Source organism: Zobellella denitrificans (assembly GCF_002237365.1).
GTDB classification, from domain to species: Bacteria; Pseudomonadota; Gammaproteobacteria; order Enterobacterales; family Aeromonadaceae; genus Oceanimonas; species Oceanimonas denitrificans.
This window is the reverse complement of record NZ_NMUO01000003.1, coordinates 1-57,251: the sequence shown is the minus strand read 5'-3', so window position 1 is coordinate 57,251 and position 57,251 is coordinate 1. Positions and strand designations below refer to the sequence as shown.

Here is a 57,251-nt window from a genome sequence, read left to right as displayed (position 1 = left end):
TGCGGCCTGGCCGCCATCCTGGTCAGCCGCCTGGACAAGGAGCCGTCCAAGGCCGTGGTACTGGGGTTCAGACGGATGGAATCCGATCTTTAAGCTTTGATTCCTCTCACAAAAAGGGCCTGAGGGCCCTTTTTTTATAAACAAGCGTTTTACTTTTCGGTTACATTTTTTTATTCTCCCGTCTGGTAAGAGTTCACACCTCATACCAGTTGCGCTAAAAGCTGTCGCGCCCGATTCACATAACAACGAGAAGAGAGTCTTCTATGAGCCATAAGACGTTGAAACTGTCCGTGCTCGCCGCCGCCATCGCCGTGGCAGCAGGGCAGGCCCATTCCGCCGCTTTCCAGTTGGCCGAGCAGAATACAACGGGTCTCGGTCGCGCCTACTCCGGAGAGGGCGCCGTGGCCGACAACGCCGCTGTGCTGGGCCGCAACCCCGCCGCCATGACCCTGTTCGAACGCCCCGCCCTGTCCACCGGTGCCGTTTATATCAACCCGGAAGTGGATGTGGAGGGGAAAGGTGCTTTTGCCCAGCAAGGCAAGGCGATGGGCCTTCCTACCGATGCCAAGGATATCGCCGATGATGCGGTGGTGCCTTTCTTCTACTATGTGCATCCCATCAATGAGCAGTGGGTGGCCGGTTTTGGCGCCTTTACCAACTATGGTCTGGCAACCAACTATCCCAATGACTATTATGCTGGCCCGGTTGCCGGTAAAACCTCGCTCAAAACCCTGAACCTCAATCCCAATATCGCCGTTAAAGTGAACAACCAACTCTCTTTAGGACTGGGCTTCAACGCCGTCTACGCCGATGCCGAGTTAATTCGTCACGCCGGAGCACACTACGATCAACTGCTTGGCCAAACAACCCAGGGGATCCTGGCAACCAATCCCGGACTTTCTGCTGCACAAGCCTCCCAGCTTGCCGCCCAGGGGCTAGCCCAACAGGGGTTTGAAGGGCGAGGAACCGAAGTCGCCCGCCTAACCGGAGATGACTGGGGCTACGGCTGGAACACCGGCATACTGTTTGAGGCCGACGAAAACAATCGTTGGGCCATTACCTATCGTTCCAAAGTCGATCTGACCTTTGATGGCCAGTACAGCGGTGTAAGCTCGGGCTTTCAAACCGTCCCCGGAAAATTGGACCTGACCCTGCCGGCCATCGCCGAATTATCCGGCTTCAATAAAGTTTCGCCGGACTGGGCGGTACACTATGGGCTGATGTGGACGGAGTGGCGCCACTTTGACGAGCTGAAGGCCACCAGCAGCCAGTGTAATAACGGGGTGTGCCTGGAGAAGCCCGAGCAGTTCAAAAACAGCTGGCGAATCAGCGCCGGGGCCACTCACTATCTGAATGAGCAGTGGACCCTGCGTGGCGGCCTTGCTTATGACATATCCCCCGTACAGGAGCAGTATCGCTCTATTTCCATTCCGGACAGCAACCGGACCTGGTATACCCTGGGCGCCACCTACGCCTATAACCAGAATCTGAGCGTGGATGCCGCCTTTGCCTTCCTGGATGGCAAAAAAGTGGATGTGGTTGAAGACGGCTTCGAATTTATCTCCGGCGGCGATGCCTACCTGCTCGGCCTGCAGATGAACTACCGCTTCTGATCCCTTGTCGAGTCCTGCCTGAAAGCGCCCCCCGAGGGCGCTTTTTTGTCGGCGCAGTCTTTGTCAACCCGATGATTATCCTGTATATTCCACAACCTGTTTTTGACGCGCCGGGGCCCTATGAACTGTTTTGTAGCCAGACAAGCCATCCTCGACAAGCAGGGCAATCCCCTGGGGTACGAGCTGTTGTTTCGCCTTGGCCTTGAGAACCGTTTTCCCAATATCGGCGCCGAACAGGCTACCCGCCGGCTGATGGCGGAGCAATTCCTGAGCCAGAAAATCGAGGATCTGGTTGGCGATACCCTCTGTTTTGTCAACTTTCCCGACAGCCTGCTGCGCGAAGGTCTGGCCGACGGCTTCCACCCCCACCGGCTGGTTATTGAAATACTGGAAGACGCCACCCCGGATCAGGCCCTGCTGGAATGTGTCAAAGGGCTTAAACAACAGGGGTTTAAACTGGCGTTGGACGATCACCTGCCGGGCAGCGAGTGGGATGCCTTCCTGCCTTTTATGGACTTTATCAAGCTGGACCTGCGCCAGACGCCCCTGACCGACTGTGCCCGTTTTATCCGGGCATGCCGCTGTTATCCGCAACTGCGCTTTATCGCCGAAAAGGTCGAAACCCGGGAAGAGTTCGCCGCCGCCGCCGAAGTCGGCTTCGAATTTTTCCAGGGCTATTACTTCCAGCAGCCCCAGGTGATCCGCCGGCGCATCCTCACCACCGACGAACTGACCGCCTTCGAGTTGCTGTCCGCCGTCAACGAGGAAGAGATCGACTATAACAGGCTGACCGAACTGTTCAGCCGGGATCTGTCACTGTCCTATAACCTGCTGCGCTATGTGAACAACCTGCACATGGGCTACCGGCACCAGAATATCGAAAATCTGCGCAGCGCCATCGTGTATTTGGGTCACCAGCAGCTGAAACGCTTTACCGCCCTGGTCATGACCGCCTACATCAGCAAAAACAAGAATATCGAGCTGTACCGGCTTTCCATCATCAGGGCCAAGTGGTGCGAACTGCTGGCCGCCAAAGTGCACCCTGCCCTTAAGGACGATGCCTTTATCTGTGGCCTCTTTTCCCTGCTGGACGTATTGCTGGAGCGCCCCATGGCCGAAATATTGCCGCAACTGTCGGTGTCGGAAGCCATTTCACACGCCTTGCTGGAAAACAAGGGTGAACTGGGCTTTTTCATGGGCCTGATCCACGATCACGAGCAGGCGAACTGGCCGCAACTGCAGCAGCGCCTCGCCTTTATCCGCCTGAATGAAGCGGCCAGCAGCCAGTGTTACGAACAGGCGGTGCAATGGAGCAATCGGCTCGGCCAGGGTCACCGGCTGGCCTGACTTCGCTTCTCAGCCCTTGGCCCTGCCCTGCAGGTAATGGCGGCGACACAGGGCCACATAGCGCTCGTTGCAGCCAATCTCTATCTGATCCCCTTCACGCACTAGAGCACCGATCAGTTTAAAACGTGAGCAGTGCGATATACCCCCTGTAGGCGCCCGTTTACGTGGCGCAAACCTGCCAACGGCGTGGGGCGTGGGCATTGGCCGCCGTCTTCCCGTCGGCTGAAGCGACGGCTACAGCGGCACAAACCGGCGGTTACGCAGTGCCTGGCTGCCACTCTCGCCGGTAGGCAAACGACGTTTGCAGATTGGCACCTGACTGGTGGAGCGCAGGCGGACCGCCCGCGCCCCAAGAAACATCATGCTGCTCAACGTTTAAACTGATCGGTGCTCTAGCTGGCCGTCCTGATCCAGCTGGGCAGTCAAAGTGGAGAGAGGCCATTGCCTTGTAAGTTCCTTTGTTTCAGGGCCCAGCCTGCCAGTACCAGCATAAAGGCGATGGCCGCCGCCAGGAAGCCCATCGGCAACGAGGCGGTGTAGCCCAGGGCCAGATAGCCGGCCACGCTGACCAGGGCGATGGAAAGCGCATAGGGCAACTGGGTGACCACATGGTCGATATGGTGGCAGGAGGCCCCGGTGGAAGACAATATGGTGGTATCCGATATCGGCGAGCAATGATCGCCAAACACGGCTCCCGCCATCACCGCCGACATGCCCGGCAACAGCAGCTGGGCATCGATGGCCATGGTCATGTCGGCCGCAATGGGCAACATGACCCCGAAGGTACCCCAGCTGGTGCCGGTGGCAAAGGCCATCACCCCGGCCAGCAGAAAGAGTATGGCCGGCAACACGAACAGAGGAATGTTCTGTTGCACCAGGGAAGCCAGGTACTTGCCGGTTTCCAGCTCGGCGATAAGGCCGGCGATGGTCCAGGCAAACAACAGGATATAAATGGCCGGCAGCATGCCTTTCAGCCCGAGCTTCAGAACATGCCCCCATACCGCCAGGGCAGCCCCGTGCCGGATCATGGCAACCGCACAGACCAGCACGCCGGCAACACCGCCCAGTACCAGGGAGCGACCCACATTGGTGTTTTCGAGGGCGGCCAGCACGGTGAAGGACAGGTTATTATCCGCCAGCGCCGCCGCCCCGGTGGCCAGCAGGGAAACCACGGTCACCAGGGTAAGGGTGCCGATCGCCAGCAGCAGATCGACGACCCGGCCGGGACTGTCGGCACTGTCGGCCACCCCGGGCGGTGTGCCTTTCGCCTGGTCGAACAGGACGCCGTCCAGCGCCTGCCGTTCATGATGGGCCATGGCCCCCAGATCCCAGCCGCCACGGATCACCAGCAAGACCATCAGCAGGGTAAAGACGGCGTAGAAATTCATCGCCCCCATGACGAGGAAGGCGCCCAGGGCACTCTGTCCGGTCAGGCCATAGCTCGCCAGTATGCCGCCGACCAGGGCAATGATATAGGCCCCCCAGGAAGAGACCGGCATCAATACGCACACCGGGGCGGCGGTGGAGTCCAGCAAATAGGCGAGTTTGGCCCGGGAAATACGAAAACGATCGGTGACGGGCCGGCAAATGGTGCCCACTGAAAGACTATGGAAATAGTCATCGATAAAAAAGATGAACACCAGCAGACCCGTCATGATCTTCGCCTGACGGCGGCTTTTAATCCGCTCCTGAGCCCAGTGTGCAAACGCCAGCGTCGCGCCGGTATGGCTGAGCATGCTGATCATGCAGCCCAGCAACAGCAAGAACAGAAGGATATTTACATTCCATTCGTTCACGGCATTGTCGGACCAAAGCAGTGCCGCTACATTGCGGCTCAAATGAACCAGTGCATCGAGAGGATTGAATTGCTGCAACAGCAACACCCCCAGGACAATGCCGACCCCAAGGGAAAGCAGTACCCGCCGGGTAAGGATGGCCAGGACAATGGCCACCAGGGGCGGCAGCAGCGACCAGAAAGCATTCATCAGTTCTCTCCGCGAGAAACCCCGTCCTTTTAGGGCAGGGAGGGATAGCGATTGGCGCGCCGCGCCAACGGCTTCTAGAATTAACCCTGTCTCTGGCAGACCTACGGCGGGACACGCCGAATGTTAAGCCTGCGGAGTGGATGTGAGACTTAGGCGGATATGGGGTTGATTCACCATCGTAAAATCCGCCATTGCGCGGAATTTACGGCGATAACCAAGCCCCCGCCCGAGCTGTCCACCGTGAAACAGGAACCTGTTAACCCGGTGACGGGTTTTCCCCTAACGGGAATCCCCTTCCTTCAGGGAGGGGAGGATGTCAAGACAGTATCAGCCCTTTCGGCACCGATCCCAGCCAGGTCACCGGATAAATGGCGTGGCTCCGGCATCTATTCCTTTCAACCAGGATAAACGGCATCACCCTGAGCTGGTTTACTGATAATAGACGCGCCTCTACGCAGGCAAGCCGGAGGATTTTACTGATAAAAAGCAAAAGATCAATATATTAAACCAAAATGATGAGATCTTTCGCCACCTTGGCACGCATAGCATATCTGTGCCATGCTGTTTTATGAAAAAATGCAGCTCGGTTCACAGGTTTTTGTTAAGTTCTGGCTCAGGCGATTGTCCCGTGACCGCTATTGCCATTGCCGAATAATGAAGCAGCCCTTTAATCACATTCTTGATTAGCGATTGATTTTTGCAAATTGCAAAGCCATATCCGTCAATATATGACGAGACAGGAATTGAAAAGAATGCGCCTGTTAAAGTCTGTATTAATTAACTTGCTTCATTTAAAATGAAGTTGTAAATTTAATTTATTACAGCATCGATAGAACACCACAGGTGAACCCAATGACCGAATTTTTGAAGACACTGCTCAACATTCGCAGCCTGCGTGCTGCTACCCGCGATCTGACTCTGGAACAACTGGAAGAAGGCTTGGCCAAACTGACTTCTATTGTAGAAGAACAGCGTGAAGCCAAAGCCGCCGAGCGCGCCGCCAATGAAGAGCGTGAGCGTAAACTGAAAGAGTTTGTCAGCAAGCTGGAGGCCGATGGCATCGATATTAACGATCTCATCGAGATGGCCGAGCCGAGCAAAAAAGCGGTCAGCGGCACTCGCAGCAAACGCCCCGCCAAATATCAATACGAGGACGATAACGGCGAATACAGAACCTGGACCGGTCAGGGACGCAAGCCCGCCGCCATCCAGAAAGCCATTGAGAGTGGCGAGAAAAAACTGGAAGACTTTCTGATCAAGTAATGCGATTCAAAAACAGGGCCTCCGGGCCCTGTTTTCATCCTCGCCTTGAATAATTAACAAGCAGATATCTACAGCGGCATCGCCGGATCTGTAGGCGCCCGTTTACGTGGCGCAAAGGCGAACGGCGCAGATCCTGATATTCCAACGTCTGCTGGTGCCGGCATCCTGCCTTTATCAGGCCTGCTCCAGCAAGGGGTAAAGCCCCGCGTCCAGTCCGTTCAGCTTGAGTTCGTAAACCAGTGCCAACTCCGCCCCGAGCCGGTCATCCGGCCAGCCACGCCGTTCCAGCCAGCACAGATAAGCCATGGGCAGCCGCAACAGCGGCCGGCCATGGTATTTGCCGAAGGGCATGGGTTTATTGATGATAAGCCGCAGCTCGGCCGCTGAGAACCCCATACTTTATATCCCGATACACGACAAGAGCGGCATCTTTCCGTCAGCCGGCAGCGGCCAGGCCGCGGTTGATTTGTGCCAGCACGGCGGCAGGATCATCGGCCTGGGTAATGGGACGGCCGATGACCAGATAATCGCTGCCGGCAGCCAGGGCCTGCTCCGGGGTCATGATCCGGCGCTGATCACCCGCCTCGCTTCCCGCCGGGCGAATACCTGGCGTCACCAGTTTGAAGTCCGGCCCCAGCTCGGCCTTCAGCAAGCTGGCCTCCTGGGCCGAACAGACCACGCCGTCCAGGCCCGCATCCCGGGTCAGGCGGGCCAGGGTCAGTACCTGCTCGGCGGGAGAGCGCAGTACCCCCACCTGGTGCAATTCTTCCCCCGTCATGCTGGTCAGCACAGTGACGGCGATAAGCAGCGGCGCCTTGTCCCCGTAAGGCTGCAGGGCCGCCTTGGCCGCCTGCATCATGCGCGGGCCACCGCTGGCATGGACGTTGACCATCCACACCCCGAGCTCGGCCGCCGCCGCCACCGCCTTGGCCACGGTATTGGGAATATCGTGGAATTTCAGATCGAGGAAGACATCGAAGCCGGCGTCCACCAGGGAGCGGACAAATTCCGGCCCGAACAGGGTGAACATCTCCTTGCCCACTTTCAGCCGGCAACTGGCCGGATCCAGCCTGGCCACCAGCGCCAGTGCCTCCTGCCGATCGGCGAAGTCGAGCGCTATCAGGATCTTGGGATCATGAATGTTTGAATCTTGCATGGGTTACCTTTTCTTTTTTGTGAGGGGTGAGGAGTCAGAGGTGAGGAGAAAAACCCGGTGTTTCTCTCCCCTCACTCCTCACGCTTCACCCCTGTCGTCATTTATTCCCCATCCAGTCCCCGCACCGGCTTGATGCTGCCCCACTGCTTGCAGGAGGGACATTGCCAGAATAAAGATTGGGAAGAGAAGCCGCATTGGCCACAGCGATGGCTGGGCTTGGCCTTGATCTGTTCGGCCACCAGCGACTTGAGCATTTCCAGGCTTTCCCGCGCCCTGCCCTGCTCGGCATTGGCCGCATGATAGGACATCAGCCGATGGAAGCCTTTCATGGTCGGATGACGTTGCAACTGGCGCAGCACCATCTGTTCGGCGCTAAGGGTTCCCTGGGTTTCACCGATCTTGTCGGCCAGCATCAGCACCGCGCTGGTGCCGCTGTCCTTGGCCACCCATTGCTCCAGCTGGCGGATGAACTCCTCCTCCCTGCCGAGCTCCCGGTAACAGCGCTGCAGCGCCGGCAGTACCTCGGAAATAAAGTCCGCATCCTGCTCGGTGACCCGGCTCAGGCACTGGATGGCCTGTGCCCACTCTGCCCCCGCCATATGAATATCCGCCAGGCGGATATTGGCCCTGACACAACCGGCATCCGCCTTGAGGGCCTTCTTGAACAGCGTGATCGCCGTCTTGGCATCCTGTTGCCGCCACTGCTGCTCGGCCAGTTCACAGTAGAAATGCCCCATGGGGGTCATCGCCTTGATGCCCTGGCGCTTCTTCAACCGCTCGGCAACGGCAATGGCCTTTTCCCACTCCCGCAACTGCTGATAGATCTGCATTAGTTGGCCCAAGGCCGCTTCTTCGTAATCCGGATCGTCTTTCAGCTCAACCAGGATATGCTCGGCCCGATCCAGCAGCCCCGCCGCCAGAAAGTCCCGGGCCAATTCCAGCATGGCCAGGTGGCGCTGTTCGGTCAACAGGTTGGGTCGGGCGATCAGGTTCTGATGGATGCGAATGGCCCGGTCAACTTCCCCCCGGGAGCGGAACAGGTTGCCGAGTGCCAGGTGGGTTTCTATGGTTTCACTGTCGACCTGCAACAGTTGAATAAAGAGATCGACCGCCTTGTCGGGCTCGTCGGAAAGCAGAAAATTCAACCCGGCAACGTATTGCCGGGAGAAGTGATTGGATTGTTGTTGAGCATCCTGCCGGACTCCCCTGCGCCCCATATACCAGCCATAGGCGGCAGCCACCGGAAGCAGCAGAAACAGCAATTCCAGCATGGGGCTCGTCAATCCTTAACGGGCAAGGCCCTGAGCTCTTCCAATTCCTTGTGTTGACGCTCGACTTTCTTGCGCAGCCCGCTGTTGTTCATCCTGAGGCGCAGCATCACCAGGCCGAATACCAGCCAGCCGATAAGAAAACCGGCCACGAAGACCACGGCCAGTAATGTGGAAAGACGGTATTCTCCCTGGGCCAGCAAATAATTGACCTGCACCAGTTGATCGTTTTGCGACCCCAGGGTCAGCCCTACCGCGAACAAGATAGCCAGGAATACCAGACCAATAATGATTTTCACCTTATCCTCTCAACTTCCTGATTTTGAGTGTTGGCATTATCCCGGAAAAGCGCTGATCCCGCCAGCCGGGCACGCATGAAAAGTGATATCGGACGGCACCGGTATGGCTCAGGACGGGTTCACCCGCTCCCGCAGCTCTTTTCCCGGTTTGAAATGAGGAACGTACTTGCCGGTCAATTCCACTTTTTCACCGGTCTTGGGGTTGCGGCCCTGGCGGGGGGCACGATAGTGCAATGAGAAACTGCCGAAACCGCGAATTTCGATGCGATCGCCGGTTTGCAGGGTCGAGGCCATTTGCTCGAGGATTTCCTTGATGGCGTTTTCCACTTCCTTGGCGGAAAGATGACCGTATTGCTCGGCCAAACGCTCAATCAGATCGGATTTGGTCATGATGTATGTCTCCTGAACACCAAATAAAAAGGGGGCGCGAAGGCCCCCTTTTGAATTCGGACAGGCTTATTCGCCTTTCGCCGCCTTGAAAGCTTCGGCCATGGCACTCAAACCAACTTCTTCTTGCTGTTGCTGGTTCAGGTTGTCCATAACGGCTTTCTCTTCAGCTTCGTCTTTCGCACGGATAGACAGGCTGACGGTACGGTTTTTGCGGTCAACGCCCATGAAACGCGCTTCGACTTCTTCACCCACGCTCAGTACGGTGGAGGCGTCTTCGATGCGGTCGCGGGAGATGTCGGCAACGCGGATGTAACCTTCCACGCCTTCTTCCAGCTCAACCACGGCGCCCTTGGCGTCAACGGCGGTGATGGTACCCTTAACGATAGCACCTTTCTTGTTGTCAGACAGGTACTTATTGAAAGGATCCTCGTCGATTTGCTTCACGCCCAGGCTGATGCGCTCACGCTCCGGATCGACCTGCAGCACCACGGCGTCGATTTCGTCGCCCTTCTTGAACTCACGAACGGCTTCTTCACCGTTGGCGTTCCAGGAGATGTCGGACAGGTGAACCAGGCCATCGATGCCGCCGTCCAGGCCGATGAAGATACCGAAGTCGGTGATGGACTTGATCTTGCCGGAAACACGGTCGCCCTTGTTGTGGGTTTCCGCGAACAGCTGCCAGGGGTTGGACTTGCACTGTTTCAGGCCCAGGGAGATACGACGACGCTCTTCGTCGATGTCCAGCACCATCACGTCTACGTTGTCGCCAACGGAAACCACCTTGGACGGGTGGATGTTCTTGTTGGTCCAGTCCATTTCGGACACGTGTACCAGGCCTTCAACGCCTTCTTCGATCTCAACGAAGCAGCCGTAGTCGGTCAGGTTGGTCACGCGGCCGGACAGGCGGGTGCCTTCCGGATAGCGGTTGGCGATATCCACCCAGGGATCGGCGCCCAGTTGCTTCAGACCCAGAGACACACGGGTACGCTCGCGGTCGAACTTCAGCACCTTGACGTTGATCTCGTCGCCCACGTTCACGATCTCGGAAGGATGCTTGACGCGCTTCCAGGCCATGTCGGTGATGTGCAGCAGGCCGTCTACGCCGCCCAGGTCCACGAAGGCGCCGTAGTCGGTCAGGTTCTTGACGATACCCTTGACTTCCTGGCCTTCCTGCAGGTTTTCGAGCAGCTGCTCGCGCTCAACGCTGTTCTCGGTTTCGATCACGGCGCGGCGGGAAACCACCACGTTGTTGCGCTTCTGGTCCAGCTTGATGACTTTGAACTCAAGCTCTTTGCCTTCCAGGTGCAGGGTGTCACGTACCGGACGCACGTCAACCAGAGAACCGGGCAGGAAGGCACGGATGCTGTTCACTTCTACGGTGAAGCCGCCTTTGACCTTGCCGTTGATGATACCAACAACGGTTTCCTGATCTTCGTAGGCTTTTTCCAGTTGCAGCCAGGCTTCGTGGCGCTTGGCTTTTTCACGGGAAAGCAGAGTCTCGCCGAAACCGTCTTCTACCGCGTCCAGCGCGACATCGACGCTGTCGCCAACGCTGATTTCCAGCTCGCCCTGGGCGTTCTTGAACTGCTCGGCGGGAATGGCAGATTCGGATTTCAGGCCGGCGTCAACCAGAACGATGCCGTTCTCGATGGCAACAACGGTGCCCTTGACGATGGAACCGGGACGGGTTTCGAGTTCTTTCAGAGACTCTTCAAAGAGTTGAGCAAAAGATTCAGTCATGTTTAATGAATACACTGTTAAGGTTGAACATCCACGGGGCAATCCGGCACCGGTGGGGTGATTAACATTCTCCCGTCTCTGTCCTTGAGGCGGGCATTGCCAAATCGCTTCAGCGACCAAGAATAACCTTAGTATGACTCAATACTTTGTCCAGCACCTCGGCGATGGACAGGTGGGTCGAGTCGATAACCAGGGCGTCATCGGCGGCTTTGAGGGGCGCCACGCTCCGGTTTCGGTCCCGGTCGTCACGCGCCTGAATTTCGCTTAAAAGGCGGTCAAAGCTAACATCAAACCCCTTATCTTGCAACTGTTTAAGCCGCCTCTGCGCCCTTTCCTCGGCACTGGCGTCGAGGAAGATCTTGACCTGGGCATCGGGGAACACCACCGTGCCCATGTCCCGCCCGTCGGCAATCAGCCCGGGTTTGGCCCGGAAGGCCCGCTGGCGTCGCAACAGGGCCTCGCGCACCCGGGGAAAGGCGGCGACCTTGCTCGCCGCTTCGCCCACCTGCTCGGTGCGGATGGAACGGGACACGTCCTCCCCTTCCAGGATGGTTTTGATCTGCCCGTCCACCACCGGAAACTGAACATCCAGATGGGCCGCCAGGGGCATAAGACCGGTTTCATCATCCAGCGCCACATTGTGATGCAGTGCCGCCAGCGCCAGCACGCGGTAGATGGCGCCGGAGTCCAGCAAATGCCATTCCAGTTTTTCGGCCAGCAACTGACAAAGCGTTCCCTTGCCGGCTCCGCCCGGGCCATCGACGGTGATGACGGGAGCTAGTTCAGACATTGCATCCTCCACTCAATCATGTATCTGGGCACCTCGGGTGCCGCGCGGCCGGCATTATACCCGAGTTGGCGAACAAAGGCATAATTTACAATTGATTAACCTTTCGTCATTGCATATTGCGCCTATACCTGCAGGCCCATCCGCTTTACAATGGCCGCTATTTTTTGATGCATGAGACACGAAGAGGAACGCCATGAGCAGTGTTACCCGGATGGCAAACTCAAAACTGCCGACACCCTGGGGCACCTTTACCCTGGTCGGGTTCGAAGAAAAAGGCACAGGCAAGGATCATGCCGCCCTGGTGATGGGCGACGTGGCCGACGGCCAGCCGGTACTGGGCCGCATCCATTCCGAATGCCTGACCGGCGATGCCCTGTTCAGCCTGCGCTGTGACTGTGGCTTCCAACTGCAGGCGGCCATGGAAAAAATCGCCAAGGAAGGCCGGGGCGTGCTGCTCTATGTGCGTCAGGAAGGCCGCGGCATCGGCCTGCTCAACAAGATCCACGCCTACCACCTGCAGGATCAGGGCAAGGACACGGTAGAAGCCAACGTCGAGCTGGGGTTTGCCGCCGACATGCGCGACTACACCATCTGTGCCGACATGCTGCGCAGCCTGGGCGTCAAACAGCTCAGGCTGATGACCAACAACCCGCGCAAGGTCAAGGCGATGGAAAATTTCGGCATCGAAGTGGTGGAGCGGGTGCCGTTGCAGGAAGGCCGCAACCCCTTCAACGAGCATTATCTGGACACCAAGGCCGGCAAGCTGGGCCATATGCTGAAAGAGCAGGACTGAAGGTTCCTTTCCCCCGCCCCCTGAGTCATACCGGCCCCTGGCCGGTATCTTCTTGCTCGGATTCGCCGGTGTGCCGGCTCAGGTAATCCACCATCTGCGACAGCTGAGTGATGCTGGCAAAGTCGGCTTCCGGAATACGTATCTCCAGCTCCCGACCCAGCGCCTCAACCAGCCGCAGAAAATCCATCGAGTCCAGATCGAGTGCGTCTCTCATGTCTTCTCCCGGATCCAGCTGTGCGGTATCGGCATCCGGTGCTATGTCCCGAATGTGGCGACAGACCAGCTCGGTCAGCGCTTGCTTGTCTTTCATTCCAGTTGCTCCGGCTGTTGCAATAAGTTGTCTATCCGGTTAAGCAAACGGGCGCCCTCGTGACCGTCACTCACCCTGTGGTCGGCGGCCAGGCTGAAGCTGGCCTGGAGCATGGGCACTATGTTCTGCTGCTGTACCCAGGGAGCCAGACGCACCCGACCAATACCCAGCAGGGCCACTTGCGGCGGAAAGATCACCCCCTGAATGCGATCCACTCCCCGTTCCCCCAAACTGGACACGGTCACCGTCGCCTCCTGCAGTTCAGCGCTGCGCAGCCCCCCTTCCCGGGCCCGGATCACCTGATCCCGAAGGGCCGCCATCATTTGTGCCGCTCCCAGTAGGTGCGCGTCATGGATGGCCGGCACCACCAGCCCGCCCCGGCGCAGGTGGATGACGTTACCCAGGTGCACCCGGGGTTCGCTGTAATAGTGACCGTCCCGGTAAAAACCGTTGAAGCGGGGAAACTCGGCCAGTGCTCGAGCCAGGGCACAGTAGACAAGGGCATTGGCCAGCACCAGTTGTTCGGCGGGCTTGCCATGATTAAAGGCCGTGCACCAGGCCTGGGCCCGCGCCAGGGCAATATCCTGCTCCAGATAGTAATGGGGGATCTCCCGCTTGGAGCGACTCACCACATCGGCAATGGCCTGGCGCATCCGCGGCTCCGCTTCCTGCGGCTTTGACGATGACGCCAACGCCTCGATATCCGCCAGCACCAGGGCGCCATCGGGTCCACTGCCGGGTCCCAGACCACGCCAGTCGATGCCCAACTGGCCGGCCCGCTGGCGGGCCGCCGGCGAAATGCGAACGGATCTCCCGGCAGCCGCCGGCCTGGTCGGTTCCGGCTCAGGCATATTCGGTACCCGGGGTTCTCTGACCGTTTCCTCCTGTTCGGCATCACCACTCAGGCGCAAGCGAGCGATGGGCTCACCCACCTGCAACGGCTCACCTATCGGTGCCAGTAGTGCCTCAACTACGCCTTCGTCAAAGACTTCCAGATCAATCAGTCCCTTCATGGTGTCGATGGTGGCGATCACATCGCCCCGGTGAACCGCATCCCCGGGTTTCACCCGCCATTCCGCCACCGTGCCCTTGGCCATGTCGGATCCGAAGGATGGCATGCTGATGGTTTTGATCATTTTCCCACCACCCTGATGGCGGCAGCCACTATGCCCTCGACCTGGGGGGTGGCCGCCAGCTCCAGATGCCGGGGATAAGGGATCGGTACCTCTCTGCTGCACACCCGCTGGGGCGGTGCATCCAGCGACCAGAAGCAATGCTCCGCCACCTGGGCGCAAATCTCGCCGGCCAGGCTGCCGGTGCGCCAGCCTTCGTCCACTACCAGCAGGCGCCGGGTCTTGTTGACCGAGGCAAACAGGGTGTCGAGATCCAGTGGACGCAGGCAGCGCAGATCGATCACCTCGGCGCTGATGTCCCGGCTTTGCAACAACTCGGCGGCGTCCAGTACCTTGGGCATGGAGCCACCGTAGCTGACCAGGCTGAGATCCGTCCCTTGCCGGCGCACCAGCGCCCGGTGCATGTCGGGGCACTGCTCCGCCGTGGGGGCCGGCCCCGTCATGTTGTAGAGCAGCACATGCTCAAACAGCAGCACAGGATCGGGATCCGCCAGGGCCATCGCCAGCATATAACGGGCATCGGCCAGGGTGGCCGGCGCCAGCACCTTGAGGCCGGGCACGTGGGCATACCAGTTTTCCAGACTGTGGGAATGCTGGGCCGCCAGCTGCCGGCCGGCGCCGCAGGCCATGCGGATCACCAGCGGCACCCCCAGCTGGCCACCGGACATGTGGCGCAGGGTGGCGGCATTGTTGACGATCTGATCCAGCGCCAACAGGCTGAAATTGACCGTCATCACCTCCACAATGGGCCGCATGCCCCCCAGCGCCGCGCCTATCCCGGCCCCGACAAACCCGGACTCGGACAAGGGCGTATCCCGCACCCGCTGCTCGCCAAATTCCTGCAGCAGCCCCTTGGTTACCGCATAGCAGCCGCCATAATGGCCCACGTCCTCGCCCATCAGGAATACCCGGGGATCCTGCCGAATGGCTTCCCGTATGGCTTCCCGCACCACCTCACGGTAGCTGATGTCTGGCATATTCATGCTTCCGGCTCCTGATAGACGCCGCGGCACAGCTCCGACTCGGGCTCAAACACCGACTGCTCGGCAAAGGAAACAGCCTCATTCAACTCCAATCTGACCGCCTGCTCCAGTTGCTGCCACCGGGCGTCATCCAGCTCACCGCGCTGCTCAAGAAGTTTCCTGAGCTGCACAATGGGGCCCTTTTGCTGCCATTGCTCCACTTCATCCGGGGTACGGTAAAGCTGGGTATCAAACATGGAGTGACCGCGAAAACGGTAGGTCAGGCATTCCAGAAAGCGGGGCCCGCCCCCCTGACGAATGGCGTCACAAGACTCCCTGGCTGCCGCTTCCACCGCCGCCACCTGCATGCCGTCCACCTCGCGGGCGTCCAGGCCATAGCTGGCGGCCTTTCTGTAAATGTGCTGCTCCGACTCGGAGATGGCCAGGGCCGTGCCCATGGCGTAGCGGTTGTTCTCACACACGAACAGCACCGGCAGTTGCCACAGTTGGGCCAAATTGAGGCTTTCGTGAAATTCGCCTTCCGCCGCCGCCCCTTCACCGAAGAAGCAGCAGGTTACCCGGCGGCGGTTCTGCAGCTTGTCGGCCAATGCCAGTCCCACCGCCATCGGCAGGGCGCCGGCGACAATGGCATTGCCACCATAGAAACGTTTGTTCTTGTCGAAAATATGCATGGAGCCGCCCCGCCCCCGGCTGCTGCCCCCGACTTTGCCGAACATCTCCGCCATCACCGCTTTCATGTCCAGCCCCCGGGCCAGCGCATGGCCGTGCTCCCGGTAGGTAGCGATCACCGCATCTTCCGCCGTCAGCGCCTGCATCACGCCCACCGCCACTGCTTCTTCACCAATATAAAGATGCAGAAAACCGCGGATTTTTTCTTCCATATACAGCTCGGCGCAGCGCTCTTCAAAACGGCGAATGCGCAACATTGCCTGCAGCAACTGCAGCAAGTGACGGCTGTCCGGCCCGCTGCCGTCAGCTTCGGGGTGAGTGTTCATGACCATTGCCCTCATCGCTTTCCAGGGTGGAAATATCGCCCGGTGGCAAGCCCAGCTCGCGGGCCCGCAGCAGGCGGCGCATGATCTTGCCGCTGCGGGTCTTGGGCAGATTGTCCTTGATGGCGATCTCCCGGGGTGCCACCGCCGGGCCCAGGCGCTTTCTGGCATGAGCCATCAGACTTTTCAGCAAGTCCTCACCGGCCTCATAACCGGGTTTGAGCGCCACAAAGGCCTTCACCACTTCCCCGGCGACCACATCGGGAATACCAATGACCCCGGCTTCCGCCACCGCCGGGTGCTCGAGTAGCACGCTTTCCACCTCAAAGGGGCCGATCAGATGGCCGGAAGACTTGATCAGCTCCTTGCTGCGCCCCACAAACCAGTAATAACCGTCCTCATCCCGCCAGGCCAGATCGCCGCTCAGATACCAGTTGTCCCTGAAGCAGTTGCGGTAACGTTGCTCATCATGCAGATAGCCCCTGAACATGGACGGCCAGCCCGGCCTCAGCGCCAGCTCGCCCACCTGGCCGGGAGCGCTCAGCTCGGTGAGCCGCCCCTGGTCATCCACCCGGACGATGCCCGCCGTGATGCCCGGCAGCGGCTGTCCCATGGAGCCCGGCTTCACCGGCTCGGATGCAAAATTGGCCAGCATGATGCCGCCGGTTTCGGTCTGCCACCAGTTGTCGTGAAAGGGCATGCCAAATAGCCGCTTCCCCCAGACCACCGCCTCGGGATTGAGCGGCTCGCCGACGCTGGCCAGAAAACGCAGCGCCCCCAGATCATAACGGGCCACCAGCTCGTCACCGGCTTTCATCAGCATGCGAATGGCGGTGGGTGCCGTATACCAGACATTGACCTTTTCGTCGGCCAGGATCCGGTACCAGCGCTCGGGATCGAACTCCGCCTCGTCCACGACCAGGGTGACCCGGTTGCACAAGGGGGCAATCACGCCATAACTGGTGCCGGTAACCCAGCCCGGATCCGCCGTGCACCAGTAAATGTCGCCGGGATGCAGATCCAGCGCGCACCAGGCGGAATAACTGTGATACACCACCGCCTCATGCACATGCAGGGCGCCCTTGGGCAGGCCGGTGGTGCCGCTGGTAAAATGCAGCAGGGCCGGGTCTTCAGGCTGCGTCGGGCAGATGTGAAAGGTTTCGGCGGCCCCCGCCAGAGCGGAGTCCAGATCCAGGCAGCCGGCGGGGCAGTCGCCGTGGCAGTCGTAGAGCAACACCTGCCCAAGCTGGGGCAGCTCGCTGCGCCAGGGCGCGACTTTTTTCAGGTAGAGACGGGCGCTGCTGATCAATACCCTGGCATTGCCAATCTCCATACGGGAACGAATGGGCTCGGGGCCAAAGGCGGAAAACAGCGGGCAAAACACGGCGCCGGCTTTCAGGCTGCCCAGCAAGGCGGCATACAGCCGGGGCGTGCGCCCGCACAGGCTGAACACGGTTTCTCCCTTGACGACTCCCAGGCTGGCCAGCAGGCTGGCAAAGCGGTTGCTGAGCCCCTGCAATTCACGGTAACTGAAGGTGCGCCGCTCCCCCTGTTTGCTCAGCCAGACAAGCGACGTCTGCTCGCCCTGCCCCTCCAGCACATGGCGATCCAGCGCCTCAAAGGCGATGTTGATGCCCCCCTCATGGCCCTTGATCCTGGCTTGGGCCTGCTGCCAGTGAAACTGACGACAGCCTTGCCGGTAGTCCGGCAGATTGGGTCTGACGCCGGACGGCTCCGGTGTCTTGGTGATGATTTCAAAGCCCATGCGAGCCTCCTGCTTGCCGGTGGCTTTACGGGTGGCAGAGCGGGTGGCCGAATGATGCCGCCCTTTGACGCTCTTCAGGCAAGTTTAGCCATAAACCGGCTATTCGCGCCGCAGCCTGAACTGCAGAAAATGGGTGGAGCAGGAAATGCAGGGGTCGTAGTTGCGGATCAGCCGCTCGCAGAACAGTTTGAGCTCCTGATCGCTGTGGTGCAGGCCAAAGCGGGTGACCGAAGCCCTGAGATCCTGCTCGATACGGGCCTGATTCTGACTGGTGGGCGGAATGATGGAGCAGGACAGCACCCGGCCCTGCTCATCCAGCCGGTAATAATGATAAATCATGCCCCTCGGCGCCTCGGTACAGAAACAGCATTCTCCCGCGGTAGGAGTGACCGGCAGGCTGGCATCGCCGTTGGGGCATGGCTGCGCCAGCAATCGGTCGGCCTCGAACAGAGCCCAGTATATTTCCAGTGCCCGGGCTCGAATGCTGGTAAACATGTTGCGGCTGGGAAACGCAAAGCCGCATTCCCGGGCCAGGGCGCGCACCTCGGCAGGCAGCCGCTCAAAACTGTTGTTCATCCGCGCCAGCGGGCCGACCAGGTAATCCTGGCCATCGAGCAGGGAATAGAGCGCGGTGGAATGAGGCTCCTGATGCTCGGCAAAATGTCGGGGGTAGTCGGAATAATCCAGGCTCAGGCCATGGCTGCTGGTGATACGGCCACCATTGATGGCATAACCGTCGGGCTCGGTGAGGCTGACCCAGATAAAGTCGTGGCTGTAATCGGGCAACGTCAGCTCCGCGGTCCAGCGCACCAGTGCCTCGGCGGCGGGCAGCGCCTGCTTCACCAGCCCACGCACTTCATGCCAGCGTTCGTGATCGGGCAGACGGCCAAAGCCCCCCACCTGCAACCCCACCGGGTGTACGGAGCGACCGCCCAGCAGCGCCATCAGGGCATTACCGGCTTCCTGCAGCAACATGCCCCGTTTCAGCACCTCGGGGAACACCTTGGCCATGTCGAGGGCATGATCAAACCCGAGAAAGTCGGGTGCCGCCAGAAAGTGAATATGCAGAGCATGGCTTTGCACCCACTCTCCCAGATTCATCAGCAGTCTCAGTTGCGCCAGCGGCGGGGGCAGCGCTATGCCGAACAACCGCTCCATCGCCTGAATGGAAGTGAGCTGGTAGGCCATGGGGCAGATGCCACAGATGCGGGCGTTGAGATCCGGCACCTCCTGATAGCCCCGCCCTTCCAGAAACTTCTCAAACAGCCGGGGCGGCTCGAAAATGGCCAGATGCAACCGGTCGATGCGGTCGCCTCTGGCGTTCAGCTCCAGGCTGCCTTCCCCTTCCAGCCGGGTTACAAAGGGCACCTTGAGAGCGATGCGACGCCTGGCCTTTTTCTTCATTCGTCGACCTCCCGCACATCGATGCGCTGCCAGCGCCGGTACTGCTCGCGAAACGGCGGACTGTGGCTGTGAATGGCGGCAAACCGCCGGGCAATGTCGTCGGGCAGCAGCCCCAGGCCGGCGAAGCGGTTGGCCAGGCTGTCGCCGTTGGGCTGCTCGGACGGACCAAAACAGCCATAGCAGGCCCGGCCAAAGGCGGGACAGAGGGCACCACAGCCGGTGCGCACCACCGGTCCCAGACAGGGGGCACCCCTGGTGACCATGACGCACACCTGCTGACGGCGCTTGCACTCCATGCACAGCTTTTCAGCCTCGGGCCGGGGCCACACGCCCAGGCGCAACTGACGCAGAAAATGGCGCATCTGCTCCACGGTAATGGGACAGCCCCAGAGTTCAAAGTCCACCTGGATGTGCTCGGCTACCCCGGTGGACGTGGCCAGGGTGGCGATAAAGTCCGGCCGGGCATAAACGGCCGCTTTCCAGCCCGGGCCATCCGCCAGATTGCGCAGGGCCTGAATGCCGCCGCTGGTGGCACAGGCGCCCATGGTCACCACCAGCCTGCTGTTGCGGCGAAGGGTTCGGGCGCGTTCGAGATCGTCCGGCGTGGACACACTGCCCTCGACCAAGGCCACATCCACGGTTTTGTCGGGCCCGGTTATGCCCGCCTCGATGAAGTGCACAAACTCCACTTCCTCCAATAAATCCAGCAGCGCCGGTCCCTGATTGAGCAAGGCCAGCTGGCAGCCGGAGCAGGAGGTCAGCTTGTGCACCGCCAGGGTCAGCTTGGCCGTCATACGCCCTCCCTGCCCAGCCAGGGCTTGACCTGCGGATAATGAAATACCGGACCGTCCTTGCAGACAAAATACGGCCCCAGCTGACAATGACCACACAGGCCCCGGCCGCACTGAAAATTGCGTTCAAGGCTCATGTAAACCGCCTCGTCCGCCACTTTTAAGCGCGCCAGCTGTTTAAGGGCCGCCAGCATCATGATCTCGGGCCCGCACATCATGACCGCACAGTGATCAGCATCAAACTCCGCCAGCGCCAGCAATTCGGTCACCAGCCCCAGCCGCCAGTGATGCCGGTGCCGGTGTTCCTCGCTGGCAGCCAGCAATACCTGGCATTCGCCCAGGGTTTGCCAGCGCCGGTACTGCGTCTGCCACAGCAGATCGGCATGGTGCTTGACCCCTTGCAGGATCACGATGCGACCGTATTGATCCCGGTTGGCCACCGCATGGTGAATGGCCGCCACCACCGGGGCACAGCCCAGTCCGGCGGTAATAAACACCAGGTCCCTCCCCCGCAGCTGCGCCAGTGGCCAGCCCCGGCCAAAGGGGCCGCGCAGGCCCAACTGCTGGCCGACCTCCAGCGCCACCAGCGGCCGCGTGACCCGGCCCACGGCGCGAATGGTGTGCTGCAACAGCCCCTGATGCCAGCCCATGATGGAAATGGCCACCTCACCGGCGCCAAACAGGTAAAGCATGTTGAACTGGCCGTAATCGAAGTCGAACGGTGAGCGCGTGTCCAGCGCCAGACTCAGGGTATGTACTCCCGGCACCTCCATGGTTTTGGCCGCCAGGGTGGCGACCATGGGCACCCCGTCAGCCATGGTCGTCCTCCTGTGATGGCTCCTCCAGCAGGGCCTGGCTCTCTTCCACCAGATCGATGGCCACCGGACACCAGGCAATGCAGCGACCGCAGCCGACACAGCCACTGCGGCCGAATTGCTGCTGCCAGGTGGCCAGCTTGTGCACCAGCCATTGCCGGTAGCGGTGGCGGAGTTCATGGCGGATCACCTTGCCGGTGATGTAACTGTGCTGCTCGCTGAAACAGGAGTCCCAGCGCTGTACCTGCTCGGCCTGCCGATGGCGAATGTCGCCTTCGGTGTCCTGTTTCGAGCAAAAACAGGTAGGGCAGACCGAGGTGCAGTTGCCACAGGCCAGGCAACGTTCGGCCACCTGCTGCCAGCGCGGGTGGTCGAGCCGGTCCACCAGCTGCGCCAGTTCGGCTTCGCCGGGCATGACTCGCTGTTGCCGGCGGGAGGCCGCCAGCGCGGTTTTCGCCTCGCTCAGTTGCTTATTCATCGCCTTGTTCAGCGGCAATTGAGCCGCAATGGTGTCGCCCTTGTCGCTGCCGGTCTGCAACAGGTAGCCCTCTGCCAGCTCGTCGAGCAGAATATCAAAACCGAAACGGGCCTCGGGGCCGTCGCCGGTCGACACACAAAAGCAGGTGTCGGCGCTGCGGCCGCAGTTCACCGCCACGATAAAGAGGTGCTCGCGCTGAGCCCGGTAAAAGGCATCGGCATAAGGCCCTTTGACAAAATGCTGATCCTGAATGCGCAGTGCCGCCAGATCGCAACCCCGCAGGCCGATAAACGCGAGCAGCCTGGGCTTTGGCTCCACGGCGCGAAAACGCAGGCCATCGTCGGTGTGCTCGGCTCGCCAAAGGGGTTGCTCAGGTAAAAACAGCCAGGGTTTGAGGCCCTGCGGGCCGGTGTTCCAGGCAAAGGCGCGCTCGCCGGCGGTGCGCTGCAGGCGGTAGCTGCCCGCGTCGGCCTGTTCCTGCCAGCCCCAGGGAAGGTCATCGACATGTGCCAGCGGCGCGAACACAATGGCGTCGTCTTTCACTTGCGGGCCAATCACCTCATAACCGGCCTGCACCAGCGCGTGATGCAGCCGGTGCAGGTGCTTTCGCGGCAGAAAACGCCGGCTCATGACCGCGTGCTCAACAGCCAGTCGTACCAGGCATTCAGCCCCTCGCCGCTCTGGGCCGACAGCACCAGGATCTGAACATGAGGATTAAGCCGGCGCAGGGCGCTTTTTATGCTGTCGAGATCCACCTTCAGATAAGGCAGCAGATCGGCCTTGTTGATAATAACCAGCCCGCAGCCGGCAAACAGATGGGGATATTTTTCCGGTTTGTCGTCGCCGTCGGTCACCGCCATCATGGCGACGCGGTGCTGCTCGCCCAGATCGAACAACGCCGGACACACCAGGTTGCCGACGTTTTCAACCAGCACCAGCGCGCCGTCCGGCGCCGCCAGGGTGGCCAGCCCCGCCTGTATCATGTGCGCGTCCAGATGACAGCCGGTGCCGGTGTTGATCTGCACCACCCGGCCGCCACAGGCCTGAATGCGCCGAGCATCGTTCTGGGTGTGCTGATCCCCTTCCAGCACCGCCATCGGCGGCCAGCCGGCCTGTCTGGGGGCATGGGCAAAGGTGGCTTCCAGCAGCCGGGTCTTGCCGGCGCCCGGGGTGCCCATCAGGTTGATGCAGGTAATACCATGGGCGGTCAGCCAGTCGCGGTTTTGCCGGGCCAGTTCGTCGTTGCCGGCCAGCAGCGCCTGCTGTAATTGCAGGCTGTCACCTTCATGGTGAAGGTGACGATGGATTTCGCTGCCCGGTGTCGACAACCGGGCCTTGTCGCCGGAACATCCGCAGTGACCACACATCAGCCGAATCCTATTTCCGTTAACAGCAGTTGCCTTCCTGACGTCAAAGTATAGTCGTGGCTGCTGCAGGGACAGGCGTCCCCCGGTTTGTCCGGGGTGAAATGCCGGCCGCAGTGCCGGCATTCGGCCCGGGCCGGCACCACCTGGATGACCAGCTCGGCACCGCTTAACCCGGCCTCTTCCTTGACCATGTCAAAACAGAACTGCAGCCGCGCACCATCCACGCAGCTCATGGCGCCCACCTCGACGGTAATGCGGCGGATCTCCCGGTGTTGATAAGGCTTGAGCTGGGTCAGCAGGGCCCGCACCACCGAGAGCTCATGCATGCTCAGCAGATCCGTGGCAATTGCAGGCCATGAGGCACCTCCAGCAGCCGCGCGCCACCGTAGGGACCGAGCAGGCTGAGCCGTCCCGGCGACGCCGGCGCCCTTACCTCGCCGATAATGCGGGCATGGCGGCCCAGGGGGTGAGCCTGCCACAACGCCAGGGCCTGCCCGGCCTGCTCGGGGGCGATCACCATGGCGGCCAGCCCTTCATTGGCCAGCAGCAGCGGCTCCAGCCCCAGCAGTTCGCACAACGCCCGGGTCTGCGGGCGAATGGGCAGATCCTGCTCGGTCAGCCGGATCTCCACCGACGACGCCTCGGCCATTTCGTTCAGCACCCCTCCCAGGCCGCCGCGGGTGGCGTCGCGCAGGCAGCGCACGCCCGCGCATTGCGCCAGTACCGGCTGGATCAGCGTGTGCAGGGCGGCACAGTCGCTGGCAAGCTCTCCCTCCAGTCCCAGCTCTTCCCGGGCCAGCATGATGGCGGCGCCGTGATCCCCTACATGACCGTTGATCAGCACTTTGTCGCCGGGCCGGGCCGCGGCAACGGACAGGGCCAGCCCCGCCGGGATCACGCCCACGCCGGTGGTGTTGATAAAGAGTTTGTCGGCCATGCCCCGTTCCACCACCTTGGTATCCCCGGTGACGATGGTAACCCCGGCCTGGCGGGCGGCCTCGGCCATGGAGCCGACCAGGCGTTGCAGCAGCGCCAGCGGCAGTCCTTCCTCGATGATAAAGGCGGCACTCAGATAAAGCGGCACGGCCCCGCCCACGGCCAGATCGTTCAAGGTGCCGCACACCGCCAGCTTGCCGATGTCGCCCCCGGGAAATTCCAGCGGGCTGACCACAAAGCTGTCGGTGGTCAGCGCCAGCCGGTCCCCCCGGGCCTGCAGGCCGGCCAATGGCAAGCGGGCCTGATCCTCCTTTTGCAGCAAGGGCATGTCGCCAAAGGCGGACAGAAACAGGCCGTCGATCAACGCATGCATGGCCCCGCCCCCGGCCCCGTGAGCCAGGGTGATGGTCTTTTCGGCGCTAGTCACGGCGGGCCTCCTCGGGGTGGTATTGCTCGGGCCGGTACTGGTAGTAGGCGGCACAGGCGCCCTCGCTCGATACCATCAGGGCTCCCTCCGGGTGCTCGGGGGTGCACCGGCGGCGAAACAGCGGGCACTGATCCGGCTTGATCCGGCCGGTGAGCACGCCATGGCACCAGGCGGGATCATCGGCGGCCTTGCCCGGCCCGGCCACGGCCAGCAGCCCGGTCGCATCCAGATGCCGGTATGGTGCGCGTATCCGCACCCCCGAGCCCGGCACCCGGCCAAGGCCGCGCCAGTGGCCGTCAACGCCCGATTCAAACGCCTGCTCGATTGCTTGCAGGGCGGCCGGATTGCCTGTGTCCGCCACCACCCGGGCATAGGCGTTTTCGATGTCACAACGCCCCTGATCCAGCTGCAACACCAGCTGGTACAGGGCCTGCAGAAAGTCCACCGGCTCAAAGCCGGCAATCACCAGCGGCTTGTGGTACTGCCGAGCAATGGGGGCATACACCCGGCTGCCGATCACCATGCTGACATGCCCCGGCCCCACAAAGCCATCCAGCTTAACCTCGCCCGCCTCAAGCAGGCCGGTCAGGGTCGGCATCAGCCGAATGTGGTGACAGAGAAAACGCAGGTTACCGATGCCGGCACGGTCGGCGGCCAGAATCGAATGGGCGGTGCCCGGCATGGTGGTATCGAAACCGATGGCAAAAAACACCACCTGTTTGCGGGGATGTGCCTTTGCCAGCGCCAGGGCGTCATAGGGAGAATAAAGCACCCTCACCCCGGCGCCCTCGGCTTTGGCCTGCAGCAAACTGCCCCGGCTGCCCGGCACCCGCAGCGGATCACCAAAGCTTGCCAGGATCACATTGGGCTGCCGGGCCAGAGCGACCGCCTGATCCACCGCCGCCACCGGCAGCACGCACACCGGGCAGCCGGGGCCGTGAATAAACTCGATGGTGTCGGGGATGAGCTGGTGCAGCCCGAAACGAAAAATGGCATGGGTATGGCCGCCACACACTTCCATGATCTGCAAGGGCCGGCCAAGGCGCGCCGCCACCCGCCCGGCCACCGGGGTCATGGCGGCCAGCAGGGCCCGTACCCGGTCGGCATCACGAAAGTCTGTGTTAAGGCTCATCACATTCCCTCTGCTCAATTTGCGCCAGCAAGGCCAGGGTGCGGTCGGCTTCCTGCTGGTCAATCAGCGCCATGGCAAAACCCACGTGCAGCAACACCCACTTCCCCACCAGCGTCGAGAGTGCTCGCCCATCGGCAGCCAGCAGCGCGATATTGATTTGCCGGCGTACCCCGGCGGTCTCTGCCAGCGCCAGGCCGGCGTCGGCATCCACAATGCTCACGATTCGGGCCGGTATTCCCAGGCACATAAACACCCCCTTCCCCTCGGCGCAGGTCGAAACACCCTGCTCGCGCCGGCTAACGCGGCGCCTTCCCCCTGCTCCTGCCCCGGGCAAGGGCGATGGCGGCCTGACCCAGGGCAATGCCCCCGTCGTTGCTGGGCACCCGGCTTTGGGTCAGCACCATCAGCCCCATCGCTTCCAGCGCCTCAATCAGGGCCGCCAGCAGCAGGCGGTTTTGCATCACACCACCGCTCAGGGCCACGACGTCAAAGCGCGCTTGGCGTTGCAACTGCTGCACCATTCGGCACAGCCCACTCACTAAACTTAGGTGAAAATTGGCCGCCAGCACCGCTTCGCTTGCTCCCGCCAGCAGGGCATTGATCATCATGGGCCACATCGGGGCCGGGTCCAGTTGCCAGAGTTCGCCTTCGCGGCTTACCCGAACGTCATAACAGGCGCTGGCCTGCGCCCTGCCGGCCAGGCTTTCAAGCTTCATGGCCGCCTCCCCTTCAAAACTCTGCTCGGCAGGCGCCACGCCCAGCAGTGCCGCCACCGCATCGAACAATCGCCCCGCCGATGAGGTCAGCGGAAAACGCGGCGCCATGGCCAGCAACGTCTCGGCCTCATCCCTGAACAGTAACGGACAGCGGGATTGCAGCTCCGGCCATAAAGAAAACGATACCCGCTGGGCCAGCAGGTTGCGCCAGGGCTGTCGGCTGGCCTGGTCGCCCCCCAGCAAAGGGAAAGGCCGCAGCCGCCCCAGCCGATGGTAAGCGGCATAATCGGCCAGCATGAACTCCCCGCCCCACAGGCTGCCGTCATCGCCAAGGCCCAGGCCGTCGAGCACCACGCCCAGCACCGGCTCATTTGGCCCATGGCTGTTTTCCACCAGGCAGGACACCAGATGGGCATGATGATGCTGCACACGGTACAACGGCAGTCCGCGCTCCCTTGCCAGGCGCACGCCCAGCCGGGTGGCGGCATAGTCGGCATGCAAATCGACGGCAATGGCCCGGGGCTTGAGGCCCAGCAGCGCCGGCAGACGTTCCACCTCCTGCCCTAACGCATCCAGACAGGCCGGACTGGCCAGATCGCCCATGTGGGCAGACAGCACCGCCCGGCCTGAACCTGCCAGGCAGCAACTGTTTTTCAAATCCGCGCCCAGCGCCAGCACGGTGCCGTTCAGCCCGGCAGGCAGGGGGATGGGCTCCGGGACAAAACCCCGGGCCCGGCGGATCAGCTTGGGCCGGCCGGCCACCACGGCCAGCACCGAATCATCGCAGCGGTTCACTATGGGTCGGTCATGCAGCAGAAACGCATCGGCCAGTGGGGCCAGCGCCGACAGGGCCTGCCGGTTACCGGTACAGATGGGCTCGCCCCCGGCATTGCCCGAGGTCATCACCAGCGGACCGTCCAGCTCGTTCAGCAACAGCCAGTGCAGCGGCGAGCTCGCCACCATCACACCGAGGTGCGCCAGCCCCGGCGCCAGCGCGTCGGCCGCCATGCCCGCCAGCCGCGGTCGCAGCCGCGCCCTGGGCAACAGCACAATGGGCGCCGCCGGGCTGCTCAGTTGCGCCTGCTCGGCGTCATTCAGTTCAAACCAGGCGTCCACTTGCGCCAGATCCCGCATCATGACCGCAAAGGGCTTGGCGGGTCTGTGCTTGCGCTCGCGCAATAACCCGATGGCCGTTGCCGAGCCGGCATCGCAGGCCAGTTGAAACCCGCCAATGCCCTTGAGCGCCAGCACTCGCCCCTGCTTCAGCCAGGTGGCACATTGCGCCAGCAGGGTCGCCGCGGAACCCTGAATATGCTGCCCTTCGGCACCTTGCAGCCACAAATGCGGACCGCAAACGGCACAGGCCACGGGCTCGGCATGAAAGCGCCGGTTGCCGGGATCGCCATACTCTTCATCACAGGCAGTGCACAGGGCAAAATCCGCCATGGCGGTATGGGCCCTGTCCCAGGGCAGGGCCCGCACAATGGAATAGCGGGGGCCACAATTCGTGCAGTTGATAAAGGGGTAACCATGGCGCCGGTCAGTGGCGTCGTTCAGCTCCGCCAGACACGCCGGACAAGGCGCCAGATCCGGCGGGATCCGGGCGCCCTGTCCCTTCGTCTGGCTGTTCACCACCTCAAACACACGGGGAGCGGACACCCAGTCAAAGGGCTCGGTATCGATACGCTCAATGCGGGCATGAGGCGGGCACTCGGCCCGCAACCGCCGGCAAAACGCCGCCACCGTGGGCTCATCGGCGGCCAGCCGGATTTGCACTCCGGTGCCGATATTGCCGACCTCCCCCACCAGACCGAGCCCGGTGGCCAGCCGGTAAACAAAGGGGCGAAAGCCCACCCCCTGCACACACCCGGTAATGTGCAGGCGGTAACCCGCCGGCGCTTCGCTCGCCAGGCCGGGCGGCATCAGCTCTTCCGTTACATAGCCATGCAGGCGCCGGCACAAGGCCGGCAGGGCACAAGCCAGCTCATGGCTGAGCTCGATGGTACAGGGCGTAAAACGGTGCCCGCCAATCACCATCAGATCGACAACCGGGGCCGGTGATACCAGTTGCGGCACCAGCGCCAGCAGCCCCTTGATGCCGCCGCCATGTTCAGCCCCATCACTGCCCGCCAGCGCGTCCGCCGTCACATTGCGCAAGAGATTAATGCCGCCCGCACGCCCGGCGGTCAAAAAAGTGTCCACCAGTATCACGCGCCGGCAGTGGCGAAACAGCGGCAGCAGACTCACTCCCCCCGTGCCCCCGTCCACCAGCTCGACCCCGTCGGGCCAGGAAAAGCGCCGGCACAGAGCCAGCGCGCGCAGACCGGCGGCATCGTCGCCCCGCAGAGGGTTCCCCAGAAACACAATCCGTACCCCGGCCGTCGCCTTCATTGCCGTCCTTCTTCGATGCCTGGTCTTTCAACTATGGCTCACCCACTAAAAACGGGCGCTGCGGCGCCCGTTTTTAGTGAAGAAGGTGCATTCGTCATTCCTTGCCAAAGTGCACCTTTTCTTCCTTTTTACCGGCGTGGTGAAGCGTGAGGCGCGAGGCGTGAGGCGTGAGGCGTGAGGCGTGAGGCGTGAGGCGTGAGGCGTGAGGCGTGAGTAATTGGAGACAAAAAACCCGGGAAACTCCCGGGTTTTTTATTGCTTCGGCCGTTATGCCTTGGCGGCGGCCTGCTGGCTGGCGGCCAGCATTTCCGCGTCGCTGCGCTTCAGTACCGAGTAGAGCACGCCGGTGACGAGGGAGCCGACGGCGATGGCCAGCACGTACCACGTCAGTTGCTGGATGGCGTTGGGGATGAACAGCACGAAGATGCCGCCATGGGGTGCCAGCAGCTTGGCGCCGAACAGCATGGACAGGGCGCCGGCCAGGGCACCGCCGATCATGCAGCTCGGGATCACCCGCAGCGGATCCCGGGCCGCGAAGGGAATGGCCCCTTCGGAGATAAAGCACAGCCCCAGCACGAAGGAGGCCTTGCCCGCTTCCTGCTCGTTGGTGTTGAACTTGCGCCGGGCCAGGAAGGTGGCGATGCCCATGCCGAGCGCCGGCACCATGCCCGCCGCCATGGCCGCCGCCATGGGGCCATAGGTCTCGGACGCCAGCAGGCCGACCGAGAAGGCGTAGGCCGCCTTGTTGACCGGACCGCCCATGTCGAAGCACATCATGGCCCCGATGATAATACCGAGCAGCACGGCGTTGGCCGAGCCCATGTTGTTGAGGAAGTCGGTCATGGTGTTCATGATGGCCGCGACCGGGCCGCCGACGATGTAGATCATCACCAGGCCGGTAAAGAGGCTGGCGAACAGCGGGATGATCAGGATCGGCTTGAGCGACTCCAGGCTCTTCGGCATGGGGATGTTGCGTGCCAGGAAGCGGGCGGCATAGCCGGCCAGGAAACCACTGGCGATACCACCGAGGAAACCGGCTCCCAGGGAGCTGGCCAGCATGCCGCCGATCATGCCGGGCGCGATGCCGGGACGGTCGGCGATGGAATAGGCGATATAGCCGGACAGCACCGGGATCATCAGGGCGAAGGCCGAGGCGCCGCCGATCTGCATCAGGGCGGCGGCCAGGGTGCCTTCCTCTTTAAAGGCCTCGATGCCGAACACGAAGGACAGGGCGATGATAAGGCCCCCCGCCACCACCATGGGCAGCATGAAGGAAACCCCGGTCAGCAGGTGCTGGTAGGGACCGGCCTGTTTCTTGTCGTCCTTGCCTTCCTGGGCGGCGCCGTTGCCCTGCCCCTGATGCTGGTACATCTTGGCTTCGGCGAGGGCGGTCTCGATGGTGATCTTCGGCTTTTTCAGCGCCTGGCCGGTGCTGGTGCGGTAGACCCGCTTGCCGTCGAACCGGCCCAGGTTGACGTCGATGTCGGCGGCCACGATGACGCAGTCGGCGGCGGCGATGTCCTCGGCGGTAAGGGCGTTCTGGGCACCCACCGAGCCCTGGGTTTCCACCTTGATCTGGTGGCCCATGGCCTTGGCGGTCTCATTCAGGGCCTCGGCGGACATAAAGGTGTGGGCCACCCCGGTCGGACAGGCGGTAATGGCCACCAGCCTGACGCCGACAGCGGCGGCCGGCGCGCTCCCCTGCTGCCTGACCGCCTGGCCGGCGGCCTGCTGCAGCCAGGCCTTGGGCCCGTTCAGCGCCTGCTGGATATCACTCTTGTACAACGGCTTGCCGGCAAAGCGGGACAGGTCCAGCTCGGTGCCGGCGGCCACCACCACCAGTTCGGCCTCGTCGATCTGGGCCTGGGTAAAGGGGATCACCGGCTCGAGCTGGCTGTGGCATTCCACCGTGGCCTGCCAGCCCAGCTCCTCTGCTGCCTGGCGCAACAGGCGGGCTGCCATGTAGCTGCTCGCCATGCCGCTGGGGCAGGCGGTTACGATCAATGTCTTCATTTATATCTCCTTGGCCTCGACCTGAGTGATCAGAATGGCGTTTTGATAGTCACTGACTTCCTTTTGATTGCGAATGCCTACCCCGATCTGGGTCACCGCCATCAACGACAGTGCCACGGCCCGGCGCAGGGTCTCTGCTTCTTCTAGTCCTTCCACGAAACCGGCGCACAGGCCGGCCACCAGGCTGTCCCCTGCCCCGACGGTGCTGACCACCTTGACCTTGGGCACCTGGGCCCGCCAGTAACCCTTGGGGCTGAACCAGTGCACGCCGTCGGCACCGGCCGACACCACCACGTGCTCGATGCCCTGGGCCTGCAGCTCGCGGGCGCAGGCGGCCAGGTCCGCATCATCCTGGATGGGCCGGCCGACCAGGCCGGCCAGCTCGTCGATATTGGGCTTGATCAGCGCCGGCAGGCCCTTGATGCCCGCCCGCAGCGCCTCGCCGCTGGCGTCCAGCAGGACCGTCTTGCCCCGCTCCCGCCACATTTCGATCATGCCTTCGAGCTGCTGGGGATGGACCCCGGGCGGCAGGCTGCCCGCCATCACCAGGGTGTCGAAGTTGTTGGCCAGGGACTCCAGCCGCGCCAGCAGCCGGTTCCAGTCCACGTCGGTCACCTTGAGGCCGGGCAGGTTGATGTCGGTCACCCGGCCGTCCTGCTCGCTTATCTTGACGTTGACCCGGGTGTCGCCGGCCAGGCGCACGAAGTCGTCTTCGATGCCGTGCTGGCTGAACAGGGCGCGGAATGACGAGTCGTTGTTCAGGCCGAGAAAGCCGCAGGCCCTGGGGGTATGGCCCAGATCGGCCAGCACCCGCGCCACGTTGATGCCCTTGCCGGCCGCGCCCAGGTGGCCGGATTTGGCGAGGTTCACCTCGCCGGGCTTGAGGCCATCCAGGGATACGGTCAGATCCAGGGCCGGGTTCAGGGTCAGGGTTAAAATACTCATTTGGCTTCTCCTACCAGGGCCCGCACGGCGTTGGCGTCACTGGCCTTGAGCGCCTGTTCGGCCAGTTGTTGACAGGCAGTCAGGCTCCAGTCGCGGACCTGGGCCTTGACCATGGGTACCCGCTTGAGGCTGACCGACAACTCGTCCACCCCCAGGCCCACCAGCAGCGGCAGCGCCTTGGGATCCGAGCCCAGCTCGCCGCACACCCCGACCCACTTGCCCTTGGCATGGGCGGCGTCGACGGTCATCTTGATAAGCCGCAGCACCGCCGGGTTGAGGCCGTCGGACAGGCTGGCCAGCTCGCCGTTGCCGCGGTCCACCGCCAGGGTGTACTGGGTCAGGTCGTTGGTGCCGATGCTGAAGAAGTCGGCCTCCTCGGCGAACACCTGGGCGTTGAGGGCGGCGGAAGGCACTTCCACCATGATGCCCACCTGCACGTCCTTGGCCTGCACCTCGGCCTGGACCTTGTCGAACATGTCCTTGGCCCAGCGCCATTCGGACCAGTCCGCCACCATGGGGAACATGATGCGGATGGGCTGGTCGCCGGCGGCGGTCAGCAGGGCACGCAGCTGGGTTTCCAGCAGTTCGGGCTTCTGCATGCACAGGCGGATGCCACGCACCCCGAGGAAGGGGTTTTCCTCTTTCGGCACCGGCCAGTAAGGCAGCGGCTTGTCACCGCCCACGTCCAGGGTCCGGGCCACCAGGGGGCGGCCGTCGAGGGCGTCGATGGCCTTCTTGTACTCGGCAATCTGGGCATCCAGGCCGGGGGCGCTGCTCTGGGCCATGAACACGAATTCGGTACGCAGCAGGCCCACGCCCTCGGCACCGGCTTCCACCGCTTCCACCGCCTTGGCGGTCTCACCCAGGTTGGCGCAGATCTCCATGCGATGGCCGTCGCGGGTGGTCGCATGCTGATCGCGGCTGGCCCAGGCCTTTTCCGCCAGCTCCTTCTCTTGCTGCTGGCGGACCTTGGCCTGCGCCAGTTGCTCGGCCTCGGGCGCTACCCAGAGGGTGCCGGCCTCGCCGTTCAGTATCACTTCGGTGCCCTGCTTCAGGCTCATGACGGCACCGCCCATGGCCACCAGGGCCGGAATGCCCAGCGAGCGGGCCAGGATGGCACTGTGGGAAGAGGCGCCGCCGCCGGCGGTAACCATGCCCAGCACCTTGGCCGGATCCATGTTGACCACGTCGGAGGGGCCGATGTCTTCCGCCACCCAGATGTAGGGGGTATCCGGCTTCTGCGGCAGCGGTGCGTCGCACAAAATGGCCATCACCCGGCGGCCGATGTCGCGGATGTCGGCGGCCCGCTCGGCGAGCAGGGCATCGCTGCTCGCCGCCTGCAGGGTGGCGGCGGAGTCGATCTCGCTCCACCAGGCAGCGGCGGCGGACAGCCCCTTGCTCATGCGCTCGGCGGCGCCTTCGGCCAGGGAAGGATCTTCCAGCAGTTCCTGGTGCATGGCCATGATCTCGCGGGCCTGGGCCTGGGTGGCCTTGGCCACGCTGGCGGCCAGGTCGGCGTGAGCCTGCTTGATGGCAGCGCTCAATTTTTGTTGCTCGGCGGCGGCATCGACGGCCTTTTCCGGGTAGTCGAACTGGATGGGCGACTCCACGTAGACGGGTCCGATGGCGGTGCCCGGCGAGGCGGCCACGCCCTGTACCTCGGTATTGGGCGCGATGTCGTGTACCTGGTGGATCTCGGGCTGCCCGACCTCGGCCTCAGGGGCGGCCGCCAGCGGAGCGATGTCTTCGCCCAGGCCATTGTTCACCGCTTCGACCAGGCCGGCCAGCGCGGCTTCGGCATCACTGCCCTCGGCCTTGAACACCAGTTGGTGACCGGCCTTGACGCCCAGGCTGATGACCTTCATCAGGCTCTTGGCGGACACGCTGTGGCCGTCGCCGTCCAGGTTGCGTACCTGGATGTCGGCCTCGAATTTCTTGGCGGTCTGCACCAGCATGGCGCCGGGGCGGGCATGCAGGCCGTGGGGGTTGCGCACCACCACGGTCACCTCGCCAGTGGCCAGGGCGGCGGTCGGCCCCTGGTTCAGGGCGGCCAGCAGCGCCTCGGCGGAAGCCTGGGCGGCCAGTTCATTGCCCTTGCCGGCGGCCAGCCAGTCGGCCAGTTGGCTCAGCAGGGTCTTGTGGGCCGCGCCCTTCACCGCCAGCGCCAGCAGGCCCGCTACCGGCTGCTGCCGGTGCTCGAAGGCGTCCACGGTCACCAGCGCCGCCCGGGAGGAGCCGGTGGTCGGGGTCTGGCTCAGCCACCAGCCCTGTCCCAGGTGACTGGCGTCACCCTTGATCAGGGCGGACTGCTCGCCGGCCGAGGCCTGCAGCAGCACTGCGGCCTGTTCGGCCAGCTGGCTCAGGGAACTGGCCTTGGCCTTGACGGCGATGCTTTCCACGCCCAGGGCCAATTCGGGCTCGCTATCACCCTGCAATAGTTGCAAAATATCCTGCGGCTCGCGGGCGGCCTTGACCCGTTCGGCCAGATCGTCCTGGGACAGGGCCCGGGCCAGTTGCTTGAGCAGCCCCAGGTGTTCGTCGGAGCCGGCGGCGATGCCCAGCACCAGATAGGCTTTTTCACCGTCGCCCCACTCTACGCCTTCGGGCAGGTGGATGGCCTTGATACCGGTTTTTTTCACCAGATGGCGGGTATCCTGGGTGCCGTGGGGGATGGCGATGCCCTGCCCCAGGTAGGTGGCGGTTTGGGCTTCACGTGCCAGCATGCCGGCCTCGTATCCGGCGGCCACATTGCCATCCTGCTCCAGCCACTGGGCCAGCGCATTGATCACGGAAGTCTTGTCGGCCAAGGCGGCACCGATTTTTACGTCTTGTGTAGACAGTGAAAGCATGACATCACCTGCTGATTTACAAGGATATTTACACCCTAGAACAAGATGGAAGGAACTTGGGTTATTTTGTAACTGAATTCATACTGAATCGTTTCAGCTATTCAGGCAAGCTATCTGCACCAATAGATTGCGATGATATGATCTGGTGCACATTTTGATGGATTTAACGAACAATGAAACTTGACGAAGTCGCGCGCCTGGCCGGGGTATCGCGCACCACCGCCAGCTATGTGATCAACGGCAAGGCAGAGCAGCACAGGATAAGCCAGGCCACCCAGGACAAGGTGATGGCGGTGGTCCGGGCCCACAACTACCAGCCCGACCGCCAGGCCGCCGCCCTGCGCGGGGCCCTGTCACACACCTTCGGCCTGATAGTGCCGGATCTGGAGAACCCCAGCTATGCGCGCATGGCCAAACTGCTGGAATGGCATGCCCGCAAGGCCGGTTTCCAGTTGCTGGTGACCTGCTCCGATGACGAACCGGACACCGAGAAGGATCTGGCGCTGATGCTGAAAGGGCGGCGGGTGGATGCCCTGATAGTGGCGTCCTGCCTGCCGCTGGAGGACGATTTCTACCTCAGGATCAACCAGGAGCTGCCGGTGATAGGGGTGGACCGCTCCCTGCCCGCCCCCCTTATCTATGTGAGCAGCGAAAACAAGGCCTCCTCCTTCCGCCTGACCCAGACCCTGGCCAGCCCCGAGCTGGAGCAGGCCTGGCTGATTGCCGCCGCCCCGGATCTGGGCATCAGCCTGGAGCGGGAGCAGGGCTTCGTAAAGGCCCTGGAAAAGACCGGTATTCCCTACCAGGTGCTCTATGGCGAACGCTTCGAGCGCCAGACCGCCTTCCGCCTGCTGAACGAGCTGGATCAGGTGGACTGGCAGCGGCCCCAGGCCATCGTCACCACCGCCTTCGTGCTGCTGGAAGGGGTGCTCGATTATTTCTACCAGCACGAGGCCCAGTTGCCGCCCCGGCTGCGGCTCGGCACCTTCGGCGATCACCGGCTGCTCGACTTCCTGTCGAGCCCGATCAACACCATCGCCCAGGATCACCATATCGTGACCCAGCAGGTACTGAACCTGACGCTGGACGCGGTGCGGGGCAACTACCGCAGCGGCCATTACCCGGTACCGCGGATACTGCACAAGCGCTGAGTTCAGGGCGCGATTTCCTGCCCGTCCCAGGCGAAGAGCCGGCCCGAGTCCGCCGGCTCCAGCCGCTCCAGCACCGTCAGCAAATGCCGGGCCGCCTGTGCCGGTGTCTGCAGTTGCCCCTCGGCCAGGCCGGCGCGAAACGGCGCCGACAGGGGCGTTGCCACCGTGCCCGGATGCAGGCCCACCACGCAGGCGGCGGGAAAACGCCGGCTCCACTCCACCGCCAGCGTCTTGACGGCCATATTGAGGGCAGCCTTGCTGATACGATAGCTGTACCAGCCGCCCGTCCGGTTGTCGCTGATGCTGCCGACCCGGGCCGACAGGGCGGTAAACCGCAATGACTGGTGGCGCCCCAGCCGCCGCGACAGCAACCGGCCCATGGCCAGGGTGGGCCAGGTATTGAGATGGATGCTGTTGAGCAACGCGGATTCGCTCAGTTGCTCGATGCGTTTTTCCGGCTGCTGTCCGTCCTGGTGCAGCATGCCCAGGGTGTTGATCACCCTGTCGGGCAGGGAATAGCCGGCACAGGCTCGCTCCAGGGCCTCGCCGTCGGTGCAGTCCAGCAGGTGCCAGTCCAGGCCGGCCAAGTGCGGAGCGCGCCGGCTCAACAACAGCACCTGATGGCCGTCGGCCAGACAGGCCTCTGCCAGGGCGCAGCCGATACCGCCGCCGCCCATGATCCAGTAACGCATGGCTGTGTCTCCCCGTCGTTTGCAGAACTCATCCGGACCGGGGCCGAGGGGACTTTATTACGGGGGGATGGCGGCTGACCCGGCGGTGATTACGGCGCCGGGGATGCCGCCTCCGGCTGCAGGCTGGCGGCCCAGCGGGTCAGGGGCTCGGCCAGTTCGACAAAGAGGACGCCCTGGTCCGGGGGCGCGGTCACCGACAGCAACCGGCCCTGCCACTCGAAGTCCAGTTTCCAGGCGTGCAGGTAGCCCCGGTCCGCCGGACTGCCGCCGTAACGATCGTCGCCCAGTATGGGACTGCCCAGGCTTTTCAGCGCCACCCGCAGTTGGTGGGTCTTGCCGGTGTGGGGCTGCAACAGAAAGGCCCGCAGTCCCTCGGCAAGCGGGGTGCTGTAAAAGCGGGTGATGGCCGGGTTGGCGCTGCCCCGGGTCAGCTTCCAGCTGCCGCCCCGGGCCTTTTCCATGTCGCCCCTGATCAGTCCCTGCTTCTTGCCGGGCTTGCGATCCGACAGCGCCAGGTACAGCTTGCGGGTGCGGCGCTCGGCGAACTGGCGACTGAGTTCGCGGTTGGCCTCGACGGTGCGGGCCAACAGCAGGACGCCGGTGGTCATCTTGTCGAGCCGGTGCACCGGATAGAGCGGTTCGCCCAGTTCCTCGCTGAGCCGGCGCACCAGGCCCGGACTGTCCCCTTCCTGATGCATGCCGATGCCGGCGGGCTTGTTGATCACGTAGAAATGGTCGTGGCGTAGCAGTATGTCCATGGGCAAACTCCGGGCGGGCCAATGCAAAAAGCCCGCTGCGGGTCACGCAGCGGGCTTTTCCGGTCTGGCGGAGGAGGTGGGATTTGAACCCACGGTGGGCTATTAACCCACGCCGGTTTTCAAGACCGGTGCATTCAACCACTCTGCCACCCCTCCGACGGGCGACCATACTACTTCAGGCGCTTTCTTCTTGTAAACTGATAAATGCCGCCCCGGGCGCGAGTGGACACTAAATGGACAGGAGTCGTCCGTTTCCCCGGGCAAGCCCTTGAATTAGGACACGCAAGGCTCGACAACCGGGTCATATTATGTCCACAATGTACCTCATTAATTTAGTGGTTCCATCCCTGTTTTAGACACAAAGGAGTCTGAACGATGCGATATAACAATACCCTGTCCCGTACCCAGGCGGGCGCGCTGGAAACCAACAAGGTCCTGCGCAACACCTATATGCTGCTGGGCATGACCCTGGTGGTCGCCGCCCTGTCCGCCGGCGTCAGCGCCATGCTGGCCCTGCCCCGCCCGGGTCTGATCATCACCCTGGTCGGCTTCTACGGCCTGATGTTCCTCACCGAGCGCAACAAGAACAGCGGCCTGGGCTTGTTGTTCATCTTCGCCTTCACCGCCTTCACCGGCTACACCATAGGCCCCATCCTCAACTACTACCTGAGCACCTCCTCCGGTACCGAGACCGTGATGCTGGCCCTGGGCGGCACCGCCCTGACCTTCCTGTCGCTGTCCGCCTATGTGCTGACCACCAAGAAGGACATGTCCTTCCTCGGCGGCATGATGATGGCCGGCTTCGTGGTGATACTGGTGGGCTTCGTGGCCAACCTGTTCCTGGCCCTGCCGGCCCTGAGCCTGGCCCTGAGCGCCCTGTTCATCCTGTTCTCGTCCGGCGCCATCCTGATGCAGACCAGCGCCATCATCCACGGCGGCGAGCAGAACTACATCTCCGCCACCGTGACCCTGTACGTGTCCATCTTCAACATCTTCCTCAGCCTGCTGCAACTGCTGGGCCTGAGCCGGGACTGAGCTTCCCCCTTCTGGTCACCAAAAAAGCCCCGTCCGGGGCTTTTTTATTGGCGCTGGCGGCTGTGCTCCGGCCGCGACTTGGGTATGATTTGGACTCGAGCCCCCACCCTGGTCAAACGCAATATGTCGCCCGCTATCATCTGGCTCAGACGCGTCTTTACCGACAGCCATTTCTTCTTCGCCCTCAAGGTATTGCTGGCCATGTCCAGCCTGCTGCTGCCCGGCTGGTGGCTGGGGCAAATTCCCGCCGCCGTCACCCTGGCCCTGGGCGCCATGGCCGGCGCCCTGAGCGAGGTGGATCAGGATCCCAAAGGCCGGCTGCGCCACCTGCTGCTGAGCCTGCTGTGCTTCTTCGCCGCCATCAGCGGTGTCAGCTGGCTCATCGACAGCCCCTGGCTGTTTGGCCCCCTGCTGGTCTTTACCACCTTCGCCCTGGTGCTGCTCGGGGCCTGGGGCCCCACCGCCGGCAGCCTCGGCTTCGGCACCCTGCTGGTGTCCCTCTACGCCATGCAGGGCCACGCGGACAGCCCCGCCTTCTGGTACCAGCCGCTGCTGCTCACCCTGGGGGCGGCCTGGTACGGCCTGCTGTCCTGGCTGGTACTGCTGGCCTGGCCCTACAAGCAGGTGCACGAACAGCTGGCCCAGTGCTACTTCGCCCTGTCCCGCTACCTGCTGGAGAAGTCCCGCTTCTTCGACAGCCCGCAAGAGGAGCACCAGCAGTTGCGCCACGGCCTGGCCCAGCTCAATATCCAGCTGGTGAACGCCCTGGAGGTCACCAAGCAGATGCTCAACCGCCGCATCCAGGGCCGCGACCGGCAGGACGCGGAGCTGGGCCGGCTGCTGGCGCTCTACCTGCTGGTGCAGGAAATGCACGAGCGGGCCACCTCCAGCCACTATTCCTACCAGCAGCTCAACCGGGATCTCCACCAGGCCGACGTGCTGGCCGGCTACCAGACCCTGCTGGTGGAGCTGGGCGAGGCCTGCTATAGGCTGGGCTACGCCATCCTCACCCACAATGCCTACCGGCACGGCAAGCGTATCGCCTGGGAGCTGAGCGCGCTGCAGGATCAGCTGGACTACAGCCACCTCAAACGCCACTACCCGCGCACCCTGCTGAGCCCGATGAAGTTCCTGACCCGCAACATGGAGCACCTGCACCGGGCCCTGGTGCGGGCCGAGGCGCTGACCCGGCGGCAGACGCCGCCCGAGGCGGCGCCCATCGAGCTGGCCCGTCCGCCGCGCCAGCCGTTCTGGCCCAAGCTCAAGGCGCTGCTGCATCCCAACTCCATCCTGTTCCGCCACGGGGTGCGCCTGAGCCTGTGCTTCGCCCTCGGCTATTCACTGATCGCCACCCTCGAGCTGGAGCGGGGCTACTGGATCTTGCTGACCATCCTCTTCGTCTGCCAGCCCAGCTTCAGCGCCACCCGCAAGCGCCTGGCACAGCGTACCCTGGGCACCATCGGCGGCCTGCTGGCGGGCATCCCGCTGCTGTACCTCTTCCCCTCGGCCGGGGCCCAGATAGGCATACTGCTGCTGTGCAACTTCATCTTCTTCACCCAGGTGAAGGTCTATTACAGCTGGGCGGTGGGGTTCGTCACCCTGTTCGTGCTGCTGGCCTTCAACCTGCAGGGCAGCGGCCAGGAGCCGGTGTTCCTGCCGCGCCTGCTCGACACCCTGGCCGGCTGCGCCCTGGCCTTTGTGGCGGTGTGGTTCATCTGGCCCGACTGGCAACGACGCCACCTGCCCCGGCTGATGGCCGACGCCATGGCCGCCAACGCCGCCTACCTGGCCGCCATCGCCCGCCAGTTCGAGCAGGGACGCAGTGACGAGCTGGATTACCGGCTGCCGCGCAAGCAGGCCCATCTGGCCGACAACCAGTTGGCCCTGGCCTGGCAGAACATCCGGGTCGAGCCGGTGCCCAAGCACTGGTTGAACCTCTGTTTCGACATCGCCTACCGTAACCACGCCCTGCTGTCCTACCTGTCGACCCTGGGCGCCCATCGCATGCACTCCCAGGTGCTGGCCGACACCCCGGTGCAGGAGCTGGTGACCCGACTCGAAGCCGCGGCCAAGGCTTTGCGCAGTGGCGAGGAGCTGCCCGCCTATACCCCGCTGCCGGTGGCGGTGGCGGACAGCGACGACGAATGGGTGATCCTCACCCGCCAGTTGCTCGGCCATATCACCCTGCTGGTCAACGATCTCTACCAGCTGGCCCGGGGCTTTCGGGAGCAGACGCCGGCAGAGGATGCAGCGACCGCCCGTCTTGGGTAAGATGGCGGCCCAACAGAGGAGTCATTATGTTCGAATTCGAAGGGCGGCAGATAGAAACCGACACCCAGGGTTATCTGAAGCACCATCAGGACTGGCAGCCGGCCATGGTCGAGCGGCTGGCGGAGCAGGAAGGAATAGCGCTCACCCCCGAGCACTGGGAGGTGATCCAGTTCGTGCGCGCCTTCTACCTCAAATACAACACCTCCCCGGCCATCCGTGCCCTGGTCAAGGCCATGGCCAGGGAGCTGGGCGAGGAAAAGGGCAACAGCCGCTACCTGTACCGGCTGTTTCCCAAGGGACCGGCCAAGCAGGCCACCAAGCTGGCCGGCCTGCCCAAACCGGTAAAGTGCATCTGAGTCCCGGGCCCTTCGCCCGAAGGGTCCGTTCGTTACCGCCACCAAGGACAGTGCGCCATGTCGTCCATTCCCTTCTCCCGCTCATTGCTGACCCGCATCACCCTGCTGATGCTGATCCTGGTGCTGCTGGCCCTGATCAGCCTGGCGGCCTCGGCCTGGCTGTCCGACAAGAGCGAAGGCAGGGCCTACGTGATCAACAAGGCCGGCTCGCTCAGGATGCAGAGCTACCGCCTGCTCAGCCGGGTGCCGCTGCAGGAGGAGGATGATCTGCTGATGCTGGAGCGGGATCTGCAGGATCCGCTGCTGGTGCGGGTGCTGGACAGCGACGCCCTCAGCCAGGAGCACCGGCAACTGCAGCAGCAATGGCAGCAGCTCAGGCTAAGCCTGCAGCAGGCCGAAGCGCGCGAGCCGGTCCGCGGACAGGTGGCCGCCTTCGTCGACGCCATCGACCTTCTGGTGGCCCAGCTCGAGCAAAACACCGAGGCCAGTCTCCAGCGCCAGAGCTGGCTGCAGTTCATGGTGATGCTGGCCATGCTGCTGATTTTGGTGGCAGCGGTCATCTACCTGCACCAGCGCCTGCTCACCCCCCTGCGCCGCCTGCTGCTGGTGGCCCGGGCCGTGGGCCAGGGAGATTTTGCCTGCCGCAGCGGCATCGGCGGCGACGATGAAATGGCGGTGCTGGCCGACACCATGGATACCATGAACCGGCAGCTGTCCGAGCTTTACGGCCAACTGGAAGAAAAGGTGGAGCAACAGACCCGGGCCCTGGTGCGTTCCAACCAGACCCTGAGCACCCTCTACGATACCCAGCGCGAGCTGCAGGGAGTCGAGCCCCTCTATCAACGCCTGCCCGGCCTGCTGAACCGACTGGAGCAGCTCACTCCCCTGCGCCAGATCTGCATCCATCTCTACGAAGGCGATGACGACAGCCCCTTCGACGAAGTCACCGCCTGCTCCGAAGCCGGCGGCCCCCGCGACGTCCCCAACTACCGCTGGCCGCTGCAGGATGGCAGCGGCCATTACGGTCAGGTCCTCGCCTACTGCCCGCCGGGGCAAGAGCTGGCGGAGGAGCAGCAACAGCTGCTGGCCAGTATTTTCGATCAGTTCACCACGGCGCTGGCCCTGGACCGGCGCCAGCACCAGTATCAGCAACTGCAACTGATGGAGGAAAGGGCGACCATCGCCCGCGAGCTGCACGACTCTCTCGCCCAGGCCCTCACCTACCTCAAGCTGCAGGTCAGCTATGTGCAGTTGCAACTGCCCAACCCCAGCCCGGAGGTGGCCTCGGGACTGGAGGAAATGCGCGAAGGGCTGAACAACGCCTACCGCCAGTTGCGGGAACTGCTCACCACCTTCCGCCTCAAGCTGGACAAGCCCGGCCTCTACGCCGCCCTGAGCGACACCCTGGCCGAGTTCAGCCGTCGCATGGGTTATGCCATCGATTTCGAATACCGGCTGTCGCCCCACCGGCTGAGCCCCAACCAGACCATCCACCTGGTGCAAATCACCCGCGAGGCCCTGCACAACGTGTTCAAGCACGCCCACGCCAGCCAGGTGGCGGTGCGGGTCTGGCAGCAGGACGAAGAAATCCACCTGTCGGTAGAGGACAACGGCACCGGCATCGAGGCCGGCGCGGAGCAGGGCCAGCACTATGGGCTCAGGATCATGCAGGACAGGGCCGCCAGCCTGGGCGGTACCCTGCGCATCGGTTCCGCTGACGGGGGCGGCACCCTGCTGGAAGTGTGTTTCAGGCCCTGAGGCGTGAGGTGTGAGGTGTGAGGTGTGAGGTGTGAGGTGTGAGGTGTGAGGTGTGAGGTGTGAGGTGTGAGGTGTGAAAATAATAGGCCGGCAAGCCTGCGACAGCAGTGCCGGCCGGATATTTCAGCCGGCACTGCGCATGTCTCTTGGCTTTTCCGCCTGGCGTCGGGCGGGCTTATGCCTGCTCGGGGCGGGGATGACGGGCGGCGGTGTCCTTGATCAGGGCCTGCAGTTCGCCCTGCTGGAACATCTCGATGATGATGTCGCAACCGCCGATCAGCTCCCCTTCGATCCACAGCTGGGGAAAGGTCGGCCAGTTGGCGTATTTGGGCAGCTCGGCGCGAATATCGGGGTTTTGCAGGATATCCACATAGGCGAAGGGCTCGCCGCAGTTCATCAGCGCCTGGGAGGCCTGGGCGGAGAAACCGCAGCTGGGGAACTTGGGCGATCCTTTCATGTACAGCAGGATCGGGTTTTCGCTGATCTGGGTCTTGATTTTCTCAATGGTGTCCATAACCACCTCGGACGGCGTGTTGTTAAAAAAGGCTATTCTACTTTATCCCTCTGCGGTCACAAGAGCGAGGACACATAAATCGGTATCTGCAAGGCAATAAAAGTCCCGCTGAATACCGGGCAGGCTGCTGACAAAGCTTCGGGCTTACTTAGACAGGCACCATGCCAAAACAGGAGGACAAAGGGAACCGCTTCGCCGACCCTCCGCGCCAGGGAGGGCGCGGCGGAGCCTCCATGGACGGATTCACGGCGTGTCGGCGGGGCTGGCCCTTTGGCCGACTTATTCGGTCATGACAACGACTTTGTCATCAAGCTGCCAGCGAATACCGGGGCATTATCCCCTTACAAAAGCTGTTGTTGTTTCGTCATCCGCCAAACTGTTACAATCCTTTCAGCAATTTAGCGGTTTGCGGCTAAGCTCGGATTTGGGCCGTTTCCGCCATGGAAAGAAAGCAAGCAGCAATGTCTCGGCCAGCCCCGGCTGGCACAATCAAAATGGAGAAGATAACAATGGCATTTGAACTTCCCGCACTGCCTTACGCCAAAAATGCTCTGGAACCCCATATCTCCCAGGAAACCCTGGAATACCACTACGGCAAGCACCACAACACCTACGTGGTCAACCTGAACAACCTGGTTCCCGGCACCGAGTTCGAAGGCAAATCCCTGGAAGACATCATCAAGACTTCTTCCGGCGGCATCTTCAACAACGCCGCCCAGGTGTGGAACCACACCTTCTACTGGCACTGCCTGTCCCCCAACGGTGGCGGCGAGCCGACCGGTGCCCTGGCCGACGCCATCAAGGCCGCCTTCGGCTCCTTCGATGCCTTCAAGGAAGAGTTCACCAAGTCCTGCGTGACCAACTTCGGCTCCGGCTGGACCTGGCTGGTGAAGAAGGCCGACGGCTCCGTGGGTATCGTCAACACCTCCAACGCCGGCTGCCCGCTGACCGAGGGCGTTGCCCCGCTGCTGACCTGTGACGTCTGGGAACACGCCTACTACATCGACTACCGCAACGTGCGCCCCGACTATGTCAAGGCCTTCTGGGCCCTGGTCAACTGGGACTTCGTGGCAGAAAACTTCGCCAAGTAAGTTTTTGTCAGTTGAAAACACCCCGGCCTTCCGGGGTGTTTTTGTTGCTGGCTCTTTTTTAATCAGCCGGCTTGGGTGTAAAATGCGCCCTCTTTTGTTTCTACCCTCTTTCAAAGTGAGTCAAGTCAAGTGAGTATGTCTGTTCCCCGTATCGGCTTCGTGTCCCTCGGTTGCCCGAAAAACCTGGTCGACTCCGAGCGTATCCTGACCCAGTTGCGTATCGAAGGCTACGACGTGGTGCCTTCCTACGATGATGCCGATCTGGTGATCGTCAATACTTGCGGCTTTATCGACAGCGCCGTGCAGGAATCCCTGGAAGCGGTGGGCGAAGCCCTGAGCGAAAACGGCAAGGTCATCGTCACCGGCTGCCTGGGCGCCAAGGAAGATCAAATCCGTGAAGTGCACCCCAAGGTGCTGGAGATCACCGGCCCCCACTCCTACGAGCAGGTGCTGAACCATGTGCACAAGTACGTGCCGCGCCCGGAGTACAACCCCTTCGTCAGCCTGGTACCCGAGCAGGGCGTCAAGCTCACGCCCAAGCATTTCGCCTACCTGAAGATTTCCGAGGGCTGCAACCACAAGTGCACCTTCTGCATCATCCCCTCCATGCGCGGCGATCTGGACAGCCGTCCCATCGGCGAGGTACTGAGTGAGGCCCGCCGCCTGGTGGATGCCGGGGTGAAGGAGCTGCTGGTGATCTCCCAGGACACCTCCGCCTACGGGGTGGACGTCAAGCACAAGACCGGCTTCGCCGACGGCATGCCGGTCAAGACCCATATCCAGGCCCTGTGCGAGGAGCTCGGCAAGATGGGCGTCTGGGTTCGGCTGCACTATGTCTACCCCTACCCGCACGTGGACGATCTGATCCCGCTGATGCGCGACGGCAAGATACTGCCCTACCTGGATATTCCGCTGCAGCACGCCAGCCCCCGCATCCTGAAACTGATGAAGCGCCCGGGCGCGGTGGAGCGCACCCTGGAGCGCATCCGCAGCTGGCGCGAGATCTGCCCCGAGATCACCATCCGCTCCACCTTTATCGTGGGCTTTCCGGGCGAAACCGAAGAAGACTTCCAACTGCTGCTCGACTTTATCGAGCAGGCCGAGCTGGATCGGGTCGGCTGCTTCACCTACAGCCCGGTGGAAGGCGCCCGCGCCAACGAGCTGGCGGACCCGGTGCCGGAAGAGGTCAAGCAGGAGCGCTTCGAACGCTTTATGGCGCTGCAGCAGGAGATTTCCACCCGCAAGCTGGCGCAGAAGGTGGGCAAGGTCATCGAGGTATTGATCGACGAGGTGGACGAAGAAGGCGCCATCGGCCGCTCCAGCGCCGACGCCCCGGAAATCGACGGCCTGGTCTACCTCAATGGCGAGACCGAGCTCAAGCCCGGCGACCTGGTCAAGGTGACCGTCACCCACTCCGACGAATACGATCTCTGGGGCGAGCCGGTCTAACTACTGGAGCTCCCAACAAAAGCCCCGTTCGCGGGGCTTTTTTACATCTCCAACCCGATCCAGGTCATGTCATTTGTTATTAAGCAACACCATTGTTGGCATTTTTTTCGCCTTTCGAGTAATTTTTTTAGAGTTCAGTCATACTTTGGTATGGGGATACTCTTAACGCAATCGATTGTCCTGTATAGTGTATCCACTTATGTTACGCAGCCCAGGGTTGTTCCTGGCCCGTCCCATCGAGCCCGGTAGTCCAGATGAATACATTGGAAAAAATTACAAAAAATATAGAGAGTTTCAGCAAGTCTGAAAGGAAAGTGGCGGAAGTGATCCTGGCTTCGCCGCAAACCGCCATCCATTCCAGCATCGCCGCCCTGGCCAAGCTGGCGGATGTGAGCGAGCCGACCGTCAACCGCTTCTGCCGCCGGCTCGACACCAAGGGCTTTCCCGATTTCAAGCTGCACCTGGCCCAGAGCCTGGCCAACGGCACCCCCTACGTGAACCGCCACGTGGAAGAAGACGACGGTCCCGAGTCCTATACCGCCAAGATCTTCGAGTCCAGCATGGCCTGCCTGGACTCGGCCCGGCACAGCCTGGACCCGCAGGCGGTCAACCGCTGCGTGGATATCCTGACCCAGGCCAAGAAGCTGTCCTTCTTCGGCCTCGGCGCCTCTTCCGCCGTGGCCCACGATGCCATGAACAAGTTCTTCCGCTTCAACGTGCCGGTGCTGTGCTTCGACGACGTGGTGATGATGCGCATGAGCTGCATCAGCAGTTCCGAAGGCGATGTGGTGGTGCTGATCTCCCACACCGGCCGCACCAAGGCGCTGGTGGAAATCGCCCAGCTCGCCCGCCAGAACGATGCCATCGTCATCGGCCTCACCGCCAAGGACTCGCCCCTGGCCCGGGAGTGCACCATGGTGCTGTCGATGGACGTGCCGGAAGACACCGACGTCTACCTGCCGATGGCCTCCCGCCTGGCCCAGATGGTGCTGATCGACGTGCTCGCCACCGGCTTTATCCTGCGCCGCGGCACCAAATTTCGGGAAAACCTGAAGAAAGTTAAGGAAGGGATAAAAAATTCACGATTTGATAACCCTCACCTTTGATTTTGATCAAATGGCCGGCAAATACCGGCCATTTTTGTGACCGAGTCTACACTTTGGTCCTCGCTTCGGTTATTATCGGTAACAATTTACAAAACCAAGGATGCAGCGTCAGGCCGTGAGCAAGCCACTTATCACCTACCGAGAGCCCATTACGGCTCAATTGGCACCCACCAGGCTCCCGTCTGCAGACATCCGTCGTTCGTCCCCTATTCGCAGCCTGCCAGGCTTAAAAAGCAATCCGAACTTCCCCTCTTTATTACATCTACATCTCTATTGGAGTCTCTTATGTTAAGACGTACCAAGATTGTCACCACCCTGGGCCCGGCCACCGACCGCGACAACAACCTGGAAGGGATCATCGCCGCCGGCGCCAACGTGGTGCGCATGAATTTCTCCCATGGTACTCCGGAAGATCACATGGCCCGCGCCAACCAGGTGCGTGAAATTGCGAAAAAGCTGGGCAAGCACGTGGCCATACTGGGTGACCTGCAGGGGCCCAAAATCCGGGTGTCCACCTTCAAGGACGGCAAGATCCACCTCAATATCGGTGACAAGTTCGTGCTGGACGCGGATCTGCCCAAGGGTGAAGGCAACCAGGAACGCGTCGGTATCGACTACAAGGAGCTGCCGCAAGACGTCAGACAGGGTGACATCCTGCTGCTCGACGACGGCCGCGTCCAGCTGCGGGTCGAAGGTGTGGACGGCAACAAGGTACTGACCGAAGTCACTGTGGCCGGCCCCCTGTCCAACAACAAGGGCATCAACAAGAAAGGCGGCGGCCTGTCCGCTCCGGCCCTGACCGACAAGGACAAGGAAGACATCAAGACCGCCGCCAAGATCGGCGTCGACTACCTGGCGGTGTCCTTCCCCCGTACCGGTGAAGACATGCGCATTGCCCGTGAACTGGCCCGCGCCGCCGGCAGCAACGCCAAGCTGGTGGCCAAGGTGGAGCGCGCCGAAGCGGTGGCCACCGACGCCGCCATGGAAGACGTGATCCTGGCCTCCGACGTGGTGATGGTGGCTCGGGGTGATCTGGGCGTGGAAATCGGCGATCCCGAGCTGGTCGGCGTGCAGAAGAAGCTGATCCGCACCTCCCGCCGCCTGAACCGGGTGGTGATCACCGCCACCCAGATGATGGAATCGATGATCACCGCGCCCCTGCCCACCCGTGCCGAGGTGATGGACGTGGCCAACGCCGTGCTGGATGGCACCGACGCCGTGATGCTGTCCGCCGAAACCGCCGCCGGCCAGTTCCCGATCGAAACCGTGAAGGCCATGGCCGAGGTTTGCCTGGGCGCCGAGAAGCACCCCAGCGTCAACGTGTCCAACCACCGCATGAACTTTACCTTCACCTCGGTGGAGGAAACCGTGGCCATGTCCACCATGTACGCGGCCAACCACCTGCAGGGCGTCAAGGCCATCGTGGCCCTGACCCAGTCCGGCACCACCCCGCTGCTGATGTCCCGCATCAGCTCCGGCCTGCCGATCTTCTCCCTGTCGCGGGAAGCCAAGACCCTGGCCTGGACCAACCTGTATCGCGGCGTGACCCCGGTCTACTTCAAGCCCGACGACAACCTGAGCAATGCCGAGATCTGCCGCGAGGCCCTGGCTACCCTGAAGAAGGCCGGTTACGTCAGCTCCGGTGATCTGGTCCTGCTCACCCACGGCGACATGATGGAAGTGGTCGGCAGCACCAATACCTGCAAGATCCTGACCGTGGAATAAGCGGCCGAAGCTGGAAGAAATATAAAAAGGCCGGGCATTTGCCCGGCCTTTTCTGTTGATGGCGGTCGGCGGCTCAGGCCGCGTCAGACTTTTTTGGCATCTCCCGGCTCAGCACCCCGGGGGCGAAGCTGTCCACCGCGATGGCACGGCGGCGCAGCTCCTCGGCCTTGTTCAGGCGCTGGGCTTCGGTATCGCTGATAATATCCTGAGCCCTCGCCTGCGCCAGCATCTGCTCGAAGGGCAGCTTGCGCGGCAGCCGGCCGGCCTTCTGCGCCTCCAGCAACTTCTGCTCGATGCCCTGCACCGACACCATGGCCAGGAAGGCCGCTTCCACCTCGCCCAGGCCCGGTTCGCTGTCCCTGGGCACATAGCACAAGTGGGTCAGGCGATCGCGCACTCCGCCCGGGGTCATCAGCCGCTTGCAGATGGCCTGGGCGTGCTTGTCCAGCGGCTTCCTGTAGCGGTTGCCCAACGGGAAAATCAGTGCCTTCAGCGTCACCGCCACCGCCCGGTTGGGGAAGTTCTGGAAGAAACCGTCCAGGGCTTCGCTGATCTGGTGCAGGTTGCGGCCCACCGCGTAGTGCACGAAGGGCAGCTCGTCGGCGAGACGGCCGTTGTCCTCATAGAACTTGAGGGTGGCGGAGGCCAGGTAGAGGTGGCTCAGCACATCCCCCAGGCGGGCCGAGATCATCTCCTTGCGCTTGAGGTCGCCGCCCATGATCAGCATGGACATGTCGGCACACAGGGCCAGGGCCTTGCTCATGCGGGCCAGTTGCCGGTAATAGCCGGCGGTGGGCCCGGATACCGGCGCGCCATTGAAGCGGGCACCGGTGAGCCCCTGCCAGAAGGCGCCAAAGACGTTGCCGGCGGCGAAAGCGATATGCTGGAACAGCAAGCGGTCGAACTGCTCCAGACCTGCCTTCTCGTCCGGGTTGGCCGCCGCCTCCAGCTCCTTCAGCACATAGGGATGGCAGCGGGTGGCACCCTGGCCGAAGATCATCAGGTTGCGGGTGAGGATATTGGCCCCTTCCACGGTGATCGCCACCGGAATGCCCATGTAGTTGTGGGCCAGGTAGTTCTTGGGCCCCATCTGGATGGCCTTGCCCGCGTGCACGTCCATGGCGTCGTCCATCACGGTGCGGGCCATTTCGGTCATGTGATATTTGGAGATGGCGGTGACAATGGCCGGGCTCTCCTGCAGATCCAGGCCGCGGGTGGTCAGCCGGCGCGCCGCCTCCAACTGGTAGGTGAAGCCGCCGATGCGGGCCAGGGCTTCCTGTACGCCCTCGAACTTGCCGATGGAAAGGCCGAACTGCTTGCGCACATAGGCATAGGCGCTGGTGCTCTGCACCGCCAGGTGACCGCTGGCGGTACCCAGGGCCGGCAGGGAGATGCCGCGACCGGCGGACAGGCACTCCACCAGCATGCGCCAACCGCGACCGGCATAATCGGGACCGCCGATGATCCAGTCGAGGGGGATGAATACGTCCTTGCCCCGGGTGGTACCGTTAAGGAAGGCCAGGCCCATGGGGAAGTGGCGATCGCCTATCTCCACCCCGGGATGGCTGGTGGGGATCAGGGCACAGGTAATGCCAAGCTCGGGCTTGTCGCCCAGCAGGCCGTCCGGATCCTGGAGCTTGAACGCCAGGCCCAGCACGGTGGCGCGCGGTGCCAGGGTGATGTAGCGCTTGTCCCAGTTCAGGCGGATGCCGAGTACCTGTTCGCCCTTGTACTCGCCCCGGCACAGCACGCCGCTGTCGGGAATGGCGCCGGCATCGGAGCCGGCTTCCGGCCCGGTGAGGGCAAAACAGGGCACCTCGGTTCCCCTGGCCAGACCCGGCAGCCAGCGATCCTTCTGCTCCTGGGTACCGTAGTGCATCAGCAGCTCACCAGGCCCCAGGGAGTTCGGCACCATGACGGTAACGGCGGCGCTGATGCTGCGGCTGGCGATGCGGGCCACGATGGTGGAATTGGCATAGGCGGAAAAGTCCCGGCCGCCGTAGGACTTGGGGATGATCAGCGAGAAGAAACCCTCCCTCTTGATATAGTCCCACACCGGCTCGGGCAGTTCGCGCTCGTCGTTGACGATATGATGATCGTCCAGCATGGCGAGCAGGGTTTCCACCTGGTTGTCGAGAAAAGCCTGCTCTTCGTCGGTGAGGGAGGAAGGACCATAGGCCGCCAGCTTGGACCAGTCCGGCTTGCCGCAGAACAGCTCGCCGTCCCACCACACCGAGCCGGCCTCCATCGCCTCGCGCTCGGTGGCCGACAGCGGCGGCAGTATCTTCTTGAAGGTGGCGAAGGCCGGCCCACTGATCCATTTCTTGCGTAAACTCATGCTCCCTCTCCTTAGTAACCGGGATGGCAAATCAACAGGGCTTGGCACCGACGCCACTGGCCAGGTAAGGGATCACCTTACGCACCAGCCCTTCCACATCTATTTCTTCGTTGAAATCGGTACGGGCGATATCGCGCAGGGCCTCGCTGGAGGCCATGGTGAACACCACTGTGCCCAGGGTGAAGTGCAGCCGCCAGAACACGTCGGCGGAGGACAGCTCGGGCGCCGCCTTGCGGATGGCCTGGGTGAAATGCTCCAGCACCTCGCCGTAGTGGTTGACAATAAACCAGCGCAGGAAACCCTGGTTGTCGATATAACCGCGGCCCAGCAACTGCAGGAAGATCTCCGGGCCCCGGCGCTTAATCCTGGTCAGCGCCATCAGCGGCGCCACGAAACTGTCGAACACCTGATGCAGATTGGTGTCCGGCTCCGCCAGCAGGCGTTTCAGGGCTTCGTCGACACCGGGCATAAAGATCGCCAGGTAACGGTCCATCACCGCCTTGATCAGATCCTTCTTGGAGCCGAAGTGGTAATTGACCGATGCCAGGTTGACGTCGGCCGCACTGGTGATGAGCCTGAGCGAGGTCTCGCTGAACCCCTGCTCGGCGAACAACACCTCGGCGGCGTCGAGGATCTTCTGCTTGGTATCTTTCTTGCTCACTGATCACCTCAAAATAAAACACATGTTTAAAATTTACGTTTCAAAACCGGTTACTGTCAAGTTAAAAACGCATCGAAAAAATTTTACGCTATACGGCATCTTTTGCGGGAACCTTCTGCCCTATCCCCGCTCAAAAGTAATGCCACTGCAATTAAGCACTAAGTCTTTGCCCAGCCCTGCTGGGCATTTTTTTGGGTAAAATCCGGTGATGAGTCCGGCATTGTCAAAAGAGGAGCCTATCATGAGCCTGGCCGATGCTCCGGCAGAAGTTCAACTGGCGGTGGACCTGATCGAATTGCTGGAAGTGAATGAAGTGAGTCCCGCGCTGGCGCTGGCCGCCCTGGCCATCGTCACCCGGGATTTCGAACGCAAACTGGAACGGCAGCAGGAGCTGGAAGGCGGAAGCTAGAAGCTGGAAGCTGGAAGCTGGAAGCCTGACTCTTGGTCACAAGTCCGGCTGTCTGATTTAACGCAAAGAAGAGGCAGCAGGGATTGCCTCTTTCAAGCCCCGACGTCGCCTGATGGTGGTGCCAACAGGCGACACTGAGCTTTAGAGAGGACAAAGAGTGCTGCTCCGCCGACCGTTGGCGCCAGGGATGGCGCCGTCGAGCCCCCAGGGATGGGTTTATGGCGAGTCGGCGGAGTAGTGCTCTTTGGCCGCGTACACCAGATCGTGAACAGGTTCTCAGAAGCGCGGCGGAGCCCCCAGAGGCGAGTATCAGGTCCCACGGTGTGCCGGAGGAGCTGTGTGCTTTGGCCGATGTTTTGCCTGATCGAAAGTCAACAGAAACTTGTGACCAAGAGTCAGGCTGGAAGCTGGAAGCGTTGCGCTTCCAGCTTCCGCTGTCAAACCGGGCTCGTCAGAGCTCTTCTTCCAGGTAGGCGTAGCCTTCCAGGCCGGCGGAGAGCTCCTTCAGCAGCATGGCGCGGGTTGCCTCGTCCAGATCCGGGTGGCTGGCCTGCAGCTCGTACTGGGCGTTGATCACGCTGGGATCGATGTCCACGTAGCGCAACAGCTCGGCCACGTTGCTGCCTTCCTTGATGTTGTTGATCTGCACCTGGCCCTGTTCGTCCAGCACCACCTCGGCGCTGTGGGTGTCGCCGAACAGGTTGTGCATGTCACCCAGGATCTCCTGATAGGCCCCCACCAGGAAAAAGCCCAGGTAGTGGGGCTGGCCGGGCATGAACTCCGGCATCGGCAGCGTGGTCTCCACCCCCTGGCCATCCACGTACTGATCGATGGCGCCGTCGGAATCGCAGGTGATGTCCAGGATCACCGCCCGCCGGCTCGGCGGCCGGTCCAGGCCGTCCAGCGGCAGCACCGGGAAGATCTGATCGATACCCCAGGCATCGGGCAGGGACTGGAACAGGGAGAAGTTGACGAAGCACTTGTCCGCCAGCTTCTCGTTCAGCTCATCCATGATGGGCCTGTGGGCCCGGTTGACCGAGTCCAGCCTGGCCTTGATACCGAGGCAGATATTGAGGTGTACCTCTTCGGCCCAGGCCCGGTCCTGCAGGCTCATCAGCCCCATGTTGTACTGCTCGTGCACGTCGGCCAGCTCGGCCACGGTGTCGTGGTAGATCTCGAGCAGGGGCGGATCGTCCCGGCACAGGTCTTCCCAGGTTTCCCACATGTTCTGCAGCAGGAAGGGCGCATCGTCCGCCGGCGCCGCCGGCTGGGTCGGGGTGGCCGATTCGATGCTGATCACGTTGGCCACCAGCATGGCGTGGTGGGCGGTGATGGCCCGGCCCGAATCGCTGATGATGCGCGGATAGGGCAGGTCGAATTCACGGCAGACGTTGCCGATGCCCCACACCACGTTGTTGGCATATTCGCGCAGGTTGTAGTTGGCGGAGCAGTAGCTCTGGGAGCGGGTCCCTTCGTAGTCCACGCCCAGGCCGCCGCCCACGTCGACGATGTCCACCGGCACGTCCAGCCGGCGCAGCTCGGCGTAGAAGCGGCCGCATTCGCGGATGCCCTTCTGGATGTCGCGGATATTGGCGATCTGCGAGCCCAGGTGGAAGTGCAGCAACTGCAGCCAGTCGATGCAGCCGGCGTCCTTCAGCTGGTTGACCAGGGCCAGCACCTGGGAGGCGCTCAGGCCGAACTTGGACTTCTCGCCGCCGCTGGACTGCCACTTGCCCGCGCCCTGGGAGGCCAGACGGGCGCGCACGCCCAGGCGCGGCGTCACGTTGATGCGTTTGGCCTCCGCCATCACCAGCTCGAGTTCGGACAGCTTCTCGATCACGATATAGACCTGGTGGCCCATCTTGGTACCGAGCAGGGCCAGGCGCACATACTCCTTGTCCTTGTAGCCGTTGCACACGATCACCGACTCGGTCTCATGGGTATGGGCCAGCACCGCCAGCAGCTCGGGCTTGGAACCCGCCTCCAACCCCAGCCGTGGCTTGTCCTTGTAGGCCTTGGTGACCGCGTCCAGCACGCCGCGCTGCTGGTTGACCTTGATCGGGTAAACGGTCAGGTAGTCCCCCTCGTAGCCATAATCCTCGATGGCGCCGTTGAAGGCATTGAACAGGGCGTCGATACGGCTCTTGATGATGTCGGGGAAACGCAGCAGCACCGGGGCGGCATAGCCTTCGGCCTTGAGCTGCTCGACCACCTCGGAGAGCACCACCCTGGCCTCGGGGCGGGTTTTGTCGGGCGTGACAACGACGCGTCCCTGGTCGTCCAGATGAAAGAAACCGGCGCCCCAGTAAGGCAGGTTATACACCTTGAGCGCGTCGTTTGCGGACCATTCTGCCATGTTCTTTGTCCCCATTCAGTGTAAGGGCCATAGAAGATCCGGACCTCGGTAAGACCCGGTGCGATAATTGTTCGGCGCCCAGGGTGTGGGCTCCCTCGCTTCAGCAAGCAACACCGTTACATCCTAAATATAGTAACGGCCTAAAGACGGCTTGGCCTGAAAATCGGGGGGCGAGTGTACACACAGAGCCGGGCCATGACCAGAGCATGACCCCGGCAGACGACAAATTTATTGCGCCGCCACCGTCATGACGGCAGGCCCCAGCACCTGCAGGAAATAGCGGCCGCAACGACGGCCCAGCTGGTAGTCCTGATCCAGCTGGGCCCGGGTCGAGCCCAGCACCCGGCTTTGCAGCGGCCGGTGGGGGAAGATTTCGATCACCCGGGCATCGGCCGGCGGCCGGCGGATAAAGTCGTGGGCATCGTTGAAACAGCGTTCGTGGGCTTCCACTATCTGCAGCAGGTCCCCCAGCCGCTCCCGCCCTATCCAGCCTTCCAGCCGGCGAGCCCACTGCAGGCTGAAGCGGCTGTGCTGGGGCAGGGTACGAACCACCACTATGGTGCGCGCGCCCCGGCGATAGGCCTCGCGCACCGGTATGGCGTCGGCCACGCCGCCGTCCACGAAGCGCTCGCCCTGCCAGTCGACCCCGGCCCGGTAGAACAGGGGGATGGCGCTGGAGGCCTTGAGCCCCAGCAGCCAGTCGCCATCGGCCGGCCGGAAATAATGGGGCCGGTAGTCACGTGCCCGGGTACTGCAAAACAGCAGTTCCCGCCCTCCCAATCGCTTCTGACCGGTACGGGTATCCAGCGGCAGGGTCTGACCGAGCACCTCGAAATACCAGTCCAGATCCACCAGATCGCCGCCGCGGGCGAAATGCAGCGGCCGGAAGAACTCGGCGCGGGTGGTATAGCCGCTGATCACTTCTCGGGCGTAGCCGTGGGCGGCACACATGTAGGCGGCCAGGTTCTGGGCGCCGGCCGAGGTGCCGATCAGGATATCGAAGGGATCGAAGCCTTCTTCCAGGAAGGCGTCGAGCACGCCGGCGGTAAAGATCCCCCGCTGGCCACCCCCTTCGCAAACCAGGGCAAGCCGGCCCCGGAGGCCGTCGGTACGGACATAGAGCGGTGCTATCTGGTCCAGGCTGACCGGAACATGGTTGGTCATGGCGTATCCCTGTCATCAAATCATCACGACGGCGCAATACCGCCGTCACGGGGGCTTCCTAGCTTGGGTACCACTGCAAGGGAGGAAGCCGTTATGTTATCTGTCGACACCCTGGCCGCCGAGTACCTGCCCAGGTGGCAGCATTTCCCCGGCTGCAAAGCGCTGTTGCGTTATCTGCTGCACGAGCAGGCCTTCGTCGAGTTCGCCGAACAGTACCCGCACCTGCGCGGGCTGGATTTTGTCGAGCAGGTGCTCGACTATTTCCGCTTTCAGGTGACCCTGCGAGAACAGGAGCTGGAGCATATCCCGGCTTCGGGCCCCCTGGTGATCATCGCCAACCACCCCATCGGCTCCCTCGACGGCCTGGCGCTGCTCAAGCTGGTGTCCCGGGTCCGTCCCGACACCCGCATCATCGCCAACCAGGTGCTGGCACGGCTCGAGCCGCTGGCCTCCCTGTTGCTGCCGGTGGACAACATGACCGGCAGGACCGCCCGTGCCCAGCTGGCCGCCGTTCATCAGCACCTGGATCAGGGCGGCACGGTGATCGTCTTTCCCGCCGGCGAAGTCTCCCGCCTGGGCCCCAAGGGCATCCGTGACGGCCGCTGGCATTCGGGCTTTATCCGCCTGGCCACCCGGGCCCGGGCGGCCATAGTGCCGGTGCATATCCGCGGACGCAATTCCGCCTTCTTTTATTTAAGCTCACTGGCCAGCCGTCCGCTGGGCGGTTTGCTGCTGGTACGGGAAATGTTTCGCCAGCGGAACAAACAGATAGCCCTGCGCATCGGCCAACCCATCGCCTGGGAGAGCTGCCGCCAGACCGGCCTCAACGACAAGGGGCTCTGCCTGCTGTTTCGCCGCCATCTGTACCGCCTGGGCAAGGGCAAGCCCGGCCTGCTCGAGACCCAGGTGGCGATAGCGCCCCCCGAACCCCGGCAGCAGTTGAAAAAGGCGGTGGAAAAATGTGAGCTGCTGGGCCAGACCCAGGATGGCAAGGCGATTTATCTCACCCGCAACCACAGGTCCGGCCATTGCGTGATACTGCGGGAGATAGGGCGGCTGCGGGAGCTGTCATTCCGCGCCGTGGGCGAAGGCACCGGCAAGCGGCGGGATCTGGATCCCTTCGACGACGATTATTACCAGTTGCTGCTGTGGGATCCGCAAGAGCTGGAAGTGATCGGCGCCTACCGCTTTGTGCCCACCGCCGAGCAACTGGCCCGCAAGGGCCTGGCCGGCCTCTACAGCCATCACCTGTTCGATTACGACGAAACCATGCAGCCCTTCCTGGCCCAGGGCCTGGAACTCGGCCGCAGTTTCATCCAGCCCGCCTACTGGGGCCGGCGCAGCCTGGACTACCTCTGGTTCGGCATCGGCGCCTTCCTCGCCCGCCACCCCCATTACCGCTACCTGTTCGGGCCCGTCTCGCTGAGCGCCGCCCTGCCGGTGCCGGCGCGGGATCTGCTGGTGGCCTTCTACCGCCTGCATTTCCCGGCGTCCGCCGCCCTGGCCCGCTCGCGCCGGCCGCTGCCGCCGACGACGCCCGCCCTGCGCGACACCTTCGGCGGCGAGGATTACCACCAGGATCTGACGCTGCTCAAGCAGTTGCTGGACAACATGGGCGTCGGCATCCCTACCCTGTACAAGCAGTATTCGGAGCTGTGCGAGCCGGGCGGCGTGCAGTTTGTCGACTTCGGTACCGATCCTGACTTTGCCGACTGCATCGACGGCCTGGTGCTGGTGGATCTGCACCGGCTCAAGGCCAGCCGCTATCAGCGCTATATCGCCCCCCACCTGCCGGAGAAGGCGGAGCCGTCAGCGGTCGCTGTGACCTAGGCCGCGCTCGGGGGCTATCTTGTCCCGCAGGCGCTGCTTGACTTCCTTGGCCTCGGGGAAACCGTTGTCGGCCACCCGGCACCAGATCAGCTCGCCATCCACATAGATCTGGAACTGGCCCTTGTCCCCCGGGATCAGGGCCACCTCCCCCACCTCGTCGGCGAAGGTCGACAAGATCTCCTGGGCCAGCCAGGCCGAGCGCAGCAGCCAGCGGCACAGGGTGCAATAACGGATCTCCACTCTGGGTTTCATGCTCTCTCCTCCCAAAAGGCGCAGCATGACCCAAGCCGCCGCCGGGGTAAAGAGCAGGAAAGCGCCCGTCCCGCCAGCCGGGGGATACCCTGCAGCAGGCCAGCGCCGGGCTGCAACGCTTTATGAAGGAGACCGAAACCGACACCGGCCGCCAGCACCACGAAAGCAACCAGCCCGCCACCGCCATGAACCAGATGTCGGCCACCGCCCAGGAAGTGGCGGCCAGCGCCGCCCGCGCCGCCAC

General features: G+C 62.6%; 50 protein-coding genes, 1 tRNA gene and 1 riboswitch (1 of these 52 running past the window's edge). Of the genes, 16 read left to right on the top strand and 35 right to left on the bottom strand.

The window, feature by feature from the left end; all coding sequences use genetic code 11:
- The 3 genes from putP to CGX12_RS01435 all read left to right on the top strand — a co-directional run.
- Positions 1–93 carry the 3' end of a sodium/proline symporter PutP gene (gene putP, locus CGX12_RS01445; protein ID WP_094038118.1) on the top strand. The gene continues 1,371 nt to the left of window position 1, outside the view, so 93 of the gene's 1,464 nt are visible here — the last part of the coding sequence; its start codon lies beyond the left edge, outside the window; the stop codon is at positions 91–93.
- A gap of 170 nt (positions 94–263) precedes the next feature.
- A complete protein-coding gene (locus CGX12_RS01440) occupies positions 264–1,613 on the top strand; it encodes an outer membrane protein transport protein (RefSeq protein ID WP_094038117.1) in 1,350 nt (449 codons plus the stop codon).
- Between the two features lie 120 nt (positions 1,614–1,733).
- Entirely contained in the window at positions 1,734–2,960 is a 1,227-nt protein-coding gene (locus CGX12_RS01435; protein ID WP_094038116.1) for an EAL and HDOD domain-containing protein, read from the top strand.
- A 422-nt stretch (positions 2,961–3,382) separates the two neighbouring features.
- Here CGX12_RS01435 and CGX12_RS01430 read toward each other — a convergent pair whose 3' ends face one another.
- On the bottom strand, positions 3,383–4,945 hold the full coding sequence (locus tag CGX12_RS01430) for a Na+/H+ antiporter NhaC family protein (RefSeq protein WP_094038115.1): 1,563 nt from the start codon (positions 4,943–4,945) through the stop codon (positions 3,383–3,385).
- 277 nt (positions 4,946–5,222) lie between these two features.
- Positions 5,223–5,406, bottom strand: a riboswitch (Lysine riboswitch).
- 391 nt (positions 5,407–5,797) lie between these two features.
- Between CGX12_RS01430 and CGX12_RS01425 the strand changes: the two genes are divergently transcribed.
- Positions 5,798–6,208: an H-NS family histone-like protein gene (locus tag CGX12_RS01425; RefSeq protein ID WP_094038114.1), complete on the top strand. Its 411-nt coding sequence runs from the start codon at positions 5,798–5,800 to the stop codon at positions 6,206–6,208.
- Between the two features lie 174 nt (positions 6,209–6,382).
- Here the strand turns inward: CGX12_RS01425 and CGX12_RS01420 are convergent, their stop codons facing one another.
- The 7 genes from CGX12_RS01420 to cmk form a co-directional block, all read right to left on the bottom strand.
- Entirely contained in the window at positions 6,383–6,604 is a 222-nt protein-coding gene (locus tag CGX12_RS01420; protein ID WP_094038113.1) for a DUF3820 family protein, read from the bottom strand.
- A gap of 40 nt (positions 6,605–6,644) precedes the next feature.
- Positions 6,645–7,349, bottom strand: coding sequence for an orotidine-5'-phosphate decarboxylase (pyrF, locus tag CGX12_RS01415; protein ID WP_176441971.1), 705 nt, complete (start codon positions 7,347–7,349; stop codon positions 6,645–6,647).
- A gap of 116 nt (positions 7,350–7,465) precedes the next feature.
- On the bottom strand, positions 7,466–8,635 hold the full coding sequence (gene lapB / locus CGX12_RS01410) for a lipopolysaccharide assembly protein LapB (RefSeq protein ID WP_094038111.1): 1,170 nt from the start codon (positions 8,633–8,635) through the stop codon (positions 7,466–7,468).
- 8 nt (positions 8,636–8,643) lie between these two features.
- A complete protein-coding gene (locus CGX12_RS01405; protein ID WP_094038110.1) occupies positions 8,644–8,931 on the bottom strand; it encodes a LapA family protein in 288 nt (95 codons plus the stop codon).
- A 108-nt stretch (positions 8,932–9,039) separates the two neighbouring features.
- Positions 9,040–9,324, bottom strand: coding sequence for an integration host factor subunit beta (gene ihfB, locus CGX12_RS01400; protein WP_303396171.1), 285 nt, complete (start codon positions 9,322–9,324; stop codon positions 9,040–9,042).
- A gap of 63 nt (positions 9,325–9,387) precedes the next feature.
- Complete coding sequence (gene rpsA, locus CGX12_RS01395; protein ID WP_094038108.1) at positions 9,388–11,061, bottom strand: 30S ribosomal protein S1; 1,674 nt, start codon at positions 11,059–11,061, stop codon at positions 9,388–9,390.
- A 109-nt stretch (positions 11,062–11,170) separates the two neighbouring features.
- Positions 11,171–11,851 (bottom strand): (d)CMP kinase, encoded by a 681-nt coding sequence (gene cmk / locus CGX12_RS01390; protein WP_094038107.1) that lies wholly within the window; start codon positions 11,849–11,851, stop codon positions 11,171–11,173.
- Between the two features lie 193 nt (positions 11,852–12,044).
- On the opposite strand from cmk, the gene ribA reads away from it, so the two are divergent.
- Positions 12,045–12,644 carry a GTP cyclohydrolase II gene (ribA, locus tag CGX12_RS01385; protein ID WP_094038106.1) on the top strand — a complete coding sequence of 200 codons (600 nt, stop codon included), beginning with the start codon at positions 12,045–12,047 and terminating at the stop codon, positions 12,642–12,644.
- Positions 12,645–12,669: 25 nt separating this feature from the next.
- Here ribA and CGX12_RS01380 read toward each other — a convergent pair whose 3' ends face one another.
- The 18 genes from CGX12_RS01380 to ptsP form a co-directional block, all read right to left on the bottom strand.
- Positions 12,670–12,954 (bottom strand): acyl carrier protein, encoded by a 285-nt coding sequence (locus CGX12_RS01380; protein WP_094038105.1) that lies wholly within the window; start codon positions 12,952–12,954, stop codon positions 12,670–12,672.
- Positions 12,951–14,090, bottom strand: coding sequence for a dihydrolipoamide acetyltransferase family protein (locus tag CGX12_RS01375; protein ID WP_094038104.1), 1,140 nt, complete (start codon positions 14,088–14,090; stop codon positions 12,951–12,953). Before CGX12_RS01375 ends, CGX12_RS01380 begins: the two co-directional genes overlap by 4 nt.
- On the bottom strand, positions 14,087–15,070 hold the full coding sequence (locus CGX12_RS01370) for an alpha-ketoacid dehydrogenase subunit beta (RefSeq protein ID WP_217898101.1): 984 nt from the start codon (positions 15,068–15,070) through the stop codon (positions 14,087–14,089). The genes CGX12_RS01375 and CGX12_RS01370 overlap by 4 nt, the downstream gene beginning before the upstream one ends.
- Positions 15,067–16,065, bottom strand: a complete 999-nt coding sequence (gene pdhA, locus CGX12_RS01365; RefSeq protein WP_094038103.1) for a pyruvate dehydrogenase (acetyl-transferring) E1 component subunit alpha — start codon at positions 16,063–16,065, stop codon at positions 15,067–15,069. The genes CGX12_RS01370 and pdhA overlap by 4 nt, the downstream gene beginning before the upstream one ends.
- Complete coding sequence (gene acsA / locus CGX12_RS01360; RefSeq protein ID WP_094038102.1) at positions 16,043–17,827, bottom strand: acetate--CoA ligase; 1,785 nt, start codon at positions 17,825–17,827, stop codon at positions 16,043–16,045. The genes pdhA and acsA overlap by 23 nt, the downstream gene beginning before the upstream one ends.
- 99 nt (positions 17,828–17,926) lie before the next feature.
- Positions 17,927–19,231 (bottom strand): Ni/Fe hydrogenase subunit alpha, encoded by a 1,305-nt coding sequence (locus tag CGX12_RS01355; protein ID WP_094038101.1) that lies wholly within the window; start codon positions 19,229–19,231, stop codon positions 17,927–17,929.
- Positions 19,228–20,025 carry an NADH-quinone oxidoreductase subunit B family protein gene (locus tag CGX12_RS01350; protein WP_094038100.1) on the bottom strand — a complete coding sequence of 266 codons (798 nt, stop codon included), beginning with the start codon at positions 20,023–20,025 and terminating at the stop codon, positions 19,228–19,230. Before CGX12_RS01350 ends, CGX12_RS01355 begins: the two co-directional genes overlap by 4 nt.
- Positions 20,022–20,840: an FAD/NAD(P)-binding protein gene (locus CGX12_RS01345; protein ID WP_094038099.1), complete on the bottom strand. Its 819-nt coding sequence runs from the start codon at positions 20,838–20,840 to the stop codon at positions 20,022–20,024. Before CGX12_RS01345 ends, CGX12_RS01350 begins: the two co-directional genes overlap by 4 nt.
- Complete coding sequence (locus CGX12_RS01340; RefSeq protein ID WP_094038098.1) at positions 20,833–21,945, bottom strand: 4Fe-4S dicluster domain-containing protein; 1,113 nt, start codon at positions 21,943–21,945, stop codon at positions 20,833–20,835. The genes CGX12_RS01345 and CGX12_RS01340 overlap by 8 nt, the downstream gene beginning before the upstream one ends.
- Positions 21,942–22,682: a hydrogenase nickel incorporation protein HypB gene (gene hypB, locus CGX12_RS01335; RefSeq protein WP_094038097.1), complete on the bottom strand. Its 741-nt coding sequence runs from the start codon at positions 22,680–22,682 to the stop codon at positions 21,942–21,944. Before hypB ends, CGX12_RS01340 begins: the two co-directional genes overlap by 4 nt.
- Complete coding sequence (locus tag CGX12_RS01330) at positions 22,682–23,008, bottom strand: hydrogenase maturation nickel metallochaperone HypA/HybF (RefSeq protein WP_094038096.1); 327 nt, start codon at positions 23,006–23,008, stop codon at positions 22,682–22,684. Before CGX12_RS01330 ends, hypB begins: the two co-directional genes overlap by 1 nt.
- A gap of 2 nt (positions 23,009–23,010) precedes the next feature.
- On the bottom strand, positions 23,011–24,045 hold the full coding sequence (gene hypE, locus CGX12_RS01325; protein ID WP_094038095.1) for a hydrogenase expression/formation protein HypE: 1,035 nt from the start codon (positions 24,043–24,045) through the stop codon (positions 23,011–23,013).
- Entirely contained in the window at positions 24,038–25,177 is a 1,140-nt protein-coding gene (gene hypD / locus CGX12_RS01320; RefSeq protein ID WP_094038094.1) for a hydrogenase formation protein HypD, read from the bottom strand. The genes hypE and hypD overlap by 8 nt, the downstream gene beginning before the upstream one ends.
- On the bottom strand, positions 25,167–25,424 hold the full coding sequence (locus tag CGX12_RS01315; protein ID WP_094038093.1) for a HypC/HybG/HupF family hydrogenase formation chaperone: 258 nt from the start codon (positions 25,422–25,424) through the stop codon (positions 25,167–25,169). The genes hypD and CGX12_RS01315 overlap by 11 nt, the downstream gene beginning before the upstream one ends.
- A 49-nt stretch (positions 25,425–25,473) precedes the next feature.
- Entirely contained in the window at positions 25,474–28,284 is a 2,811-nt protein-coding gene (gene hypF / locus CGX12_RS01310) for a carbamoyltransferase HypF (protein ID WP_094038092.1), read from the bottom strand.
- A gap of 267 nt (positions 28,285–28,551) precedes the next feature.
- The gene (locus CGX12_RS01305) at positions 28,552–30,297 is read right to left on the bottom strand and encodes a PTS fructose-like transporter subunit IIB (protein WP_094038091.1); all 1,746 of its coding nucleotides are present in this window, start codon (positions 30,295–30,297) and stop codon (positions 28,552–28,554) included.
- Positions 30,298–31,242, bottom strand: coding sequence for a 1-phosphofructokinase (pfkB, locus tag CGX12_RS01300; RefSeq protein ID WP_094038090.1), 945 nt, complete (start codon positions 31,240–31,242; stop codon positions 30,298–30,300). It lies immediately after the preceding gene.
- On the bottom strand, positions 31,239–34,091 hold the full coding sequence (gene ptsP, locus CGX12_RS01295) for a phosphoenolpyruvate--protein phosphotransferase (RefSeq protein WP_094038089.1): 2,853 nt from the start codon (positions 34,089–34,091) through the stop codon (positions 31,239–31,241). The genes pfkB and ptsP overlap by 4 nt, the downstream gene beginning before the upstream one ends.
- A 173-nt stretch (positions 34,092–34,264) precedes the next feature.
- On the opposite strand from ptsP, the gene cra reads away from it, so the two are divergent.
- A complete protein-coding gene (gene cra, locus CGX12_RS01290; RefSeq protein ID WP_094038088.1) occupies positions 34,265–35,242 on the top strand; it encodes a catabolite repressor/activator in 978 nt (325 codons plus the stop codon).
- 2 nt (positions 35,243–35,244) lie between these two features.
- Here the strand turns inward: cra and CGX12_RS01285 are convergent, their stop codons facing one another.
- The 3 genes from CGX12_RS01285 to CGX12_RS01275 form a co-directional block, all read right to left on the bottom strand.
- A complete protein-coding gene (locus tag CGX12_RS01285) occupies positions 35,245–35,934 on the bottom strand; it encodes an SDR family NAD(P)-dependent oxidoreductase (protein WP_094038087.1) in 690 nt (229 codons plus the stop codon).
- Positions 35,935–36,023: 89 nt separating this feature from the next.
- Complete coding sequence (locus CGX12_RS01280) at positions 36,024–36,692, bottom strand: TIGR01621 family pseudouridine synthase (protein ID WP_094038086.1); 669 nt, start codon at positions 36,690–36,692, stop codon at positions 36,024–36,026.
- Positions 36,693–36,757: 65 nt separating this feature from the next.
- Positions 36,758–36,848: transfer RNA gene (locus tag CGX12_RS01275), tRNA-Ser, on the bottom strand.
- A gap of 219 nt (positions 36,849–37,067) precedes the next feature.
- Between CGX12_RS01275 and CGX12_RS01270 the strand changes: the two genes are divergently transcribed.
- The 4 genes from CGX12_RS01270 to CGX12_RS01255 all read left to right on the top strand — a co-directional run bounded on the left by CGX12_RS01270 (position 37,068) and on the right by CGX12_RS01255 (position 42,112).
- Positions 37,068–37,727: a Bax inhibitor-1/YccA family protein gene (locus tag CGX12_RS01270; protein WP_094038085.1), complete on the top strand. Its 660-nt coding sequence runs from the start codon at positions 37,068–37,070 to the stop codon at positions 37,725–37,727.
- Positions 37,728–37,811: 84 nt separating this feature from the next.
- Positions 37,812–39,998 (top strand): YccS family putative transporter, encoded by a 2,187-nt coding sequence (yccS, locus tag CGX12_RS01265; RefSeq protein ID WP_232513283.1) that lies wholly within the window; start codon positions 37,812–37,814, stop codon positions 39,996–39,998.
- A gap of 26 nt (positions 39,999–40,024) precedes the next feature.
- Positions 40,025–40,354, top strand: coding sequence for a TusE/DsrC/DsvC family sulfur relay protein (locus CGX12_RS01260; protein ID WP_094038083.1), 330 nt, complete (start codon positions 40,025–40,027; stop codon positions 40,352–40,354).
- Between the two features lie 57 nt (positions 40,355–40,411).
- Entirely contained in the window at positions 40,412–42,112 is a 1,701-nt protein-coding gene (locus CGX12_RS01255) for a histidine kinase (RefSeq protein WP_094038082.1), read from the top strand.
- Between the two features lie 175 nt (positions 42,113–42,287).
- Here the strand turns inward: CGX12_RS01255 and CGX12_RS01250 are convergent, their stop codons facing one another.
- Complete coding sequence (locus CGX12_RS01250; RefSeq protein WP_094038081.1) at positions 42,288–42,626, bottom strand: Grx4 family monothiol glutaredoxin; 339 nt, start codon at positions 42,624–42,626, stop codon at positions 42,288–42,290.
- Positions 42,627–43,135: 509 nt separating this feature from the next.
- On the opposite strand from CGX12_RS01250, the gene sodB reads away from it, so the two are divergent.
- The 4 genes from sodB to pyk all read left to right on the top strand — a co-directional run bounded on the left by sodB (position 43,136) and on the right by pyk (position 47,997).
- A complete protein-coding gene (sodB, locus tag CGX12_RS01245; RefSeq protein ID WP_094038080.1) occupies positions 43,136–43,717 on the top strand; it encodes a superoxide dismutase [Fe] in 582 nt (193 codons plus the stop codon).
- 135 nt (positions 43,718–43,852) lie between these two features.
- Positions 43,853–45,166, top strand: coding sequence for a 30S ribosomal protein S12 methylthiotransferase RimO (gene rimO / locus CGX12_RS01240; protein ID WP_094038079.1), 1,314 nt, complete (start codon positions 43,853–43,855; stop codon positions 45,164–45,166).
- A 254-nt stretch (positions 45,167–45,420) separates the two neighbouring features.
- Positions 45,421–46,272, top strand: coding sequence for a MurR/RpiR family transcriptional regulator (locus CGX12_RS01235; protein WP_094038078.1), 852 nt, complete (start codon positions 45,421–45,423; stop codon positions 46,270–46,272).
- Positions 46,273–46,557: 285 nt separating this feature from the next.
- Positions 46,558–47,997 carry a pyruvate kinase gene (pyk, locus tag CGX12_RS01230; protein WP_094038077.1) on the top strand — a complete coding sequence of 480 codons (1,440 nt, stop codon included), beginning with the start codon at positions 46,558–46,560 and terminating at the stop codon, positions 47,995–47,997.
- A 73-nt stretch (positions 47,998–48,070) separates the two neighbouring features.
- Here the strand turns inward: pyk and CGX12_RS01225 are convergent, their stop codons facing one another.
- Both CGX12_RS01225 and psrA read right to left on the bottom strand, forming a co-directional pair.
- On the bottom strand, positions 48,071–50,335 hold the full coding sequence (locus CGX12_RS01225) for an acyl-CoA dehydrogenase (RefSeq protein WP_094038076.1): 2,265 nt from the start codon (positions 50,333–50,335) through the stop codon (positions 48,071–48,073).
- 31 nt (positions 50,336–50,366) lie between these two features.
- A complete protein-coding gene (psrA, locus tag CGX12_RS01220; RefSeq protein WP_094038075.1) occupies positions 50,367–50,996 on the bottom strand; it encodes a TetR family transcriptional repressor PsrA in 630 nt (209 codons plus the stop codon).
- A 241-nt stretch (positions 50,997–51,237) separates the two neighbouring features.
- Between psrA and rsmS the strand changes: the two genes are divergently transcribed.
- Positions 51,238–51,405, top strand: coding sequence for a pleiotropic regulatory protein RsmS (rsmS, locus tag CGX12_RS01215; protein WP_094038074.1), 168 nt, complete (start codon positions 51,238–51,240; stop codon positions 51,403–51,405).
- Positions 51,406–51,856: 451 nt separating this feature from the next.
- Here rsmS and speA read toward each other — a convergent pair whose 3' ends face one another.
- Together speA and CGX12_RS01205 are read right to left on the bottom strand one after the other, a co-directional pair.
- Positions 51,857–53,761: a biosynthetic arginine decarboxylase gene (speA, locus tag CGX12_RS01210; RefSeq protein WP_094038073.1), complete on the bottom strand. Its 1,905-nt coding sequence runs from the start codon at positions 53,759–53,761 to the stop codon at positions 51,857–51,859.
- A gap of 228 nt (positions 53,762–53,989) precedes the next feature.
- Positions 53,990–54,925: a patatin-like phospholipase family protein gene (locus CGX12_RS01205; protein WP_094038072.1), complete on the bottom strand. Its 936-nt coding sequence runs from the start codon at positions 54,923–54,925 to the stop codon at positions 53,990–53,992.
- 93 nt (positions 54,926–55,018) lie between these two features.
- On the opposite strand from CGX12_RS01205, the gene olsF reads away from it, so the two are divergent.
- The gene (gene olsF / locus CGX12_RS01200) at positions 55,019–56,755 is read left to right on the top strand and encodes a bifunctional ornithine lipid synthase OlsF (protein ID WP_094038071.1); all 1,737 of its coding nucleotides are present in this window, start codon (positions 55,019–55,021) and stop codon (positions 56,753–56,755) included.
- Here olsF and CGX12_RS01195 read toward each other — a convergent pair.
- On the bottom strand, positions 56,735–57,007 hold the full coding sequence (locus tag CGX12_RS01195; RefSeq protein ID WP_094038070.1) for an Rdx family protein: 273 nt from the start codon (positions 57,005–57,007) through the stop codon (positions 56,735–56,737). The two genes, olsF and CGX12_RS01195, sit on opposite strands and share 21 nt — an antisense overlap.
- Positions 57,008–57,251 lie beyond the last annotated feature (244 nt).

Excerpts from the sequence above, each read along its gene's own strand:
- CGX12_RS01255 (WP_094038082.1), top strand. The coding sequence starts at position 40,412 with ATGTCGTCCATTCCCTTCTCCCGCTCATTGCTGACCCGCATCACCCTG.
- CGX12_RS01440 (WP_094038117.1), top strand. The coding sequence starts at position 264 with ATGAGCCATAAGACGTTGAAACTGTCCGTGCTCGCCGCCGCCATCGCC.
- rsmS (WP_094038074.1), top strand. The coding sequence starts at position 51,238 with ATGAGCCTGGCCGATGCTCCGGCAGAAGTTCAACTGGCGGTGGACCTG.
- CGX12_RS01250 (WP_094038081.1), bottom strand. The coding sequence starts at position 42,626 with ATGGACACCATTGAGAAAATCAAGACCCAGATCAGCGAAAACCCGATC.
- CGX12_RS01425 (WP_094038114.1), top strand. The coding sequence starts at position 5,798 with ATGACCGAATTTTTGAAGACACTGCTCAACATTCGCAGCCTGCGTGCT.
- CGX12_RS01340 (WP_094038098.1), bottom strand. The coding sequence starts at position 21,945 with ATGAGCCGGCGTTTTCTGCCGCGAAAGCACCTGCACCGGCTGCATCAC.
- pfkB (WP_094038090.1), bottom strand. The coding sequence starts at position 31,242 with ATGAGTATTTTAACCCTGACCCTGAACCCGGCCCTGGATCTGACCGTA.
- CGX12_RS01350 (WP_094038100.1), bottom strand. The coding sequence starts at position 20,025 with ATGACGGCCAAGCTGACCCTGGCGGTGCACAAGCTGACCTCCTGCTCC.
- hypF (WP_094038092.1), bottom strand. The coding sequence starts at position 28,284 with ATGAAGGCGACGGCCGGGGTACGGATTGTGTTTCTGGGGAACCCTCTG.
- CGX12_RS01205 (WP_094038072.1), bottom strand. The coding sequence starts at position 54,925 with ATGACCAACCATGTTCCGGTCAGCCTGGACCAGATAGCACCGCTCTAT.
- hypD (WP_094038094.1), bottom strand. The coding sequence starts at position 25,177 with ATGAGCCTTAACACAGACTTTCGTGATGCCGACCGGGTACGGGCCCTG.
- yccS (WP_232513283.1), top strand. The coding sequence starts at position 37,812 with ATGATTTGGACTCGAGCCCCCACCCTGGTCAAACGCAATATGTCGCCC.
- sodB (WP_094038080.1), top strand. The coding sequence starts at position 43,136 with ATGGCATTTGAACTTCCCGCACTGCCTTACGCCAAAAATGCTCTGGAA.
- pdhA (WP_094038103.1), bottom strand. The coding sequence starts at position 16,065 with ATGAACACTCACCCCGAAGCTGACGGCAGCGGGCCGGACAGCCGTCAC.
- hypB (WP_094038097.1), bottom strand. The coding sequence starts at position 22,682 with ATGTGTGGTCACTGCGGATGTTCCGGCGACAAGGCCCGGTTGTCGACA.
- CGX12_RS01355 (WP_094038101.1), bottom strand. The coding sequence starts at position 19,231 with ATGAAGAAAAAGGCCAGGCGTCGCATCGCTCTCAAGGTGCCCTTTGTA.
- CGX12_RS01260 (WP_094038083.1), top strand. The coding sequence starts at position 40,025 with ATGTTCGAATTCGAAGGGCGGCAGATAGAAACCGACACCCAGGGTTAT.
- CGX12_RS01225 (WP_094038076.1), bottom strand. The coding sequence starts at position 50,335 with ATGAGTTTACGCAAGAAATGGATCAGTGGGCCGGCCTTCGCCACCTTC.
- CGX12_RS01195 (WP_094038070.1), bottom strand. The coding sequence starts at position 57,007 with ATGAAACCCAGAGTGGAGATCCGTTATTGCACCCTGTGCCGCTGGCTG.
- CGX12_RS01435 (WP_094038116.1), top strand. The coding sequence starts at position 1,734 with ATGAACTGTTTTGTAGCCAGACAAGCCATCCTCGACAAGCAGGGCAAT.
- CGX12_RS01270 (WP_094038085.1), top strand. The coding sequence starts at position 37,068 with ATGCGATATAACAATACCCTGTCCCGTACCCAGGCGGGCGCGCTGGAA.
- speA (WP_094038073.1), bottom strand. The coding sequence starts at position 53,761 with ATGGCAGAATGGTCCGCAAACGACGCGCTCAAGGTGTATAACCTGCCT.
- CGX12_RS01305 (WP_094038091.1), bottom strand. The coding sequence starts at position 30,297 with ATGAAGACATTGATCGTAACCGCCTGCCCCAGCGGCATGGCGAGCAGC.
- rimO (WP_094038079.1), top strand. The coding sequence starts at position 43,853 with ATGTCTGTTCCCCGTATCGGCTTCGTGTCCCTCGGTTGCCCGAAAAAC.
- rpsA (WP_094038108.1), bottom strand. The coding sequence starts at position 11,061 with ATGACTGAATCTTTTGCTCAACTCTTTGAAGAGTCTCTGAAAGAACTC.
- CGX12_RS01285 (WP_094038087.1), bottom strand. The coding sequence starts at position 35,934 with ATGCGTTACTGGATCATGGGCGGCGGCGGTATCGGCTGCGCCCTGGCA.
- ptsP (WP_094038089.1), bottom strand. The coding sequence starts at position 34,091 with ATGCTTTCACTGTCTACACAAGACGTAAAAATCGGTGCCGCCTTGGCC.
- CGX12_RS01330 (WP_094038096.1), bottom strand. The coding sequence starts at position 23,008 with ATGCATGAGCTCTCGGTGGTGCGGGCCCTGCTGACCCAGCTCAAGCCT.
- CGX12_RS01345 (WP_094038099.1), bottom strand. The coding sequence starts at position 20,840 with ATGGCTGACGGGGTGCCCATGGTCGCCACCCTGGCGGCCAAAACCATG.
- CGX12_RS01370 (WP_217898101.1), bottom strand. The coding sequence starts at position 15,070 with ATGAATATGCCAGACATCAGCTACCGTGAGGTGGTGCGGGAAGCCATA.
- CGX12_RS01420 (WP_094038113.1), bottom strand. The coding sequence starts at position 6,604 with ATGGGGTTCTCAGCGGCCGAGCTGCGGCTTATCATCAATAAACCCATG.
- olsF (WP_094038071.1), top strand. The coding sequence starts at position 55,019 with ATGTTATCTGTCGACACCCTGGCCGCCGAGTACCTGCCCAGGTGGCAG.
- cra (WP_094038088.1), top strand. The coding sequence starts at position 34,265 with ATGAAACTTGACGAAGTCGCGCGCCTGGCCGGGGTATCGCGCACCACC.
- CGX12_RS01430 (WP_094038115.1), bottom strand. The coding sequence starts at position 4,945 with ATGAATGCTTTCTGGTCGCTGCTGCCGCCCCTGGTGGCCATTGTCCTG.
- pyk (WP_094038077.1), top strand. The coding sequence starts at position 46,558 with ATGTTAAGACGTACCAAGATTGTCACCACCCTGGGCCCGGCCACCGAC.
- CGX12_RS01280 (WP_094038086.1), bottom strand. The coding sequence starts at position 36,692 with ATGGACATACTGCTACGCCACGACCATTTCTACGTGATCAACAAGCCC.
- CGX12_RS01380 (WP_094038105.1), bottom strand. The coding sequence starts at position 12,954 with ATGAAAGACAAGCAAGCGCTGACCGAGCTGGTCTGTCGCCACATTCGG.
- ribA (WP_094038106.1), top strand. The coding sequence starts at position 12,045 with ATGAGCAGTGTTACCCGGATGGCAAACTCAAAACTGCCGACACCCTGG.
- cmk (WP_094038107.1), bottom strand. The coding sequence starts at position 11,851 with ATGTCTGAACTAGCTCCCGTCATCACCGTCGATGGCCCGGGCGGAGCC.
- acsA (WP_094038102.1), bottom strand. The coding sequence starts at position 17,827 with ATGGGCTTTGAAATCATCACCAAGACACCGGAGCCGTCCGGCGTCAGA.
- lapB (WP_094038111.1), bottom strand. The coding sequence starts at position 8,635 with ATGCTGGAATTGCTGTTTCTGCTGCTTCCGGTGGCTGCCGCCTATGGC.
- CGX12_RS01375 (WP_094038104.1), bottom strand. The coding sequence starts at position 14,090 with ATGATCAAAACCATCAGCATGCCATCCTTCGGATCCGACATGGCCAAG.
- CGX12_RS01235 (WP_094038078.1), top strand. The coding sequence starts at position 45,421 with ATGAATACATTGGAAAAAATTACAAAAAATATAGAGAGTTTCAGCAAG.
- CGX12_RS01315 (WP_094038093.1), bottom strand. The coding sequence starts at position 25,424 with ATGTGCCTGGGAATACCGGCCCGAATCGTGAGCATTGTGGATGCCGAC.